Annotated in this window: 53 protein-coding genes, 1 tRNA gene and 1 pseudogene (1 of these 55 only partly in view); 6 read left to right on the forward strand and 49 right to left on the reverse strand. The window is 66.9% G+C overall.

Annotated elements, in window-relative coordinates; all coding sequences use genetic code 11:
- The first annotated feature begins 37 nt into the window (after positions 1-37).
- Entirely contained in the window at positions 38-658 is a 621-nt protein-coding gene (locus tag D7252_RS14540; protein WP_120776036.1) for a TetR/AcrR family transcriptional regulator, read from the forward strand.
- A gap of 56 nt (positions 659-714) precedes the next feature.
- Here D7252_RS14540 and D7252_RS14545 read toward each other — a convergent pair whose 3' ends face one another.
- The 6 genes from D7252_RS14545 to D7252_RS14570 all read right to left on the reverse strand — a co-directional run bounded on the left by D7252_RS14545 (position 715) and on the right by D7252_RS14570 (position 5,378).
- Positions 715-1,065, reverse strand: a complete 351-nt coding sequence (locus tag D7252_RS14545; RefSeq protein ID WP_215110956.1) for a DHCW motif cupin fold protein — start codon at positions 1,063-1,065, stop codon at positions 715-717.
- 97 nt (positions 1,066-1,162) lie between these two features.
- Positions 1,163-1,909, reverse strand: coding sequence for a phosphotransferase family protein (locus D7252_RS14550; RefSeq protein WP_120776037.1), 747 nt, complete (start codon positions 1,907-1,909; stop codon positions 1,163-1,165).
- A 112-nt stretch (positions 1,910-2,021) separates the two neighbouring features.
- Positions 2,022-2,717 (reverse strand): TrkA family potassium uptake protein, encoded by a 696-nt coding sequence (locus D7252_RS14555; protein WP_183055308.1) that lies wholly within the window; start codon positions 2,715-2,717, stop codon positions 2,022-2,024.
- A 36-nt stretch (positions 2,718-2,753) separates the two neighbouring features.
- The gene (locus D7252_RS14560; protein WP_259461109.1) at positions 2,754-4,118 is read right to left on the reverse strand and encodes a TrkH family potassium uptake protein; all 1,365 of its coding nucleotides are present in this window, start codon (positions 4,116-4,118) and stop codon (positions 2,754-2,756) included.
- 73 nt (positions 4,119-4,191) lie between these two features.
- Positions 4,192-4,560 carry a VOC family protein gene (locus D7252_RS14565; RefSeq protein ID WP_215110958.1) on the reverse strand — a complete coding sequence of 123 codons (369 nt, stop codon included), beginning with the start codon at positions 4,558-4,560 and terminating at the stop codon, positions 4,192-4,194.
- Positions 4,557-5,378 carry a hypothetical protein gene (locus D7252_RS14570; RefSeq protein ID WP_120776038.1) on the reverse strand — a complete coding sequence of 274 codons (822 nt, stop codon included), beginning with the start codon at positions 5,376-5,378 and terminating at the stop codon, positions 4,557-4,559. Before D7252_RS14570 ends, D7252_RS14565 begins: the two co-directional genes overlap by 4 nt.
- A gap of 79 nt (positions 5,379-5,457) precedes the next feature.
- On the opposite strand from D7252_RS14570, the gene D7252_RS14575 reads away from it, so the two are divergent.
- From D7252_RS14575 to D7252_RS14585, 3 genes are read left to right on the forward strand one after another with little or no spacing between them, the layout of a single operon-like run.
- Positions 5,458-6,783 (forward strand): nitrate/nitrite transporter, encoded by a 1,326-nt coding sequence (locus tag D7252_RS14575; RefSeq protein ID WP_120776039.1) that lies wholly within the window; start codon positions 5,458-5,460, stop codon positions 6,781-6,783.
- Between the two features lie 18 nt (positions 6,784-6,801).
- Positions 6,802-7,224 carry a GNAT family N-acetyltransferase gene (locus tag D7252_RS14580; RefSeq protein ID WP_120776040.1) on the forward strand — a complete coding sequence of 141 codons (423 nt, stop codon included), beginning with the start codon at positions 6,802-6,804 and terminating at the stop codon, positions 7,222-7,224.
- Positions 7,221-7,883, forward strand: coding sequence for an alpha/beta hydrolase (locus D7252_RS14585; protein WP_215110960.1), 663 nt, complete (start codon positions 7,221-7,223; stop codon positions 7,881-7,883). The genes D7252_RS14580 and D7252_RS14585 overlap by 4 nt, the downstream gene beginning before the upstream one ends.
- A gap of 24 nt (positions 7,884-7,907) precedes the next feature.
- Here the strand turns inward: D7252_RS14585 and D7252_RS14590 are convergent, their stop codons facing one another.
- The 9 genes and pseudogenes from D7252_RS14590 to polA all read right to left on the reverse strand — a co-directional run bounded on the left by D7252_RS14590 (position 7,908) and on the right by polA (position 18,430).
- A complete protein-coding gene (locus D7252_RS14590) occupies positions 7,908-8,654 on the reverse strand; it encodes an SUMF1/EgtB/PvdO family nonheme iron enzyme (RefSeq protein WP_120776041.1) in 747 nt (248 codons plus the stop codon).
- A gap of 2 nt (positions 8,655-8,656) precedes the next feature.
- Positions 8,657-9,322: a YitT family protein gene (locus tag D7252_RS14595; protein ID WP_183055309.1), complete on the reverse strand. Its 666-nt coding sequence runs from the start codon at positions 9,320-9,322 to the stop codon at positions 8,657-8,659.
- The gene (locus D7252_RS14600; RefSeq protein WP_120776997.1) at positions 9,319-10,065 is read right to left on the reverse strand and encodes an SGNH/GDSL hydrolase family protein; all 747 of its coding nucleotides are present in this window, start codon (positions 10,063-10,065) and stop codon (positions 9,319-9,321) included. The genes D7252_RS14595 and D7252_RS14600 overlap by 4 nt, the downstream gene beginning before the upstream one ends.
- A gap of 47 nt (positions 10,066-10,112) precedes the next feature.
- Positions 10,113-11,465, reverse strand: a complete 1,353-nt coding sequence (locus D7252_RS14605; protein WP_120776042.1) for an MFS transporter — start codon at positions 11,463-11,465, stop codon at positions 10,113-10,115.
- 48 nt (positions 11,466-11,513) lie between these two features.
- The gene (locus D7252_RS14610) at positions 11,514-12,548 is read right to left on the reverse strand and encodes an LLM class flavin-dependent oxidoreductase (protein WP_120776043.1); all 1,035 of its coding nucleotides are present in this window, start codon (positions 12,546-12,548) and stop codon (positions 11,514-11,516) included.
- A 54-nt stretch (positions 12,549-12,602) separates the two neighbouring features.
- Positions 12,603-12,758: pseudogene (locus D7252_RS14615) on the reverse strand (DUF885 family protein); the annotation flags it as partial.
- 101 nt (positions 12,759-12,859) lie between these two features.
- Positions 12,860-13,969: a hypothetical protein gene (locus D7252_RS14620; RefSeq protein ID WP_120776045.1), complete on the reverse strand. Its 1,110-nt coding sequence runs from the start codon at positions 13,967-13,969 to the stop codon at positions 12,860-12,862.
- A 109-nt stretch (positions 13,970-14,078) separates the two neighbouring features.
- Positions 14,079-15,755: a DUF885 domain-containing protein gene (locus D7252_RS14625; protein WP_120776046.1), complete on the reverse strand. Its 1,677-nt coding sequence runs from the start codon at positions 15,753-15,755 to the stop codon at positions 14,079-14,081.
- 41 nt (positions 15,756-15,796) lie between these two features.
- On the reverse strand, positions 15,797-18,430 hold the full coding sequence (polA, locus tag D7252_RS14630; RefSeq protein ID WP_183055310.1) for a DNA polymerase I: 2,634 nt from the start codon (positions 18,428-18,430) through the stop codon (positions 15,797-15,799).
- 44 nt (positions 18,431-18,474) lie between these two features.
- Here polA and D7252_RS14635 point away from each other — a divergent pair, with 44 nt between their 5' ends.
- Positions 18,475-18,903 (forward strand): hotdog fold thioesterase, encoded by a 429-nt coding sequence (locus tag D7252_RS14635; RefSeq protein ID WP_120776048.1) that lies wholly within the window; start codon positions 18,475-18,477, stop codon positions 18,901-18,903.
- 3 nt (positions 18,904-18,906) lie between these two features.
- On the opposite strand, the gene D7252_RS14640 is transcribed toward D7252_RS14635, so the two are convergent.
- Both D7252_RS14640 and D7252_RS14645 read right to left on the reverse strand, forming a co-directional pair.
- Entirely contained in the window at positions 18,907-19,299 is a 393-nt protein-coding gene (locus tag D7252_RS14640) for a hypothetical protein (protein WP_251050736.1), read from the reverse strand.
- Between the two features lie 16 nt (positions 19,300-19,315).
- A complete protein-coding gene (locus tag D7252_RS14645) occupies positions 19,316-19,918 on the reverse strand; it encodes an ANTAR domain-containing response regulator (RefSeq protein WP_141873184.1) in 603 nt (200 codons plus the stop codon).
- A 116-nt stretch (positions 19,919-20,034) separates the two neighbouring features.
- On the opposite strand from D7252_RS14645, the gene D7252_RS14650 reads away from it, so the two are divergent.
- A tRNA-Leu gene (locus tag D7252_RS14650) sits at positions 20,035-20,117 on the forward strand.
- Positions 20,118-20,138: 21 nt separating this feature from the next.
- Here the strand turns inward: D7252_RS14650 and D7252_RS14655 are convergent.
- The 32 genes from D7252_RS14655 to D7252_RS14810 all read right to left on the reverse strand — a co-directional run.
- Positions 20,139-20,411 (reverse strand): hypothetical protein, encoded by a 273-nt coding sequence (locus D7252_RS14655; protein WP_120776050.1) that lies wholly within the window; start codon positions 20,409-20,411, stop codon positions 20,139-20,141.
- Between the two features lie 235 nt (positions 20,412-20,646).
- Positions 20,647-21,327 (reverse strand): triacylglycerol lipase, encoded by a 681-nt coding sequence (locus D7252_RS14660; RefSeq protein WP_120776999.1) that lies wholly within the window; start codon positions 21,325-21,327, stop codon positions 20,647-20,649.
- A 17-nt stretch (positions 21,328-21,344) separates the two neighbouring features.
- Complete coding sequence (locus tag D7252_RS14665; protein ID WP_120776051.1) at positions 21,345-22,160, reverse strand: alpha/beta fold hydrolase; 816 nt, start codon at positions 22,158-22,160, stop codon at positions 21,345-21,347.
- A gap of 148 nt (positions 22,161-22,308) precedes the next feature.
- Positions 22,309-23,760: a pyruvate kinase gene (gene pyk, locus D7252_RS14670; RefSeq protein ID WP_120776052.1), complete on the reverse strand. Its 1,452-nt coding sequence runs from the start codon at positions 23,758-23,760 to the stop codon at positions 22,309-22,311.
- A gap of 61 nt (positions 23,761-23,821) precedes the next feature.
- Positions 23,822-25,288 (reverse strand): glutamate synthase subunit beta, encoded by a 1,467-nt coding sequence (locus D7252_RS14675; RefSeq protein ID WP_120776053.1) that lies wholly within the window; start codon positions 25,286-25,288, stop codon positions 23,822-23,824.
- Positions 25,281-29,861 carry a glutamate synthase large subunit gene (gene gltB / locus D7252_RS14680; protein ID WP_120776054.1) on the reverse strand — a complete coding sequence of 1,527 codons (4,581 nt, stop codon included), beginning with the start codon at positions 29,859-29,861 and terminating at the stop codon, positions 25,281-25,283. The genes D7252_RS14675 and gltB overlap by 8 nt, the downstream gene beginning before the upstream one ends.
- Before the next feature lie 82 nt (positions 29,862-29,943).
- The gene (lgt, locus tag D7252_RS14685; protein ID WP_120776055.1) at positions 29,944-30,969 is read right to left on the reverse strand and encodes a prolipoprotein diacylglyceryl transferase; all 1,026 of its coding nucleotides are present in this window, start codon (positions 30,967-30,969) and stop codon (positions 29,944-29,946) included.
- Between the two features lie 10 nt (positions 30,970-30,979).
- Positions 30,980-31,783, reverse strand: coding sequence for a tryptophan synthase subunit alpha (trpA, locus tag D7252_RS14690; RefSeq protein ID WP_120776056.1), 804 nt, complete (start codon positions 31,781-31,783; stop codon positions 30,980-30,982).
- Positions 31,780-33,048 (reverse strand): tryptophan synthase subunit beta, encoded by a 1,269-nt coding sequence (trpB, locus tag D7252_RS14695; protein WP_120776057.1) that lies wholly within the window; start codon positions 33,046-33,048, stop codon positions 31,780-31,782. The genes trpA and trpB overlap by 4 nt, the downstream gene beginning before the upstream one ends.
- Positions 33,045-33,821 carry an indole-3-glycerol phosphate synthase TrpC gene (gene trpC / locus D7252_RS14700; RefSeq protein ID WP_120776058.1) on the reverse strand — a complete coding sequence of 259 codons (777 nt, stop codon included), beginning with the start codon at positions 33,819-33,821 and terminating at the stop codon, positions 33,045-33,047. The genes trpB and trpC overlap by 4 nt, the downstream gene beginning before the upstream one ends.
- Positions 33,821-34,051: an HGxxPAAW family protein gene (locus D7252_RS14705; protein WP_120776059.1), complete on the reverse strand. Its 231-nt coding sequence runs from the start codon at positions 34,049-34,051 to the stop codon at positions 33,821-33,823. Before D7252_RS14705 ends, trpC begins: the two co-directional genes overlap by 1 nt.
- Positions 34,052-34,099: 48 nt before the next feature.
- Positions 34,100-34,690 carry a Trp biosynthesis-associated membrane protein gene (locus D7252_RS14710; protein ID WP_120776060.1) on the reverse strand — a complete coding sequence of 197 codons (591 nt, stop codon included), beginning with the start codon at positions 34,688-34,690 and terminating at the stop codon, positions 34,100-34,102.
- Positions 34,687-35,070, reverse strand: coding sequence for a phosphoribosyl-AMP cyclohydrolase (hisI, locus tag D7252_RS14715; protein WP_120776061.1), 384 nt, complete (start codon positions 35,068-35,070; stop codon positions 34,687-34,689). Before hisI ends, D7252_RS14710 begins: the two co-directional genes overlap by 4 nt.
- On the reverse strand, positions 35,067-35,828 hold the full coding sequence (gene hisF, locus D7252_RS14720) for an imidazole glycerol phosphate synthase subunit HisF (protein ID WP_120776062.1): 762 nt from the start codon (positions 35,826-35,828) through the stop codon (positions 35,067-35,069). The genes hisI and hisF overlap by 4 nt, the downstream gene beginning before the upstream one ends.
- Entirely contained in the window at positions 35,828-36,670 is an 843-nt protein-coding gene (hisG, locus tag D7252_RS14725) for an ATP phosphoribosyltransferase (protein WP_120776063.1), read from the reverse strand. The genes hisF and hisG overlap by 1 nt, the downstream gene beginning before the upstream one ends.
- A gap of 38 nt (positions 36,671-36,708) precedes the next feature.
- Positions 36,709-36,972 (reverse strand): phosphoribosyl-ATP diphosphatase, encoded by a 264-nt coding sequence (locus tag D7252_RS14730; protein WP_120776064.1) that lies wholly within the window; start codon positions 36,970-36,972, stop codon positions 36,709-36,711.
- Positions 36,969-37,643 carry a ribulose-phosphate 3-epimerase gene (gene rpe / locus D7252_RS14735; protein ID WP_120776065.1) on the reverse strand — a complete coding sequence of 225 codons (675 nt, stop codon included), beginning with the start codon at positions 37,641-37,643 and terminating at the stop codon, positions 36,969-36,971. The genes D7252_RS14730 and rpe overlap by 4 nt, the downstream gene beginning before the upstream one ends.
- Before the next feature lie 10 nt (positions 37,644-37,653).
- Positions 37,654-39,177, reverse strand: a complete 1,524-nt coding sequence (locus D7252_RS14740) for an RsmB/NOP family class I SAM-dependent RNA methyltransferase (protein ID WP_120776066.1) — start codon at positions 39,175-39,177, stop codon at positions 37,654-37,656.
- A complete protein-coding gene (gene fmt / locus D7252_RS14745; protein ID WP_120776067.1) occupies positions 39,174-40,109 on the reverse strand; it encodes a methionyl-tRNA formyltransferase in 936 nt (311 codons plus the stop codon). The genes D7252_RS14740 and fmt overlap by 4 nt, the downstream gene beginning before the upstream one ends.
- An 18-nt stretch (positions 40,110-40,127) precedes the next feature.
- Positions 40,128-42,086 (reverse strand): primosomal protein N', encoded by a 1,959-nt coding sequence (locus D7252_RS14750; protein ID WP_120776068.1) that lies wholly within the window; start codon positions 42,084-42,086, stop codon positions 40,128-40,130.
- Positions 42,087-42,102: 16 nt separating this feature from the next.
- Positions 42,103-43,296: a methionine adenosyltransferase gene (gene metK, locus D7252_RS14755; RefSeq protein ID WP_120776069.1), complete on the reverse strand. Its 1,194-nt coding sequence runs from the start codon at positions 43,294-43,296 to the stop codon at positions 42,103-42,105.
- A 91-nt stretch (positions 43,297-43,387) separates the two neighbouring features.
- Positions 43,388-43,645: a DNA-directed RNA polymerase subunit omega gene (gene rpoZ, locus D7252_RS14760; RefSeq protein WP_116634940.1), complete on the reverse strand. Its 258-nt coding sequence runs from the start codon at positions 43,643-43,645 to the stop codon at positions 43,388-43,390.
- Positions 43,646-43,709: 64 nt separating this feature from the next.
- The gene (gene gmk, locus D7252_RS14765) at positions 43,710-44,621 is read right to left on the reverse strand and encodes a guanylate kinase (protein ID WP_120776070.1); all 912 of its coding nucleotides are present in this window, start codon (positions 44,619-44,621) and stop codon (positions 43,710-43,712) included.
- Positions 44,614-45,459 carry an orotidine-5'-phosphate decarboxylase gene (gene pyrF / locus D7252_RS14770; RefSeq protein ID WP_120776071.1) on the reverse strand — a complete coding sequence of 282 codons (846 nt, stop codon included), beginning with the start codon at positions 45,457-45,459 and terminating at the stop codon, positions 44,614-44,616. The genes gmk and pyrF overlap by 8 nt, the downstream gene beginning before the upstream one ends.
- Positions 45,456-48,743, reverse strand: coding sequence for a carbamoyl-phosphate synthase large subunit (carB, locus tag D7252_RS14775; protein WP_120776072.1), 3,288 nt, complete (start codon positions 48,741-48,743; stop codon positions 45,456-45,458). The genes pyrF and carB overlap by 4 nt, the downstream gene beginning before the upstream one ends.
- Positions 48,743-49,885, reverse strand: coding sequence for a glutamine-hydrolyzing carbamoyl-phosphate synthase small subunit (gene carA, locus D7252_RS14780; protein ID WP_120776073.1), 1,143 nt, complete (start codon positions 49,883-49,885; stop codon positions 48,743-48,745). The genes carB and carA overlap by 1 nt, the downstream gene beginning before the upstream one ends.
- Positions 49,882-50,391 (reverse strand): hypothetical protein, encoded by a 510-nt coding sequence (locus D7252_RS14785; RefSeq protein WP_120776074.1) that lies wholly within the window; start codon positions 50,389-50,391, stop codon positions 49,882-49,884. Before D7252_RS14785 ends, carA begins: the two co-directional genes overlap by 4 nt.
- Positions 50,388-51,692, reverse strand: a complete 1,305-nt coding sequence (locus tag D7252_RS14790) for a dihydroorotase (RefSeq protein WP_120776075.1) — start codon at positions 51,690-51,692, stop codon at positions 50,388-50,390. The genes D7252_RS14785 and D7252_RS14790 overlap by 4 nt, the downstream gene beginning before the upstream one ends.
- Positions 51,689-52,654: an aspartate carbamoyltransferase catalytic subunit gene (locus D7252_RS14795; RefSeq protein ID WP_120776076.1), complete on the reverse strand. Its 966-nt coding sequence runs from the start codon at positions 52,652-52,654 to the stop codon at positions 51,689-51,691. Before D7252_RS14795 ends, D7252_RS14790 begins: the two co-directional genes overlap by 4 nt.
- On the reverse strand, positions 52,651-53,181 hold the full coding sequence (gene pyrR, locus D7252_RS14800; protein ID WP_120776077.1) for a bifunctional pyr operon transcriptional regulator/uracil phosphoribosyltransferase PyrR: 531 nt from the start codon (positions 53,179-53,181) through the stop codon (positions 52,651-52,653). Before pyrR ends, D7252_RS14795 begins: the two co-directional genes overlap by 4 nt.
- Before the next feature lie 95 nt (positions 53,182-53,276).
- Positions 53,277-54,854 carry a Rieske 2Fe-2S domain-containing protein gene (locus D7252_RS14805; RefSeq protein ID WP_120776078.1) on the reverse strand — a complete coding sequence of 526 codons (1,578 nt, stop codon included), beginning with the start codon at positions 54,852-54,854 and terminating at the stop codon, positions 53,277-53,279.
- Between the two features lie 81 nt (positions 54,855-54,935).
- A protein-coding gene (locus tag D7252_RS14810) for a DEAD/DEAH box helicase (RefSeq protein ID WP_120776079.1) crosses the window boundary here: on the reverse strand, positions 54,936-57,671 show its 3' portion. Its footprint extends 225 nt past the window's final position; only the last 2,736 of its 2,961 coding nucleotides appear in the window; its start codon lies beyond the right edge, outside the window; its stop codon occupies positions 54,936-54,938.

Below are 57,671 nucleotides of genomic sequence, written 5' to 3' on the forward strand. Positions count from 1 at the left end.
TGAGTCAAGTGACTCACCATTGAGGCATACTGGAGTCATGCCTCGCGAACTGTCTGAGTACCACCGCCGGATCGCGACCGATAACCGGGCCGCGATTCTCGACGCCGCCACCGCGCTCTTCCTCGAACTGGGATACGAACGGACATCCCTCGCCAAGGTCGCCGACAATGCCGGAGTGTCGAAGGCCACGTTGTTCAAGCAGTTCCCCACGAAGGCGGAGCTCTTCGAAGCGATGGTCCTCGGAGCCGGAGATACGACTGACCCCGAAGTGATGATTCCGTCATCGTCGGACTTCCATGCCGGCCTGGTGAGCCTCGGCATGGCGTACGCCGAGGTGCTGGGGCGTCCTCGGATGACAGATCTTATTCGTGCGGTGATCACCGAGTCGGCGCGGTTCCCGGAGTTGCGCGAACAGACTTTCAACTTCGGGACCCTCGCCGTGCTGCGCGCCCTCAGAGATTTCCTCGACGTGGCGAACTCCCGAGGCGACGCGAACGTGGAGGATCCGGACGTCGCGTCGGCACAGTTTCTCGGCATGATCGCGACGGTGGTCTTCTGGCCGCGTCTCGTTCACGTCGGGTGGTCCCTCACGGACGAACAGATCCGTCACACCGTCGACGAGGCTGCCAAGACCATCGCCGCGCGCTACGCGGGATAGCCGGGCCATGAAGCGGCGGCTCTGAACGGTGATGGGCCCGTCGAGAGGCCCCTCGCTCAGTCGACGATGAAAAGGGTTGCTCCGGTGGCGGTCGACGACCGATGGGCCTCCTGATTGTTGGCCACTTCGTAGCTCTCGCCAGCGTTCAGCGTGACGACGCGACCGTCATCCAACTCGGTGAGCAACTCGCCTTTCAGGACGAGGAGGACGTGCCCGCGGGAGCACCAATGGTCAGCCACGTATCCGGGCGTGTACTCCACCATCCGAAGCCGCAAGGCACCGATGGTCTTCGTTCGCCATAGCGCCTCTCCGGACTCTCCCCTGTGGACTGTCGGCGCCACTGCGCTCCAGTCGGTCGTGGAGAACGCGTGCCCCGCAGCCACGATGTCCATCTGCTCGTCCTTCACGCTCTCCCCTGTCGTGTGTGCGTCGCCGTCGTGATCCTATCCGGCACGTGAAGCGCCTGCGACCGCGGCTGGCCCGCACTGCGTGGAGAGACGTGGGTCAGGGCGTCCGCATCCGAGATCTGAGCACGTCGAATTCCGCTCCTGGAGTGTCCGGGTCGAAACCATGTTGGATCAGCCAGCGCGACGCAGTCAGGCTGCGCAGTGACCACCAGGCCCGGATCACGTCGCGATCAACGTCGCCCCCGTATCCGACGAGCAGGTCATCCAGACGGTCTTCGTGCCCGAGTGTCACTGTGGCCAGATCGAACATGGCGTCACCGGGTGCGGCCTCAGACCAATCGATGACGCCGGTGACCTTGTCGCCGTCGACGAACACGTGAGTGATCTGCAGGTCGCCATGTGTGAACACCGGCTCCCACCGACGAAGCGCACCCTCCGCGATCTCGCGGTTTCGGTGGATCACGTCAGCAGGCAAAGCCTCGTTCGCGATCAGCCATGCGCACTCGGCGTCGAGCTCAGCTGACAGGTCTTCGACCGTCCGACCCTGCCAGGGCGGCAGCGGTGCTTCGTGGAGCGTGCGGATCGCTGCTCCCGCCGCAGCCCACGCCGCGGGAGATGCGAGAGACGGCTGCCCCAGGGTGCCGAGTGCCCTCCCGGACACGGCGGCTATCGCCAGCACCGGCGGTTCGTGCCACAGGATCGCCGGAGTCGGTATCGGCGACAGGGCCATGGCCTGCACCTCGACTTCCGCATGCCCGAGGTCACCGTCCACCTTGAGGAAAACCTCGCCGACGCGCAGTGTCGCTCTCTGGGCGTGCGCGACGACGACTTCAACCGAGTCCATGATGTCCTTCGCCTTGTTGTGGCCTGACGAGTCCGTACACGAACATGTCGCGGCGCTTCCCCTGGTTCGTCGTCATCAGTTCAGTATCGCGGGAGCACGGCGTGTCCCGACGTCAGCGCAACTGCGCGAACTTCTCCACGCTGACTGTCGGGCCGACGACGAGCACGGTGTCGCCGTCGCCGAGGACCGTGTCTGCCTGTGCGTTTCGCCATTCCGCGCCTGCGGGTCGGTACGCCGCGATGGTCACCCCGTGCTTGGCTCGAACCGCTCCGTCGGTGAGGGTGATTCCGTGCAGGTGGTGCGGCGCGACGGTCTTCACGATCGCATAGCCGTTGTCGATCTCGAGGTAGTCTGCGGCCGCGCCCCGTACGAGATGCGCGACTCGACGGCCCATGTCTTTCTCCGGGTAGACGACTTTGTGCACGCCGAGCTGCTCGAGCACGGCGCCGTGCCGCTCGTCGACCGCCTTCGCCCAGATGACGGGGACTTTGAGCTTCAACAGAAGCGACGAAGTCAGGATCGATGCCGTGATGTCACCTCCGATAGACACCACCACGCGGTCGAATTCCCCCATCGCGAGCTGCTCGAGCACGTCCATTCGCGTGGAGTCGGCCCGGACGACCTGCGTGAGCTGCCCGTTCAGCGACTGAACGATGTCCTCGTCGGCGTCGATGCCGAGGACTTCCGTTCCGGACGCCATCAACTCCAGCGCGAGGGATGTTCCGAAACGGCCTAACCCGATCACCGCGACAGAGTCGGCCTCGGCGATGCGACGAGCATCCTGACCGAACGACAGAAACTTCGGCACGTGAATCCTTTCGATGAGTGGTGACCGCGATCAGCGTCAGCCGATGGCCGGCCGTTCTTTGGGAAGTTCGTACGCGATGCGTCTCTCCCTCAGCGCGAGAGCCGATCCGAGCGTGAGCGGACCCAGACGCCCCAAGAACATGAGCAGGACGAGGATGATCTGCGGGCCGTCACCGAGACTCGCCGTGATGCCCGTCGACATACCCACGGTGCCGAACGCCGAGACGACCTCGAAAAGCACCTGGTCGAGGTCCAGATCCGTCATGGCCAGGATTGCCACGACCGCCGCCATGATCGCCCCGAGTGCGACGATCACGACAGTGATCGCCTCTCGGTGCACTGCCCGCGACAGACGCTTGCCGAAGACATTCACCGCCGCGCCGCCGCGCAGTTCCGTCCACATGATGAAGAAGAGCACGGCGAAGGTGGTGACCTTGATACCGCCGGCGGTCCCGGCGGGCCCTCCTCCGATGAACATCAGTACATCGGTCCCCAACCATGTCTCGTCGTGCATCAGCGCGATGTCGACCGAGTTGAAGCCCGCCGTTCGCGCCTGAACGGCGTGGAAGAAGCCGGCCAGAACACGAGCGGTCGGGGGAAGCTCACCGAGGGTTCGCGGGTTGCTCCACTCGATGAGCAGGACGTACACCGTGCCGACCGCAAGGAGGACGCCGGTGACGATGAGGACGATGCGGGTGTTCATCGACCAGTGGAGAGGCCGTCGGAACTCGCGGCGCAGTTGCCGCAGCACGGGAAAACCCAGGCCGCCCAGGATGATGGCGGCACAGATCGGCAGGCAGATCCACGGATCGGCGACGAAGCCCATCAGGCTGTCCGTGTACAGGGCGAAGCCGGCGTTGTTGAAGGCGGAAACCGCGTGGAACAGTGCATGCCACCCCGCACGCAGGGGGTCGTACCCGTACCCGACCGAGAAGCGCGCAAAGAGCATGATCGCCACGATCGCTTCGATCACGAGGGTCGTGACGAGGATGCCGGATGCGACCCGCTTGATATCGCCCAAGCCGGAAGTCTTCGTCTCCGTGCTCGCGAACATCCGCGAGCGCACCGAGAACTTCCGCGCGAGCGCCAGGCCGACCAGCGCGGCGAACAGCATGATCCCGAGGCCACCCAGTTGGATGAGGAGGAGGATCACGATCTTTCCGAACGGGCTCCAGTGCACGGGTGTGTCGACCACCACGAGGCCGGTCACGCACACCGCAGACGTCGAGGTGAACAGGGCATCGACGAGACCCGTCCATCTGCCGGTCGCCGACGACAGCGGCAACATGAGCAGGACCGTGCCGACCGCGATCGCGGTGCCGAATCCGATCGCGATGGCGCGAGCGGGAGCCAGATGAAGGCCTTTCGCCAATCGGCTGCGGACGGAACTGTGTGAAGCCACGAAGAAGCACACTACTCCTGCAGGTGTCGCTCGGCGTGCATGTCCATCCGCGGCCCCACGCGGTCAACTCGGGCTATTGCGACGCCCACACCCCGAGTTCGTTCCCACTCGGATCGGCGAAATGCAGTCTGCGACCACCGGGGAACTCGTACGGCAGCTGCAGAATGGTGCCACCGGCAGCCACGATTCCCTCCATCGTCGCGTCGAGGTCTGCGGAATACACGAGGACCAGTGGTCCGCCGACGGGCCGCGGCTCGTCGGCCAGAGCGAGTCCGCCGACCTCGCTTCCGTCGCCCTGAGGCGACGCGATTCCTGCGTAGCCCGGGCCGTAGTCGACGAAGGACCATCCGAATGCCTCGGCGTAGAAGTTCTTCGCCGTGTCGAGGTCGGTGACGACGATTTCGACGTAGTCGAGCGTGTGGTGTTGCGGTGTGGTCATCATGCGCCGACAGTAGCGGCAGCATCCGACATGCCCAGCACTGCCACGACGACAGGAGCATGGCGAGGAACGTCGCCGTCGTGCCACAGACCGTCGAGGTGCAGGGTCGCCATGCGGAACACGAGAGCTCGCATCAGCAGCTGACGCCACTCGTCGACGCCGTGGTCATGGTGCAGCTGGGCAAGTGGAAGGGCGTGCCAGCACGCGGCATCTACGGCAGCGACTGCGGCGCCGAAGCCGGCAGGACGCCAATACGGTGCCCAATCGATGACAGCGGGCGGCCGCCCGGGTGCGAACAGGACGTTTCCCAGAAGATCGCCGTGGACCACTTGGCTCGGTGCCGAGACCATCTGATATTCATCGATCAACTTCGCAAGGAGCGGGTCGTCGGGGGCTGCCTCCTCCTGCCACGCCACTCGGTCGGCACGGCTCCAGGGATCGACAGACTCGTCGATGAACGAGGGCCTCTCCAGGTGTGCTGTGGCTCGGTGAAAGGCCGCGCCCGCGCGGATGATGTCGTCGAGACGCCGGGGATCCGCCGTGCCGGGGATCCATTCCATCGCCTGCCAGTGCTCGCACACCCAGTCGCCGTGAACGGATCGGATGGGGCGAGGGACGATGAACGCGGGGTCCTGGTCGAGCGTCGACAGAACCTGAGACTTCCACCGGGCCTCTTCGTCTCCGTCGACGGGGCGAAGCACCGTGTCGCCGAAACGCCAGGTGAGGCCCCGACCGCCGTCCAGCCTCTCCCCCGCACCTGTCGCCCTGAAGTCACGCAGCACCACCGCCGACGGAGTGCTGCTGTGTGCACCATCGCTCATCCGTTCACGCTATCGGTTCGGGAGCTCACGGCCCCGAGAGGTCGTCTTGATCCGCACCGCACAGGAGTAGCGTGGGAGCGTGCAGCAGGTCCCCCACTCCCCCGCGACGACTCCGGGGTGGTGGCCCTGGGTCATCTGGTCGGTCGGGGTCTCCGCCTACGTTCTCGCCATCACGAATCGCACGTCGCTCGGCGCCGTCGGGGTGGATGCCGCTGAACGTTTTCAGGCGGATGCATCGACGCTGGCGCTCTTCGCCGTCGTGCAGCTCGCCGTCTACGGCGGAATGCAGATCCCGATCGGTGTGCTCCTCGACCGATACGGCTCCCGACCGATCATGACGATCGGAATGCTGCTGATGGCCGCAGGACAACTGACGATGGCGCTCTCCCCCAGCATCGGCATCGCCGTCATCGCCCGGGTGCTTCTCGGCGCCGGCGATGCGGCGGTCTTCCCCGCCGTGCTTCGTCTCGTCGCGACCTGGTTCCCCGCTCAGCGTGGCCCCCTCATGGTCCAGTTCACCGGCATCGTCGGTCAGACCGGGCAGCTGATTGCCCTGGTTCCCCTGGCGGCGCTCCTCCATGCGACAAGCTGGACCATCACATTCGGCAGCATCGCGGGGCTCGGCGTCCTGTTCGCCATCCTCGTCTGGCTCATCATCCGCAACCATCCCCCGGAGCGCAACGCCGACGTCACCGTCAACACCGACACCGGCGTCATCCGAGTCGTGACCTCATCGATCGACACCGGCGTCGGGATCCGCGCCGCCTGGGCGCATCCCGGGACACGGCTCGCGTTCTGGTCGCACTTCACCGCTCCGTTCGCGGGAACGGCGTTCATCCTTCTCTGGGGCATGCCGTTCCTCACCGCTGCCCAGGGGCTCGACACCGCGCACGCGGCCGGCATCATCTCCGTCTACGTGATCGCGGGCATGGTCCTGGGCCCGTTCATCGGCGATCTGTCCCGCCGCCTGCCCAACCACCGATCCCTCGCCCTGGTCCTGCCTGCCGTCGGCGTGCAACTCATCGCATGGGTGGCTGTCATCGCGATCCCGGAGCCTGCGCCGCTCTGGCTGCTCTATCTTCTCGCGGTGGCCCTCGCGACCGGCGGCCCCGCATCGATGATCGCGTTCGACCATGCCCGCACCCACAATCCGTCGCACCGGCTCAGCACCGCCACCGGTGTGACGAACGCCGGCGGCTTCATCGCGGCACTCATCGCGATCTTCCTGATCGGACTCATGCTCGATCTGCAGGGTGCCGGCACCCCGGAGACCTACTCGCTCGACGCCTTCCGCGTGGCCTTCCTGATGCCGATCCCGCTGTGGCTTCTCGGGGTCGTGTTCATCCTGATCGAACGCAAGCGCACCCGAATCCGGATGGGCCTGGATCCCGATCGTCGTCGCTGAGCGATCGTAGGATGAAGCATGGCTTCCGGCTTCACCTTCTCGACCGACTCCGAGCGCATCGACCGAGCCCGGGTGCATCGCTGGTTGAGTGAGCAGACATACTGGGCCGCCGGCAGACCGCGCGAGCTCCAGGATGCCGCGATCGATGCTTCACGGAACTACAGCGTGTGGAACGCCGGTGGCGACCAGGTCGCATACGCACGTGTCGTCACCGACGGCGTGACCTTCGCATGGCTCTGTGACGTGTTCGTGGATCAGAGCGCGCGCGGAAATGGCATCGGCAAGATGCTCGTGGAAGGCGTCATCGCAGACCTGCAGCCGCTGACAGTGACCCGCATCCTGCTCGCGACCGCCGACGCGCACGGTCTCTACGCTCAATACGGGTTCGCTCCTGCTGAGGATCCGAACCGATACATGATCAAGCACTTGGTTCAGATGTGACGTCCGAACCACACATCGTGCTCGTGCATGGGCTCTGGCATCAGGGCGCGCACATGGAGCCGCTCGCGCAGGTCCTCCGAAGTCGCGGGGCCACCGTGCACACGCCGACGCTGCACAGGGGTTCACTCGCGTCTGACACCGGCGCGGTGCAAGCGATCGTCGATGCGTCTCCGGCGCCGCCCATCGTGCTGGGGCACAGTTACGGCGGAGCGGTGATCACCGGGCTCACCGGCATCCGTACGCTCGTGTATCTCGCCGCGTTCGTGCCCACGACTGGGGAGAGCTGCGCTTCTCTCGGTGGAGCCCTGGTCAACGACGTGATGCAGCGCCATCCGGCCGGCGGCACAGTCATCGATCCTGAACTCGCTGGCGCGGCGCTCTACGCAGACGCGCAACCGCAGACCGCCGCATGGGCGATCGGTCTCCTCCTCCCCCAGGCATCCGGGCATGGCCGCGGCATCCCGGAGAGAGAGGCGTGGCAGAGTACGCGCTCTCGGTACATCGTGTGCACGCAGGACCGCGCGGTCGACCCGGAAGTGCAACGGATGCTCGCACAGCGGTGCTCGACGATGGTCGAGCTGGACGCCGATCACTCGCCGTATATCTCGCAACCGGACGTCATAGCGGGGATCGTGCTGGCGGAGCTGTCTTTCAGCTGAGTCGCTGCTTCGCCGTCTCCGCAGTCACCGTCTGAGCGGCGTCCACCCGGACGGAAGAGGACCATCGAACGATGCGCGTTCTCTGTCGAGCTGCTCAGACCAGCCCTGCGCCTCGCCTGCATCATCGAAGCCGCCGCGCGCGAGCCGAAGACCGACATCGTCGTGGTGCATGCGAGGCGCTCCCCCGCGGCGCACAGACGCACGCACGCTCCAGGCATCGTCAGCGAAACCTCCGCCACGGAACACCCGATAGTCGCCGTAGCGCGCGGGGTCGAGCAGATCCCAGCACCATTCCCAGACGTTGCCGAGAGTGTCGAAGAGCCCGTTCAGGTTCGGAAGCCTGCCGCCCACGTTCTGCGGAGCGGCGAGCCCGTCAGCGCTCGTCCAGGCGGCATCGGCGAGTGGCGCATAGTGAGGGCCGCGCGAACCGGCGCGACATGCATACTCCCACTCCGCCTCGGTGGGCAGGCGGTAACCGTCGGCCGTGACATCCCAGCTCACGTCCTCGCCGTTGAAGAGATAGACCGGATCCAGGCCTTCCCACTCGGATGCCGCGTTGCAGAAATGCACGGCCCGGAGCCAGCTGACGTCGACCGCTGGACGAGACGGATTCGGCGCCGGTACTCCGAGGACGTCGGCCAACTGCTCCTCCGTGACGGGGTAGACGCCGATCTCGAACGGCTCGAGCGCGACGGTTCGCTGAAGCTTCCGACGCGCATCGTGCAGCGTCACGGAGCCTGCGGCAAGTCGGGCCATCTCGATGTCGGACATTCTCAGCCTGCGATCCGAATCTCGCCCGTGGGTGTGGAAGTGGTCGCGGCAGCCGGCGGCTGATCAGCAGGAATCCGCACCGCGAAGACACGCAGGAAGAACTGGCACAGCGGACCCACCAGCACCGCGAACGCCACGGTGCCGATGCCGACGGTGCCGCCGAGCGCCCAGCCGATCGCGACGACGGTGACTTCGAGTCCGGTGCGGACGATCCAGATGGGCCAGCCCGTGCGCCGGTGCAATCCGGTCATCAGTCCGTCTCGTGGTCCGGGACCGAACGCCGCACCGATGTACAGCCCGGTGCCAGCCGACATCATGAGCAGCCCGAGCACGAAGAAGGAGATCTGCACCCACAGCACGTCGACCTCAGGGACCAGCAGGAACCCGACATCCGCAGCCGGCCCCACCAGCAGCGCGTTCAGTACCGTCCCCATGCCCGGCTTCTGCCGCAGTGGGATCCAGAGAAGGAGCACCAGCATGCTGACGAGGACGGTGACGACACCGAACGACAGCGGGACGTGGTGCGAGATGCCCTGCGCGAGCACGTCCCATGGTGCGGCGCCGATCGCGCCGCGCACCATGAGCGAGATACCGATGCCGCAGAGGAAGAGCCCGATGAGCAACTGGGTGATGCGGCGCGGCATCCGCCGACCATGGAAACGACTCACGACGGAGTCATCTCGACCCAGGTCGGGAACTTCGCCGTGCGACCATCGCCCGAGGACGTCCGTGTCATACGACGCTTCACCCACGGTCCGACGAATTCGCGGTAGTAGGCGATCCCCGACGGGCCGACGCCTCCCCGCTCCGGCGGCGCCCACCACGATTGCGGTGGCACCAGACCGAGCGCATCGAGCACCCGCGCAGCGACACGGTGATGGCCTGCAGCATTCATGTGCAGCCGGTCCTCCGACCAGTAGGCGCTCTGCGCGAGTTCCCGGTCCGGCCAGTTGAGCGCACGGACCACGTCTGGACGATGCTCGATGCGGCGCAACACGGCGTCGGAGAGCATATCTCCGCGACGCTGCACGAGCGATCCCATCGGAAGCTGTCCACTCGGATTGGCACCGGAGAGCACGATGACGGTCACACCCTCTTCGTCGCAACGGCGGAGCACCCGGCTGAATGCATCGGCGATGTGCTCGATATCGGCCCGCGGCCGCAGCATGTCGTTGCCACCGCCGTTGAATGAGAGATGCGTGGGGCGAAGAGCCAGTGCCGGTTCGAGCTGCTGCTCCACGATCGGCCACGCGAGCTTCCCGCGGATCGCGAGGTTCGCGTACTGGATCGGACGACCCGCGGCATCTGCCCATCCTTGCGCCGCGATGTCGGCCCAGCCGCGGTCTCGACCGTCGGGAAGGAGATCACCCACACCCTCGGTGAAGGAGTCGCCGATGGATACGAAACGCACGTCTGCCACCGCACAAGCCTATTCCTGCCCACGGACAGGAATGTCCGTCACCTGTCGTCGAGCACCATTCCGCGGCGATCCACCAACCCCCAGGCCGCAGTCGCCGCGACGATGAAGCATGCGCCGAACACGGCGAAGAGCAGTGGCGTACCGCCGGCGACGAGCAGAAGGGGAACGCTCAGAGGTGCCACGATCGATGCGATGCGTCCGACTCCCGCCGCCCACCCCGCACCCGTGCCGCGCAGAGAAGTCGGGTAGATCTCCGGTGTCACGGCGTACAGCGCGCCCCAGGCGCCGAGGTTGAAGAACGACAACGCCATGCCGGACGCGATGATCGCTCCTTCGGTGCTTGCCGTCCCGAAGAAGACAGCCGACACGGCCGACCCGACGAGGAAGACCGACAGCGTCACGCGTCGACCCCATACCTCGATCAGCCACGCGGCGACGGCGTACCCTGGCAGCTGCGCCACCGTGATGATGAGTGTGAAGCCGAAGGACCGGACCAGGTCGAAGCCGGCGTCCAGCAGGATGCTGGGAATCCAGATGAACGCTCCGTAGTAAGCGAAGTTGACGCACAGCCAGACCACCCACAGGCAGGCGGTGCGCACCCGGAACTCCACGTTCCACAGGGACGTCAGTCGCGCCCGGGCGGTGACGGCGATGGCGCGGGACGGCGGCTCTTTGCGGATCGCGGGCGCTGAGGATGCCCCGGCATCCGCCTCGAACGCCGCCACGATGCGATCGGCCTCGGCGATGCGGCCTTGCGATGCGAGCCAGCGCGGCGACTCCGGCATCCCCCACCGGATCACGAGTGCGTAGACGGCAGGTATGGCCCCGAGTGCGAACGCCCATCGCCACCCGTCATCGGACGCCGGGATGATGAAGAATCCGATCAGGGCGGCGGCGGTCCATCCGATGGCCCAGAATGCTTCGAGGATCACGATGAGCCGGCCGCGGATCCGGGCCGGAGCGAACTCGCTCACGTACGTCGAGGCGACGGGGAGCTCTGCCCCCAGACCGAGGCCGACGAAGAATCGCAGAACCAGGAGCGCGGCGATTCCACCGGCGAGAGCGCTCGCGCCGGTGGCGATGCCGTACACCAGCAGCGTGAGCGCGAACACCTGCCGGCGCCCCAGGCGATCGGCGAGCAGCCCTCCGAGGGTGGCACCGATCGCCATCCCGACGAAACCCACGGATGCGATCCAGCCGGCATCCGTCTTGGTCAGATCCCACTGCAGCGTGAGGGCGGCGAGGATGAACGAGATGAGTCCGACGTCCATGGCATCCAGCGCCCAGCCGACCCCCGAACCCGTCAGCAGGCGGAGGTGTCGCCGGGTGAACGGGAGGTCGTCGAGGCGCTCGGCGAGGGAAGCTCGGCTCGGCAGGGCGGAGGTGGCCATCCCCTCATCGTAGAGGCGGGCACCCGTCGGACTACGCGCGATGACGCCTCAGTCGCGGTCGGCGAGCAACTTCCGCACTCGCGGGATGACTTCGGTGCCGTAGAGCTCGATGCTGCGCATCATCGTCTCGTGCGAGAGGGTGCCCGTCGCGTACTTCAGATCGAATCGGCCGAGGCCCAGTGTCGTCACGGTGTCGGCGATCTTCGCCGCAACCCGGTCGGGCGAGCCGGCGTAGATGGCGCCCTCGGGTCCGACATCGTTCTGGAACCGCGCGCGACTGTAGACAGGCCACCCGCGTTCGCGTCCGATCGTGTTGTTCATCGCTTCGAAACCGGAGTACGCGGCATCCCACGCCTCGGCATCCGTGTCGGCGATGTGTCCGGGTGAGTGCACGGCGACAGGATGGGAGGTCGTCCCGAACGACGCGACAGACCGGTGGTACAGGTCGACGAACGGCCGGAATCGACCGGCGGCGCCGCCGATGATCGCGAGCATCAGGCCGAGTCCGTGGCGCGCGACGCGCACGACGGACTCCGGGCTTCCGCCTACGCCCACCCACGTGCGCAGGCCGTTCTCGGTCTTCGGGAACACGTTGGCATTGTCCAAGGACGCACGCATGGTGCCGGACCAGCTGACCGGCTCCTCCTTGAGCAGTTCGGTGAAGAGCTCGAGCTTCTGCTCGAAGAGGGCGTCGTAGTCGCGCAGGTCATACCCGAACAGGGGGAACGATTCGATGAACGACCCCCGGCCCAACACCACTTCGGCGCGGCCGTTCGAGATCGCGTCCAGCGTGGAGAACCGCTCGAACACACGGACAGGGTCGTCGGACGACAACACCGTGACGGCGGTGCCCAGACGGATCTGCGAGGTGCGCGCGGCGATGGCCGCGAGCACCATCTCCGGGGCGGAGACGGCGAACTCGGCACGGTGATGCTCCCCCACACCGAAGAAGTCGACGCCCACCTTGTCGGCGAGCTCTGCCTGCGCCACGACATTGCGGATGGTCTGCGCTCCGGTGAGGAGTTCGCCATCCGAATCCCGGGTGATGTCGCCGAACGTGTCCAGTCCGAACTCGATGCTCATGTCATCCTCTTTCCATTCAGGTGCATGAACACGGAACACCGGCCGCGCATTCCCTCAGCTCGGAAGGAGAGCGCCGCGAAGAGTGTCGAGACCGACACCGCCCATGTCGAGCGCGCGCTTATGGAAAGCCTTGAACGAGAAGCTGTCGCCTTCCGCGGCGCGCACGGCGTCTCGAACCTGTTCCCAGATACGCTGGCCGACCTTGTGGGTGCGCATGGCCGATCTTGTAGCAGGTAACACAAGTGCCCGGCAGCCTTGCGTTGCGCGAGGTTTGCTCGTGCGAACCAGAGAGACTCCGGCACGCAGACCTTTCAGATGGCGGTCTTCCCGTCGCTTCCGCGCTCCAATTGCTCCATGAGTAGCACCGCGCCGAGAAACACTGTGAACAGGTAGTCGAGGAACTCATCGCCGTAGTCCATCTGTTGGTCGGCTCTCTTGTGGCGGATCCCAAACTTGTTGGCGATCCGAAAGAGGTCGTCCTCATCCTTCCCAAGAACCACTTTGACGCGCTCACGACGATGCTCCAGCTCACCTGCGAGCAGGGCCAACGCTGATCTCTTTTGCACAGCAGAAGCGCCGCGTTGACGGTAGGTGCGGATTGCCTGCGCAACCTCGTCCTTCGGGTTCTCGGCACCTCGGGACGCACGATCGTCTGCGCGCGTATCGAGATCTCCACCCAGTTTGGCAACCAGACGTCCTCGCTCGTCGCCTGCCTTTCCCATCCGCATGTTCACTGAGTACCGCTCAAGAAGCGCGTTCACCCGCCATCGGTAGACGGCGGTACCAGACTCAGCGTTGTGGTCTGCATAGTGCGGGCCGCATCCAGCGAAACTGTGAACGTGACCCTCGGACCGCGGTCGCTGGGCAGCATCGTGAAAGTACTCCATGAGCGAGTAGAGCGTAGGATCGTCCCAATCACGCGCCGCTTCTCGGGTTCCGTCCCACTCGAACGGCAAGTGGATAGCGTGCCGCACTTCTTCCGAGACCTGGCTCCAGGAAACGGGCTCGTCAACACACTCCCTCGGCAGCGCGACGGGAAAGTACCCGTGATCTTGCAAGTCGGACAGCAGAGTTGCAAACGCCATCGCGAGATGCTCACGGGGCTCGGAGTACGCTGCGATATGCCCGTTACGTTCGGCGAAATAGGTCGGCGCAACGTACGGCGACAGGCGATTTCGTTCCCGGACAAATTGCTCAACCCAGCGGCGTCCTTCGTCCAGCTTCGGAGACGGCGAGGCCCAAATATCAGTTGGTAGGTTGACCGCTGCGCGGAAGTCGGTGGCTGCCGTGCCATCAGCACAAACTTCCGATAGGAGATGCAGCATCGCCGTTGGGAAGTCAGAGTCGTCGAGCGAAAGCACCCGTCGAACCTCCCAAAGGGCCAGATCGACGGGCCAAAGCAACTGGTAGCGCGACTTCATTTCCTGCTGACTTCCTGAGCTGTGCGCCGACCCAAGAGAGCGAACATCGGCAGCGACGCCTTCCGGACCAGGGTCTGTGATGGTGATGGTGATGCGGGTCGGGGCTACGTTACGACCGCAACATGTAGGACTGAAGCGTATCGAGTCCGACACCGCCAAGGTCCAGCGCCTTCTTGTGGAACGCCTTCTCCGAGTATGCCGCGCCGTGCTTGGCCGCGTACTCCTCTTTTATGTTTTCCCAGATGCGCTGGCCCACCTTGTAGGAAGGCGCCTGGCCCGGCCAGCCGAGGTACCGGTTCACCTCGAACTGAACGAACTGGTCGGACATGTTGACGTTGGCGCGGAGGAACTCGAGAGCGTAGTCGGCGTCCCACACTCCGGTGCCATCCAGACGCGGCTTTCCGAGGTGCACCCCGATGTCGAGGACGACGCGGGCAGCGCGCATCCGCTGTCCGTCGAGCATGCCCAGACGGTCGGCGGGGTCGTCGAGGTAGCCGAGCTGCTCCATCAGGCGCTCGGCATACAGTGCCCAGCCCTCTGCGTGTCCGGACGTGCCCGCGAGGAGACGACGCCACGAGTTGAGCTCGGAGCGGTTGTAGACGGCCTGTGCGATCTGGAGATGGTGTCCCGGCACGCCTTCGTGGAACACGGTGGTGAGCTCGCGCCACGTGTCGAACTCGGTCACACCTTCCGGCACGGACCACCACATGCGACCCGGACGCGAGAAGTCGTCCGTCGGGCCGGTGTAGTAGATTCCGCCTTCCTGCGTGGGGGCGATCATGCACTCGAGGGTGCGGATCGCTTCGGGGATGTCGAAGTGCGAGGCTCCGAGCTCGGCGACGGCTCGGTCGCTCGTCTCCTGCATCCACTTCTGCAATGCGTCGGTGCCCACGAGCTTGCGCGACGGATCGGCCTCGAGGTGTGCCACGGCCTCTTCGACCGACGAGCCGGGAAGGATCTCGTTGGCGATGGCCGTCTGCTCTTCGACCATGCGGGCGAGTTCTTGGCGACCCCACTCGTAGGTTTCATCGAGGTCGATGGTGGCGCCCAGGAACCGACGGGAGTTGAGCGCATAGAGCTCGCGCCCGACAGCGTCGGACTCGCTCGCGACAGGGGCCAGCTCTTCGGCGAGGAAACGACGAAGCTCGTCATAGGCGACGCGCGCCGCGGCGGAATTGTCCGCCAGAGTGCGTGCGAGTGACGCCGGAAGCTGGCCTTCGCTCGGCGCGGCGTCGGCGATGAAGGCGCTGAAGAAGCCGTCGTCCGCGGTGTATCGGTCGATCTGCGTCGCGACCTCGGTGACCTGCCGACGCGCGGGTGTGACCCCCTCGGCCATTCCCTGGCGGAGCGTCTCGGTGTAGCCGCGCAGGGCGTCCGGTACGGCGGCGAGACGGGTCGCGACCACGCTCCAGTCGTCGATGGTCGCGGTGGGCATCAGGTCGAACGCCGAGCGCACGTCCTGCGCGGCGGACGCGATGACGTTGAGGTCGCGCAGATGCCACTTCTCGTCGTGGAGCTCGAGGTCGAGCCGGAGCTCGGCCCCCAGATCTGCTTTGGTGACCTCATCGATCGCGTCGACGGGCTCGAGCGCCGACAGCTTATCGAGGGTCGCCCTGGTGGCGGCGACTACTTCGTCGTGCCCGGCCGGGCTCAGGTCACCGAAACGACCGTTGACTTCATCCCGACCGATGTAGGTGCCGAGGGTCGGTGCCAGCTCGACGATGGTGTCGACCCATTCATCGGCGACGGCGTCGATGGCAGAGGGAGTGCGAGGAGCAGAATTCATGCGCTCCAGCCTAGCCCCCGGCAATATTTCGGCTGCGGAGATCAGTGCGCCGCTTCGTTCCAGTCGCGACCGCGACCCACCTGCACGTCGAGCGGCACCGTCAGGTCGGCCGCGTCGCCCATGCGAGCGCGGACGATCCGCTCTGCGGCATCCCACTCGCCCGGGGCCACCTCGACCACGAGTTCGTCGTGGATCTGCAGGAGAACGCGCGAACCGAGTTTCTCCGAACGGAGGTCGTCGTGGATGTTCAGGATCGCGATCTTCATGATGTCGGCCGCGCTGCCCTGAATGGGCGCGTTCAGCGCGGCACGCTCGGCGTTCTCACGCAGCACCCGGTTGGGGCTCGCGAGATCCGGGAACGGCCGGCGGCGTCCGAAGATGGTCTCGGTGTACCCGACCTCCTTGGCGCGCATCACAGAGGCCCGGAGATAGTCGCGGACGGCGCCGAAGCGGGCGAAGTACTCGACCATCAGCTGCTTCGCCTCGGACTGCTCGATGCGCAGCTGCTTGGAGAGACCGAACGCCGAGAGACCGTACACGAGGCCGTACGACATGGCTTTCACCTTGGTGCGCATGGCGGAGGTGACTTCGCTCGGCTCGACGCCGAACACCCGCGCGCCGACGAAACGGTGCAGGTCTTCGCCACTGTTGAACGCCTCGATGAGTCCTTCGTCGCCCGAGAGATGCGCCATGATGCGCATCTCGATCTGCGAGTAGTCGGCCGTCAGAAGCGCCTCGTATCCGTCGCCGACCTGGAAGGCGCTGCGGATGCGGCGGGACTCCTCCGTGCGCACGGGGATGTTCTGCAGGTTCGGGTCGGTGCTGGAGAGACGCCCGGTCTGGCTTCCGGTCTGCACGTAGGTGGTGTGCACTCGGTGGTCTTCGCCGATGGCGGTGTCGAGCGATTCGATGATCTGGCGGAGCTTCGTCGCCTCCCGGTGCTGCAGAAGAAGGCGCAGGAACGGGTGAGGATGGGTGTCCTGCAGGTCGGCCAGCACGGCGGCATCCGTCGAGTACCCGGTCTTCGTCTTGCGCGTCTTCGGCAGCTGGAGATCCTCGAAGAGCACTTCCTGCAGTTGCTTCGGTGAGCCCAGATTGAACTCGCGGCCGACGACGGTGAAGGCTTCCTGTGCCAGCCCGTCGGCGCGAATGGCGAGCTCACCGGAGAAGGTGGAGAGCACCTCGTGAGAGACGGCCACGCCGGCGAACTCCATGTCGGCGAGCGTCGTGAGCGTCGGCAGCTCGATGTCGACGAGAACCTTCGCGACCGACTCGGGGATGTCTTCACGCAGCGCCTCCGCCACGCGCAGCGCGAACCAGGCTTCCTGCGACGGCGTCGCGCCTTCGGTCTCGGGAACGAGCTGGGTCGGATCGGCCTCAGGGAGCTTCTCGCCGAGGTAGCGCTCGACGAGGTCTGCGAGCGTCTTGTCGGGGAAGCTCGGACGGAGCATCCACCCGGCGAGGCTCGTGTCGTACGCGAGCCCGCCGAGGCGCACGCCCTGGCGCAGGAGCGCCTTGAGCTGAGGCTTCGCGTCGTGGAAGACCTTGGGACTGCCCGACTCGAGCCAGCCACTCAGTTCCTCGGCCGCTTCATCGGTCCAACCGGTCTCTCGCAGCTGATCGGTGGTCGAGGCGCCGATCCGGACCGGTTTTCCGCCCTGAAGCGCGATGCGGACGGCGACGTCGCTCTCTTGTGCGGAGGCCCAGGCGGCGAACTCGGTGGGCGTCACCTCGGATGGCACAGGCAGAACAACCACGGAGGCGGGGTCGTCGGCGACTTCGCCTGCACCGACGGCCTCGAACACGCGGGGAAGCAGCGTGCGGAACTCGAGACGGGCGAAGATGTCGCGCACCGCCTGCGGATCGATCGGCGCCACGGCGAGGTCGCCCGGTGTGACAGGCAGCTCGACATCGCGCAGCAGGCGGTTGAGCTTGCGATTGCGGCGGACGTCTTCGATGTGGTCGCGAAGATTGCCGCCGACCACGCCCTTGATCTCGCCGGCCCGGTCGAGCAGCTCGTCAAGGGTGCCGAACTGCGTGAGCCACTTGACCGCGGTCTTCTCCCCCACCTTCGGCACCCCGGGAAGGTTGTCACTGGTCTCGCCCACCAGAGCCGCGATGTCGGGATACTGCTCGGGGCGCACCCCGTAGCGCTCCTGCACGGTGGCGGGGTCGTAGCGTTTCAGCTGGGAGACGCCCTGCACCGAGGGGTACAGAAGCGTGACGTCGTCGTCGACGAGCTGGATGCTGTCGCGGTCTCCCGACACGACCAGCACGTCATAGCCCTGCTCTGCACCTTGCGTCGAAAGCGTCGCGAGGATGTCGTCGGCCTCGATGCCCTCCTTGGTGAGCACCGGGATCGACATCGCCGCAAGGCAGTCCTGGAGGAGCGGGATCTGGCCGCGGAACTCCTGCGGGGTCTCGGACCTGGTGGCCTTGTACTCGGGGTACTCGTCGGTACGGAAGGAGTGTCGCGAGGTGTCGAACGCGATCGCCATGTGCGTCGGGCGCTCGGCCTTGATCAGGTTCACCAACATCGACAGGAAGCCATAAATGGCGTTCGTGTGCTGGTTGTCCTTCGTCGTGAAATTCTCGACCGGAAGGGCGAAGAAGGCACGATAGGCGAGCGAATGGCCGTCGACGACCATGAGGGTAGGCTTTGCGGAGTCCGTCACCCTGTCAGCCTAACGAGGACGACAGACACCCGCTGAGGAGGATCATGACCGACGTCGCCACGACCGAAGGACTCGAGTGGGCGACAGCCCGCGGAATGGGCGCCCTCGCCGAGAAGATGGGCATGAAGTTCGTCGAGTTCAGCATCGATCGCTGCGTCGCGACCATGCCCGTCGAGGGGAACACGCAACCGGTCGGACTCATGCATGGTGGGGCCTACGTCGTGCTCGGCGAGTCGCTGGGGTCGATGGCTGCCAACCTGCACGCGGGCGCCGGACGCCTTGCCGTCGGGGTCGACATCAACGCCACGCACACGCGCTCCGCCACGTCCGGTGTCGTCACCGGCGTCTGCACGCCCGTTCATCTCGGGCGGAGCATCACGGTGCACGAGATCGTCGTGTCCGATGATCAGGGTCGCCGGTGCTCCACCATCCGCATCACCAACATGATCAAGCCCGCTCCGGCGCAGAGCTGAGCGTCATTCCAGCAGGCGCTGGAAGAGCAGGTGGTCCTGCCACTCCCCCGCGACGCGGAGGTATCTCGGCGCATGGCCGATCCGCTCGAACCCGTTGGCGGTGAGCACCGCCTGAGAGCCGGTGTTGTGGATCAGCGTCGCCGCCTGCAGACGATGCAGTTTCAGCTGTCCGGGCGTACTGGTGCTGCGCCCTGCGACGGCATCCGCAACGCACTGCTGCGCGTTCTGCTCCTGCCATTCGTCGGCGAAGAACGTCTCGTCACGTGAGGGTTCCCACGGCGCGAGATGCTCACGGTTCGCACGATACGCACGCGCCAGCGCCGCGCCGTCGCCGACCCGAACCGCGCGCAGAGTGTGTTCGGCGTCGAGCCGAACGTGAGATTTCGACGAGCTCAATCTGAGCCCTCCGGGCTCACTTCTTGGGTGCGAGCTGCTCGATGATGGCCTTGGCGACGTCCTGCATCGTCAGGCGGCGGTCCATCGAAGCCTTCTGGATCCAGCGGAAAGCCTCGGGCTCGCTCAGGCCCATCTTCTCGTTGAGCAAGCCCTTGGCGCGATCGACGAGCTTCCGGGTCTCGAAGCGCTCGACCATGTCGGCGACCTCGGCCTCCAGGGTGATGATCTGCTCGTGACGGGCGAGAGCGATCTCGATCGCCGGAAGGAGGTCGTTCGGCGTGAACGGCTTGACGACGTACGCCAGCGCGCCGGCTTCGCTCGCCCGCTCGACGAGCTCTTTCTGGCTGAACGCCGTGAGGAGGACGACCGGCGCGATGTTGCCCTTGTGCAGCTTCTCGGCGGCGCTGATGCCGTCGAGCTGGGGCATCTTGACGTCCATGATCACCAGGTCCGGGCGCAGCTCGGTGGCAAGCGCGACCGCGGTCTCACCGTCACCGGCCTCACCGACGACATCGAAGCCGTTGTCGCGAAGGATCTCGACGATGTCGAGACGGATCAGCGATTCGTCTTCGGCGACGACGACGCGTCGGGGTGCGGATGCCGTGGGCTGCTCAGCCAGTTCTTCCTCTGTCACACGACCATCCTACTCGGAAGCCCCCGCCTCCCGACCGTAGGCGCACGCCCCGGCGCTTCGAGCGGCTCGTCCTGCGCTAAAGTCGAAGGCGCAACACACGAGCCGGCGTGGCGGAATGGCAGACGCGGAGCACTCAAAATGCTTTGTCCGAAAGGGCGTGTGGGTTCGAGTCCCACCGCCGGCACCGAACGAGATGTATGACGTCTCAGTAGTCGAAGGCGAGCCAGGGGCCGTCCAACGGCGGCGGCTCCAGCTCGTGGCGTTCGAGCTCCTCGGCGGAACGCTCGATCACCTCGAACCGCACGGGTACGCCCGGGGCGACCAGCAGGGAGATGGTGCCATGGCCCACCGTGCGGAACTCGACGAAGTCGGACCCCTCGCGCATCGCCGCGACGATCGCCGCCTTGGTCTTGTCGACGTCCTGCTCCGCGTCGAGCAGGAAGGTCTGCCCGTCGAACCTGACCTTGTTGACCTTCATCGTCGCTCCCCTACGCCGCGTGCCCCGAACAGGATCGCCGTTTCCGCCTAGGCGACCCAGAGCTCGGGATATGCTCCGACGCTACATGCGCCTGGATTGAAAAGCGCTGTTTCGTGAGATTCACAGGGCTCCCATATCGTTCGACGACGGGGCCCGCATCGCCTCGGAGGCCCGCGAGCACAGGGCCGGGGCCGAAGGAAAGGACAGAAGCGGGCGCCGAGGGCGGCCAGTCTTCCTAGTCCGGTGCGGATGCCGGGGCGTGTTCTCCCCCGGCACCGGCTCCGTGCTCCGCGAGCACGGCGAGTTCCGCGAGCACCCGCGGGTGGGCGAGGATCCGGAAGTGCCCGCCGGTCTCCAGTCGAACGTTCTTCGCCCCCGCCAATTCGCTGCCCTCCGGGATGTGCGGGTCGAAGCTCGCATAGATCGACACGATGCGCTCATTCACGGACAGCTGACGCGCAAGGCTCACGATCGACGGGTGTTCCGGTGAGAAGGCCCGAAGAGTACCCACGGGGATCATCCGCGCGTAGCGTGATCCGCCGAACGGGGTCGCCACCGCGAGCATCGAACGCACTCGCGCTGCGGCATGCCCCGTCATGGCGAGCTTGCCGGCGAGACCGCCTTTGCTGTGGGCGACCAAGATCACGTCCGTCAGATCGTTCGCTTCCAGGTACTCCGCGACCCGCTCGGCCATCTCGGCGACGGGCCGGCGATTGCGGCGGAGGGTGTCGACGACGTGCACGGGGTGGCCCCGGTCGTGCAGCGCCGTGATGAGCGGCTGCATGAATTTCCAGGTCTCATACACGCCGGGGAGAACGACGATGTGCGCCGCTTCGCCACCCCCGAACGAGCGCGAGTCCGTGCGATCGAACGTGGCGCGCACTTGCCAGTACCCGGCATAGATGTAGTCCGCCATCCACCACGCCGCGGTCTTCAGAGGATTGATGACGCGCTCCTCGACTCCGCGCCGGCCGCGCGCACTGCCGCGGCATCCGGCCACGCCGCCTGCGTGTGGAAGAGAATGGCCGAAGCGACGGCACGGGGCGCCGACTGCTGCGCCACGTGATGCTGCCCCGGAATCTCCACCAGACGTGAGACCGGAGCCGCGTCCCGCAGTCGGCGGCACCATGCACGCCCGGCGACCGGGTCGTCTTCCCCGCGCATGACGAGCAGGGGCATCGTCAGCTCGCGCACTCGATGCTCCGTCGGATAAGCGATCATGTGGCGCACCTGACGCAAGTACCAGGGGATGCCGCAGCGCAGGTAGTCGGTGAAGACGATCAGATTGATCTGAGGCGTCTCGCCGAGAGTGTCGACAGCGAGGGCGCGCGCCTGCGCCCATACGGTCCGGTGCCGCTCGTCGACGACCGGACCGATCGCCACGACCGCCGCGACGAGTTCTGGCCGATGAGCTGCCGCCTCCACCACCCACTGCGCGCCCATCGAATGCCCGACCAGGACGATGCGATCTTCGCCGAGTGTCGCGATGACATCCGCAAGCGCCCGTCCCATCCGCGGCACGTCGACATCGCTCTGCGGCTTGGGCAGGCCGGCGAAGCCGGGAAGATCGATGGAGATGACCCGGGTGGATGCCGCAAGCACGTCACGCAGGCGCGACAGATACCGGTGCGACATCCCGATGCCGTGGACCAGCACCACCGTGGGGCCTACTGAACGGGGCGGCCGCGCACTGTCGATCACGCGGAACGCCAGGTCTGCGACGTCGACGCGGCGCTGCTGTGATGCCATGAGCCGAAACTACCCGACGACTTCCGACACCAGCAGCGGGTTGACGCGGCGCGTCGGGGCGTGCACTTTCCTGACGGAGGGGCGCACAGGCACCGGTCACGAAGAAGGGCGAGGCCTGAGCCCCGCCCTCCTTTCGTCGACCTTCAGGTCAGACAGTCGCTTCCTTGTAGATGGGAGCTGCGCCGTTGACGGCATCCCCGACCTTGTGGACGCGGATGTCGTTCGTGGAACCCACGATTCCGGGAGGGGAGCCGGAGATCACCACGACCTTGTCGCCTTCGACGGCGAGTCCGTTGCTCAGCAGATAGTCATCGACCTGCAGATACATGAGGTCGGTGTGCTGCACCATGTCGACCAGGGTCGAGCGGATGCCCCACGTCAGCGCCATGCGACGGCGGATGTCCGGCTCCGGGGTGAATGCGAGCATCGGGATGCGCGAACGCAACCGGGAGAGGCGGCGTGCGGAGTCACCCGACTGGGTGAAGACGCAGAGGAATTTGGCCTCGACGAACTCGGCGACCTCGAGCGCCGCGAGCGTGATGGCACCACCCTGGGTGCGCGGCTTGGTGGTCAGCGGCGCGATGCGCTCCAGGCCGTGCTCCTCAGTGGACTCGATGATGCGGGCCATCGTCTCGACCACACCGACCGGGTAGTCGCCCACGCTGGTCTCGCCGGAGAGCATGACCGCGTCGGCGCCGTCGAGGACGGCGTTGGCGACGTCGGAGGTCTCGGCGCGCGTCGGCACCGGGCTGTTGATCATCGACTCGAGCATCTGCGTGGCGACGATCACCGGCTTGGCGTTGCGACGAGCGATCTCGACCGCGCGCTTCTGCACGATCGGGACGGCCTCGAGCGGAAGCTCCACACCCAGGTCACCGCGGGCGACCATGATGGCGTCGAACGCATCGACGATCTCCTCGAGAGCGTCGACAGCCTGAGGCTTCTCGACCTTGGCGATGACGGGGACGCGGACGCCCTCCTCCGCCATGATCTCGTGCACGCGCGTCACATCGGACGCGTTGCGTACGAAGGACAGCGCGATCAGGTCGGCGCCGATGCGCAGACCCCAGCGGAGGTCGTCTTCGTCCTTCTCGCTCAGAGCGGGAACGTTGACCGCCACGCCCGGGAGGTTGATGCCCTTGTTGTTGGAGACGGCTCCGGCGACGATGACGCGCGTCGTGACGGTGACGCCGTCGGTCTCGACGACCTGCACGCGCACCTTGCCGTCGTCGATGAGGAGGAAGTCACCGGCCTTGACGTCGTTCGGCAGCCCCTTGAAGGTCGTGCCGCAGATGTCCTTGTTGCCGATGATGTCCTCGGTGGTGATCTTGAAGATGTCGCCGACCGCGAGCTCGTAGGGCCCGGCTTCGAACTTGCCGAGACGGATCTTCGGTCCCTGCAGGTCGACCAGGATGGCGACGGCGCGACCCGCGTCGTCAGCCGCACGCCGGACGTTGGCGTAGTTGTTCTCGTGCACGGAGTAGTCGCCGTGGCTGAGGTTCAGTCGAGCGACATCCACTCCCGCGTCGATCAGTGCGCGCACCGTCTCATAGGTGGAAGTGGCGGGGCCCAGGGTGGCGACGATTTTCGCGCGTCTCAACAGATTCTCCAGGGTAGAAAGTTGGGGGAAGATAAATCAGGCGACGGTGCCGCCGCTCAGCCTACGCGGGCTGAAGGCCGATCGCGACATCGTGCGGGCGCACCGGCTCGGGCAGCACGGTGGTACCCATCAGGAATCGATCGACGTTCGCAGCCGCGGCGCGTCCTTCGGCGATCGCCCACACGATGAGCGACTGCCCACGACCGGCGTCACCGGCGACGAACACGCCGGGGACGGTCGACTCGTAGGAGGAATCGCGCTGGAAGGCTCCGCGGTCGGTGACCTGCGGGAGGGTGTCCTCGGTGTAGCCGTCCTGCTCGGGGCCGGTGAAGCCCATCGCGATGAGCACGAGGTCTGCGGGGATCTCTCGCTCGGTGCCGCTCTTGGGGACGCGGCGACCGTCGATGTACTCGGTCTCGGCGACGCGCAGGGCGCGCACCTCGCCCACATCGTTCGACAGGAACTCCACGGTGGAGGCGAGGAACATCCGCTCGCCGCCTTCCTCGTGTGCGGAAGCGATCTCGAACAGGGTGGGCATCATCGGCCAGGGCTGGTGCTCGGGCCGCTCGGCGGCCGGCTGCTTGCCGATGGCGAGGTTGGTGACGCTCAGCGCGCCCTGACGGTGGGCGGTGCCGATGCAGTCCGCTCCGGTGTCGCCACCGCCGATGACGATGACGTGCTTGCCTTCGGCGGTGATCTGATCGGTCACCTTGTCGCCGGCGACCGCGTGGTTCGACTCGACGAGGTATTCCATCGCGAAGTGCACGCCGTCGAGGTCGCGACCCGGGATCGGAAGGTCGCGCGGCACGGTGGACCCCGTGGCGACGACGACCGCGTCGTAACGCGCTCGCAGGTCGGCCCACGAGATGTCCTTGCCGATCTCGACACCCGCGCGGAAGCGCGTGCCCTCTTCCTGCATCTGGCGAAGGCGCGCCTCGAGCTTGCTCTTCTCCATCTTGAAGTCCGGGATGCCGTACCGCAGCAGCCCGCCGATCCGGTCATCGCGCTCGAACACGGCCACGGTGTGGCCGGCTCGTGTCAGTTGCTGAGCCGCCGCCAGTCCGGCAGGACCGGAGCCGACGACGGCGACCGTCTTGCCGGTCAGGCGCTCCGGCGGTTCCGGCTCGACCCAGCCGTTGGCGAACGCCTCGTCGATGATCGAGACCTCGACCTGCTTGATCGTGACCGCCGGCTGGTTGATGCCGAGCACGCAGGAGCTCTCGCACGGCGCAGGGCACAGCCGTCCGGTGAACTCCGGGAAGTTGTTCGTGGCGTGGAGCCGCTCGATCGCTGCGCGGCCCTCGCCGCGCCAGGTCAGGTCGTTCCATTCCGGGATGAGGTTGCCCAGCGGGCAGCCGGAATGGCAGAACGGAACGCCGCAGTCCATGCAGCGACCGGCCTGACGGCGCAGGACCGCCTTGTCGCCGGGCTCATAGACCTCTTTCCAGTCCATGATGCGCACGGGTACCGGGCGACGAGCGGGAAGCTCCCGCTCGGTCACTTTCAAGAAGCCTTTGGGATCAGCCACCGGTCACCTCCAGGATGCGGTTCCAGACGATGTCGCCGTCGGGGTCGATCCCCTCGGCCAGTGCCTCCTCGCGCATCGTCCGCACGGCGGCGAAATCACGAGGCAGTACCTTCACGAACTCGGTCGCGGTCTCTTCGAAGCGCTCGAGAAGCGCGGATGCGCGTGGGGACGCCGTGCGCTCCACGTGTTCCAGGAGCAGATCGCGCAGCAGCTCGAGGTCGGCCCGATCGAGCGGAGAGAGCAACAGCTCCCCGCTGCCGAGAGACTGCGCGTTCACCTTGCCGGTGTCGAGTGCGTGCACGTAAGCCACGCCGCCTGACATACCCGCACCGAAGTTGCGTCCGGTGGATCCGAGGATCACGGCGAGGCCGCCCGTCATGTACTCGAGCGCGTGGTCGCCCACGCCTTCCACGATGGCGGTGGCGCCGGAGTTCCGGACGAGGAATCGCTCCCCCACCACACCCGAGATGAACATGGTGCCCGACGTCGCACCGTATCCGATGACGTTGCCCGCGATGACGTTCTCGTGGGGCGCGATGGTCGAGCTGCGCGGAGGACGGATCGTGATGTCTCCACCGGACAGTCCCTTGCCCACGTAGTCGTTCGCGTCACCCTCCAGGCGGAGGACGATCCCCGACGGCAGGAAGGCGCCGAGGGATTGCCCCGCGGTGCCGTGCAGGGTCACGTCGATGGTGCCCTTCGGGAGTCCCGCAGCGCCGTATCGAGAAGTGACCTGGTGACCGAGCATCGTGCCCACCGCACGCTCGGTGTTCGCGATGGGCAACTCGGCCACGACAGGCTCACCGTTCAGCAGCGCGTCCTTGGCGATGTCGATCAGCTGCACATCGAAGTGCTTCTCGAGTTCGTGGTCCTGCGAGCGGGCGTTTCGGCGCGGTTCGCCCGCGGGGAAGGCCGGTCCCTCCAGCACCGGGCTCAGGTCGAGCCCATCCGCCTTCCAGTGCTGAATCGCGGCATTCGCCTCGATGAGGTCCGCGCGCCCGACGATCTCGTCGATAGACCGGTAGCCGAGTTCCGACAGGATCTCCCGCACCTCTTCGGCGATGAACTCCATGAAGTTCACGACGAACTCCGGCTTGCCCGTGAAGCGTTCACGGAGCGCAGGGTTCTGGGTCGCGACGCCCACCGGGCACGTGTCCAGGTGGCAGACGCGCATCATGATGCATCCGCTGACCACGAGCGGAGCCGTCGCGAAGCCGAACTCCTCTGCACCGAGCAGCGCACCGATCACGACGTCGCGGCCGGTCTTCAATTGTCCGTCGACCTGCACCACGACGCGGTCCCGCATGCCGTTGAGCATGAGGGTCTGCTGGGTCTCGGCGAGACCGAGTTCCCACGGCGTGCCCGCATGCTTGAGCGAGTTCATCGGGCTCGCGCCGGTCCCGCCATCATGGCCGGAGACCAGGATGACATCGCTGAGCGCCTTGGCGACTCCGGCGGACACGGCGCCGATACCGGACTGGCTCACCAGCTTGGTGTGGATGCGCGCCTCGGGGTTGGCCCTCTTCAGGTCGAAGATGAGCTGCTTGAGGTCTTCGATCGAATAGATGTCGTGGTGCGGCGGCGGCGAGATCAGCCCGACGCCTGCCGTGGCGTGACGCGTGCGTGCGACCCACGGGTAGACCTTCGTCGGCGGGAGCTGCCCGCCTTCGCCGGGCTTCGCTCCTTGCGCGAGCTTGATCTGGATGTCGTCGGCCTCGGTGAGGTAGAGGCTGGTGACACCGAATCGACCGGAGGCGACCTGCTTGATCGCACTGCGCCTCTCGGGGTCGACGAGACGATCGGGATCTTCGCCGCCCTCGCCGGTGTTCGACTTCGCACCGATGCGGTTCATCGCGATCGCGAGCGTCTCGTGCGCCTCGCGGGAGATCGATCCGTAACTCATCGCTCCGGTGGAGAAACGCTTCACGATGGACGAGACCGGTTCGACTTCGTCGAGAGGAACCGGCCTGCGCGTGCCGGTGCGCAACGTGAAGAGCCCACGAAGAGTCTTCAGCTCGGCCGCCTGGTCGTCGACCATCTTCGTGTACTCGCGGAAGATGTCGTAACGCCGCGTCCGGGTGGCGTGCTGCAGCTTGAAGACCGTCTCCGGATTGAACAGGTGCGGCGAACCGTCGCGACGCCACTGGTACTCGCCACCGGTCCAGAGACGCTCATGCGCCCGCGCAGCGGCATCCTCCGGGTAGGCGTAGTCGTGACGCGCCTGGTTCTCCGCGAAGACCTCGGTGATCCCGATCCCGCCGAGCTTGGACTCGGTGCGCGTGAAGTAGGCGTCGATGAACTCCTGGCTGAGCCCGACGGCCTCGAACACCTGGGCTCCGGCGTACGACGACACCGTGGAGATGCCCATCTTCGACATGATCTTGAGCACGCCCTTGCCGAGCGCGTAGATGAGGTTGCGCACTGCCTTCTCGGGCGTGATGCCGGTGATGTATCCCGTGCGCACCAGGTGCTCGACGGTTTCCATCGCCAGGTACGGGTTGATCGCCGAAGCGCCGTAACCGATCAGCGTGGCGACGTGATGCACCTCGCGGACGTCGCCCGCCTCGACGATGAGACCGACTTTCATCCGGTTCTCACGGCGGATGAGGTGGTGATGGATCGCGGACACCATGAGAAGCGAAGGGATCGGTGTCAGGTCCTTGTTGGAATCCCGATCCGACAGGATGATGAACTCGGCGCCGTTCGCGATCGCCTCATCGACCTCGGCGCACATCTCGGTGAGCCGGTCCTGCAGCGAGTCAGGACCGGAATCGAAGTGATAGAGGCCGCGGACGGTGACGCTCGACCGGTCCGGCAGTGCCTTGTCGATGTGCCGGATCTTCGCGAGCTCGTCGTTGTCGATGACGGGGAAGTCCAGAGAGACCGTCCGCGTGTGCTCGGGTCCCCAGGACAGCAGGTTGCTCTCGGGGCCGAGTCCGAGCTTGAGACTCGTCACGACCTCTTCGCGAATCGAGTCGAGCGGCGGGTTCGTCACCTGCGCGAACTGCTGCGTGAAGTAATCGAAAAGCAGGCGCGGTCGCTTGCTGAGCACGGCGATGGGCGTGTCCGAGCCCATGGCGCCGAGAGGTTCGACTCCCGTCTGGCCCATGGGGGTCAACAGGATGCGCACCTCTTCTTCGGTGTAACCGAACGTGCGCTGGCGGCGAGTGATCGACGCCGGCGGGTGCACGATGTGCTCACGCTCGGGAAGGTCGGCGAGTCGAACGGCACCGGCATCCAGCCACTCCTGCCACGGGTGCATGGTGGCGAGGTCGTGCTTGATCTCGTGATCTTCCACGATGCGGCGCTGCGCGGTGTCGACGAGGAACATCTTGCCTGGCTGGAGCCGTCCGCGACGCTTGATGCGCTCGGGCTCGAACTGGAGCACGCCGGTCTCGGATCCGATGACGACGAGCCCGTCGGTGGTCTCGGTCCAGCGCCCGGGGCGGAGCCCGTTGCGGTCGAGCGTGGCGCCGACGAGCGTGCCGTCGGTGAAGATGAGAGCGGCGGGTCCGTCCCACGGCTCCATCTGGTTGGAGTGGTACTCGTAGAACGAACGCAGTTCCGGCGTGATGTCGGCCTGCTTCTCGTACGCTTCGGGAACCATCATCATGATGGCGTGCGGGAGGCTGCGGCCGGTGAGGGTCAGCAGCTCCAGCACCTCGTCGAACGATGCCGAGTCGCTCGCGCCGTCGGTGCAGATGGGAAGAAGAGGCTTGACGTCCCCCAACAGCTCGGACTCGAGCTGCGACTGCCTCGCCCGCATCCAGTTGCGGTTGCCGCCGACCGTGTTGATCTCGCCGTTGTGGGCCAGCATGCGCAGAGGCTGCGCGAGCGGCCAGGACGGGAAGGTGTTCGTGGAGTAGCGCGAGTGCACCACGGCCAGCTCGGAAGCGAACCGCTCGTCCTGCAGGTCGGGGTAGAACGGCTCCAGCTGCAGTGTCGTCACCATGCCCTTGTAGCCGAGGGTGCGGCTGGAGAGCGTGACGAAGTAGGCGCCGAGCTCGTGCCCCGCGCGCTTGCGGAGCCGGTACGCGACTCGATCGAGGGCGATACCCGTCAGGGGAGCATCCGCGAAGGATGTGCCCCCGGCGCTCACGAAAAGCTGTTCGAAGGCCGGCCGCGCCTCATCGGCGAGCTTTCCGAGGTTGTCGTTGGCCGTGGGCACCTCGCGCCAGCCGAGGACGCGCAGACCCTCATCGCGTGCGATCTTCTCGATCCCCGCCTTCTGCTGGCGACGCTGACTCGAGTCGCGCGGCAGGAAGGCCAGGCCGGCGGCGTACTCTCCCACCGGTGGCAGTTCGAAGCCCACAACCGCGCGCAGGAACGCGTCCGGCATCTGCGTGAGAATGCCCGCGCCGTCACCCGTACCCGCGTCGGAGCCGATCGCCCCGCGGTGTTCGAGGTTGCGCAGCGCCTGAAGTGCGAGCGCGATGATGTCGTGCCCTGCCTCGCCGCGAAGCGTCGCCACCATGGCGAGCCCGCACGCGTCCTTCTCGAACGCCGGGTTGTACATGCCCTGCTTGGCCGGGAAGTTGTTCCCGACGTGTGCGCGGAGGTCGCTTGATGCCATGCGGTACCGTCCTCAGATCTTCATATGACCCGGGGACGCCATTGGCCGGGCGGATGCGTTGGGTTCCTCGCGGAGACGGACGCTATCGAGAGCTGTCCGTGTCCGTGGGAGCGATGCTTGTGGCGCTGGCTCCTGCGGTGACTTCTTCGGCGGGAGGCTCACTCACGTCCACGAAATCGGAGGGATTGTTCTGCGATTCTACATCAGCGTTCTCGTCGCTTCGTCCGCGGCCCGGCTGGTACGGCGAGGGCTCGAGTCCGGGGTGGCGGCGCGTCTGCACGATGAGGATGGCGATGCCGACGACGATGCCGATGATCGAGGCCCAGACGTTGCTGCGCAGGCCGAGGATGATCTCGCTGGGGTCGATGCGGATCGATTCCCAGACGACGCGGCCGGCGCTGTACCAGATCAGGTAGATGGCGAAGAGACGGCCCCACTGGAAGAAGAGCTTCCGACTCAGCCAGAGAAGCACGATGACGCCGAGAGCGTTCCAGATGACTTCGTACAGGAAAGTCGGGTGGAACAGCGTCCCCTCGGGAAGCCCCGGAGGGAAGGCCGAGTTCGTCGATTCGATCTCCAGCCCCCACGGGAGATCTGTGGGGAGGCCGAACAGTTCGTGGTTGAACCAGTTGCCGAAGCGACCCATCGCCTGCGCGAGCAGCAGACCGGGGGCGAGGGCGTCCGCGAAGGTCCAGAAGCGGATGCCGGTCCAGCGGCATCCGAGGTAGGCGCCGATCGCTCCTCCGATGAGCGCACCGAAGATGGCGATGCCGCCTTCCCAGATCGCCCAGACCGAACCCGGCTCGAAGGGGTTCCAGGTGTTCTTGCCCTCGCCGAAGTAGAAGTTCGGGTGGGTGAGCACGTGGAAGATGCGCGCGCCGATGATGGCGAGCGGGACGGCCAGGATCGAGATGTCGATCACGACCCACGGCTCCGCACCGCGCTTGGTCAACCGGTGGTTGGTCAGCAGCGCGGCGGCGATGATGCCGGCGATGATGCAGAGCGCGTAGAAGTGGATCCGGATCGGGCCCAGATCGATGAAGGACACCGGAGGGCTCGGGATGCTGGCGAGCACGCCGTTGAAGGTGCTGTGGAGCGCGAGGGACATGAGTGCGATTCTAGTTCTCGTGATCGGGGCGCACCGACGACGTGCCGGCTGCCAGGGTTCGGGTGACGTCGGCGAGAGCGGGAATGCCGCCATCGCGGAGAGCACGGACCAGCGCGGTGCCGACGATGGCGCCGTCGGCGTACTCGGAGACACCGGCGACCTGTTCGGCCGTGGATATCCCGATGCCGACGCACGCGCGCGTCGCGCCGTGCTCGCGCAGGCGGGCCACGAGCGTGCGTGCTGCACGGTCGAGCTCTGCGCGCTCCCCCGTTATGCCCATGGTCGAAACCGTGTACACGAACCCGGTGGAGGCCTTGACGACGAGGTCGAGGCGTTCGTCCGTCGACGTGGGGGCTGCGAGGAACACCCGGTCGAGACCGGTGCGATCGCTGGCGGCGATCCACTCCCCTGCGACATCGGGGGTGATGTCCGGGGTGATGAGTCCTGCTCCACCCGCGGCGAGCAAGTCGTCGGCGTAGCGGTCGACTCCGTACTGCAGCACCGGGTTCCAGTAGGTCATGACCAGGACCGGCACGTCGGTGGCAGCCGTGATCGCCCGCACCGCAGTGAACAGGTCGGCCATGCGGAAGCCTGCCGCGAGGGCTTTCGTCGTGGCCTCCTGGATGATCGCGCCGTCCATCACCGGGTCGCTGTAGGGCGGGCCGAGCTCGATGATGTCGGCGCCGTTCTCAGCCAGGGCGATTGCCGCCTGAATGCTGGTGTCGAGGTCAGGGAAGCCGACCGGCAGGTATCCGATGAAGGCGCTGCGGCCGGCATCGTGGGCGAGGGCGATGGCTTCTTCGATGCGGCTCACAGCTGCGGCTCCCCGGTCGAGATCAGGTCCTCGACTTCGCTCTCCTCGGTCACATCATGCGCGAGGGCGGCAGCGTCGTACAGCTCGAAGTAGCGTGCCGCCGTGTCCATGTCCTTGTCGCCGCGACCCGACAGGCAGACGGCCACGATCGCGTCCGGTCCGAGCTCGCGACCCAGACGCAGCGCACCCGCGAGGGCGTGCGCCGATTCGATCGCCGGGATGATGCCCTCCGTGCGGCTCAGCAGACGCAGGGCCTGCATCGCCTCGTCGTCGGTCGCGGGAATGTACTCGGCGCGACCGATGTCGGCCAGCCACGAGTGCTCCGGGCCCACCCCGGGGTAGTCGAGGCCCGCAGAGATCGAATGCGACTCGGTCGTCTGACCGTCTTCGTCCTGAAGAACGTAGGTGCGTGCGCCGTGCAGGACGCCTGGACGGCCGCGTTCGATCGATGCGGCATGCCGCGCGGTATCGACACCGTCGCCGGCGGCTTCCACGCCGTAGAGACGAACCTGCTCGTCATCGAGGAACGCGTCGAACATGCCGATCGCGTTCGACCCGCCCCCGACGCAGGCGAAAACCGCATCGGGAAGCCTGCCGACCTCGTCGAGGAGCTGTGCTCGCGCCTCTTCGCCGATGATCTTCTGGAAATCACGGACCATCGCGGGGAAAGGGTGAGGCCCTGCCGCGGTGCCGAAGATGTAGTTGGTCGTCTCGACCGACGCGACCCAGTCGCGGTAGGCGTCGTTGATCGCGTCCTTGAGAGTGCGCGAACCGGAGGTGACCGCGACGACCTCGGCGCCCAGCAGCCGCATCCGGGCGACGTTGAGCGCCTGCCGTTCCGTGTCGACCTCGCCCATGTAGATGGTGCAGTCGAGGCCGAAGAGCGCAGCGGCAGTCGCTGTGGCGACGCCGTGCTGACCGGCACCCGTCTCGGCGATGACGCGCGTCTTGCCGAGGCGCTTCGTGAGCAGGGCCTGGCCCAGCACGTTGTTGATCTTGTGGGAGCCGGTGTGGTTGAGGTCTTCACGCTTCAGGAAGATCCGCGGGCCACCGGCGTGCTCGGCGAATCGGGGCACCTCGGTGATCGCCGACGGCCGCCCCGCGTATGAGCTGAGCAGCCGAGCGAGTTCGGCACGGAACTCCGGGTCCGCGACGGCGGACTCATACGCCGCCGTCAGCTCGTCGATCGCCGCGATGAGGGACTCGGGCATGTAACGCCCGCCGAAGTCGCCGAAATAGGGTCCGTGCTGTTCGCGCAGACTCATGATGCCTCCAGGAAGCTCTTCAGGGTGGCGACGGGGTCGCCGGTGACGAGCGCCTCGCCGATCAGCACGACATCGGCTCCCGCGGCTCGGTAGTGGACCACGTCGGCGGGAGTGAGGACGGCGGACTCCGCGATCTTCACCGCGGTGGCGGGAATCCGATCGACCAGCCGACCGAAGAGGTCGCGGTCGAGCTCGAGGGTGGTGAGATCACGGGCATTGACACCGATCAGAGGCGCTCCGAGGTCGATCGCGACCTCGAGCTCGTCTGCGGAGTGCGTCTCGACGAGCGGCGTCATACCCAACTCGGAGATGAATCCGAACAGGTCGAGGAGCACGTCCTGTTCGAGGCCGGCGACGATCAGCAGCACCAGATCGGCGCCCGCCGCGCGCGCCTCGAGGACTTGATATCGGGTCGCGATGAAGTCCTTGCGAAGCACCGGCAGCGAGACCCGGGCCGTGACGGCTTCGAGATCGGCGAGGCTGCCGCCGAAGCGACGTTCCTCGGTGAGAACGCTGATCGCAGACGCTCCGCCGGTCTCGTAGAGCGACGCCTGATGGGCGGGGTCGGGAATCTCGGCCAGGGTGCCGCGGGAGGGACTGGCGCGCTTCACCTCGGCGATGATCTTGACCCGGTCGGCGGGAGCGAGGAACGACAGGGCGTTCTTGGCTGCCGGACGATCCAGGGCTTCCCGCTCCACGACCGCGAGCGGGCGTGACTGTGAACGACGCTCGGCGTCTGCGACTGCGCCGGCCGTCAGGTCGGCGAGGACCACTAGTGGGCCTTCGGCGAGTACTTGGGGCCCTTCACGCCGTAACCGGCCTTCGACATCGCCCAGCCCACAAGCGCTCCGATCGGGATGAGGACGGCCGAGATCGCGACGAGCACGGGCATCTCGAAGCAGTAGAACACCGTGCCGGCGGCGAAGCCGACGAGCATGATCACGACGGCGGTCCAGGCCGCAGGCGAGTGTCCGTGGCCGGGGTCAGCGATCGAGTTGGTCATGTTCTCCTCCGGGGGACGACGTGCGGGGCGGGATCAAGTCTATCGGGGTCACCGTGTCGGATCGGTTCCGCGGGACAGGTCGTCCCACGAATCCACGGCATCCACAGGCCCGTCCTGCGCCGGGGCCGCGGTGTTCTCGGTGCGGTAGCGGCGTCCACCCGACTTCCAACGCCGCCACGTGAGCAGGACGAGCACGGATGCTGCGAGCAGAATCACCCACCCGACGAGGGCGATCACGGGCCACGGGGAGGGCGCGATCGACAGGACGACGTCTCCGAGAGCTCCGCCGCCCGCAAGCCCCGTCGCCTCGGTGACGGCTGGTGCGACTGCCTCGAGGGGCGAGGTCGTCAGAAGCTGGAGCGTCGACCAGCCGAGGAACACCGAGGTGGCTCCTGCGAGCACGGCGAAGATCACGCGAAACGCACGCCCGGCGATCGACAGCGCGGCCCCGAGGGCGAGCACCGCGAGGCTGAGCGGCGCCAGGAGGACGAGAGCAGAAGCCCCCGGCACCAGGATCGCCTCGCCGGCATCCGCTCGCTCGACCGTCAGCCAGGTCTGCGTCGACGAGATGATTCCGATCGCGCCGGCGAGGAGGAAACCCGAGACCGAAAGGGAGCGGCCCCGCTGGGCGAGACTCACGGTTGCCCCACGCCGTCGACGGCGTGAAGATCGTGGGAGTCGAAGCAGGTGCGGGTTCCGGTGTGACACGCCGGCCCGGTCTGCTCCACCAGGAGGAGGATGGCATCACCGTCGCAGTCGAGACGCACTTCGCGGACCACCTGGATGTTGCCGGACGTGTCGCCCTTGCGCCAGTACTCCTGACGCGACCGCGACCAGTACGTCGCACGCCCGGAGGTGAGGGTGCGTCGGAGCGCCTCCGCGTCGACCCAGGCGAGCATGAGCAATTCGTGGGTGTCCCACTGCTGCACGATCACGGGCGCCAGCCCGTCCGCATTGAAGACGACCTGCGCGACGCGATCGTCCACGGAGAGTTCGTCGTCTCGCTCCGGACCGGTCATCGGACGAGCACTCCTTCCGCGCGAAGCGCATCCTTGACATCGCCGACGGTCAGCGCGCCGGTGTGGAAGACGCTCGCGGCGAGCACGGCATCCGCTCCGGCCTTGATCGCGGGAGCGAAGTGCGAGACATCGCCGGCACCGCCCGAGGCGATGACCGGGACCGACGCCACTTCCCGCATCAAACCCACCAGTTCGAGGTCGAACCCGTCGCGTGTGCCATCGGCGTCGATCGAGTTGACCAGCAGTTCACCCGCTCCGCGTTCTGCGGCCTCGCGCGCCCAGTCGAGCGCGTCGAGGGTCGTCTGCGTCCGTCCGCCATGGGTGGTGACGACGAAGCCCGACGCGGTGGTCTCTGCCCGCTTCACGTCGAGCGAGAGGACGAGCACCTGCGCGCCGAAGCGGTCAGCGATCTCACCGACGAGGTCGGGACGGGCGATCGCGGCAGAGTTGACGCCGACCTTGTCGGCGCCGACCGCGAGCAGCCGAGCGACATCGTCGACGCTGCGCACTCCTCCGCCGACGGTGAGCGGCACGAAGACCTGCTCGGCGGTGCGCTGCACGACGTCGTAGGTCGTCGCACGGGCATCCACCGTCGCCGTCACATCGAGGAACGTGATCTCGTCTGCGCCCTGTGCCGCATAGTGTCTGGCGAGTTCGACGGGATCACCCATGTCACGGAGGTTCTCGAAGTTGACACCCTTCACGACGCGACCGTTCGCGACGTCCAGGCAGGGGATGACGCGGCTGGCGAGAGTCATCAGAGTCTCGCGTTGTGGATGGCGGTGACGAGGATGGCACGCGCGCCGAGGGCATACAGCTCGTCCATCACCGGGTTCACGCGGCTGCGCGCCACCATGACGCGCACGGCCACCCACTCGGGGTCACGCAGCGGGGACACGGTCGGCGACTCGACACCGCCCGCGATCTTCACCGCGTCGTCGAGAAGCGCGACGGGCAGGTCGTAGTCGATCATCACGAACCGTCGGGCCACCATCACCCCGCGGAGCCGACGCAGCAGGGTCTCTGACCCTTCAGCGTCCGCCGGACCTGCGATCAGAACAGCCTCGGACTCAAGGATCACCGGACCGAACACATCGAGTCCTGCCTGACGCAGCGTGGTACCGGTCTCGACGACGTCGGCGACCGCGTCGGCGACGCCCAACCGAACGGCGGATTCGACGGCACCGTCCAACGGCACCAGGTCCACCGCGATGCCGCGCTCGTCGAGAAACGCGTCGACCAATCCGGGATAGGAGGTGGCGATGCGAAGTCCGTCGAGCTCGGAGACGTCGGTGTAGCGACCGGACGGCGCGGCGAACCGGAAAGTCGAGCCGGCGAAGCCGAGCGCCTCGATCTCGCGGGCGCCGGGCATCCGTGCGTCGAGGAGGAGGTCGCGACCGGTGATGCCGACGTCGATGGCGCCGGAGCCGACGTAGGTCGCGATGTCCTTCGGGCGAAGGAAGAAGAACTCGACGTCGTTGTCGGCGTCGACGATGTGAAGCGTCTTCGGGTCACGGCGACCGGCGTAGCCGGCCTCCGCGAGCATGTCGGCAGCGGTCTCGGAGAGCGAGCCCTTGTTGGGAACAGCAATGCGCAGCATGGATGGCTTTCAGTTCGATGGGGACGGAACGGAGCGCATCACAGATGTCGGTAGACGTCCTGCAGGCTGAGGCCCTTCGCGAGCATCATCACCTGCAGGTGGTACAGCAACTGCGAGATCTCTTCCGCCGCAGCGGCATCCGACTCGTACTCGGATGCCATCCAGACCTCGGCGGCCTCCTCGACGATCTTCTTGCCGATCGTATGCACGCCACCGTCGAGCTCCGCGATCGTCCGCGAGCCCTCGGGTCGGGTCTCCGCTTTTTCACTGAGCTCGGCGAACAGCTCGTCGAAAGTCTTCACCCTTCCAGGCTAGCGGCTCGCGCACGGTCCCTGAGCCGGGTGACGGCGGCCTCGATGTCATCGGCGCCGTACACGGCGGATCCTGCGACGAACGTGTCGGCTCCGGCTGCCGCAGCCTGCTCGATGGTGCTGTCGGAGATGCCTCCGTCGACCTGGAGCCAGACCTGCGACCCGCGACGGCGCACCTCGTCGGCGAGTGCGCGCAGCTTCGGCATCGTCTCGGGCATGAAGCCCTGTCCGCCGAAACCTGGTTCAACGGTCATCACGAGGATCTGATCGAACTCCTCCAGCACTTGATAGAGACCGTCGACGGGTGTGTCCGGCTTGACGGCCACACCCGCTCGCGCACCGATGTCGCGGATCCGCCGGGCGAGTGCGATCGGATCGGCGGCGGCCTCGAGATGGAACGTGACGCTGGCGGCTCCCAGCTCGGCATACCCGGGCGCCCACTGATCAGGGTCGGTGATCATGAGATGAACGTCGAGCGGAATCGGGCTGGTGGCCTGGATCCGCTCGACCATCTGCGGTCCGAACGTCAGGTTCGGGACGAAGTGATTGTCCATCACGTCGACGTGTGCGAAATCGGCTGAGGCGATCCGGGCGAGATCGGCCTGCATGTTCACGAAGTCGGCGGCGAGGATGCTGGGGTTGATGCGCGGGGCGCGAGGCATTTCCACGGTCTCAGTCTTCCCGCTCCGCGGTGCTCGCGATAGCCGTGCGTCGGAGCAGGGTGAGGAACATCGCATCCGTGCCGTGTCGATGGGGCCAGAGCTGAACACTTCCGCCGTCCGCACGGCCCTCGTCGGCCAGGTCGATGGGTGACTGTGCGAGATTCCTGACCACAGCGCGCGCGTCGAGCTCTTCGATGTCGGAGCGGGACCGCAGCACTTCCTGGACCACGCCGACTGTTTCGGCGAGGTGCGGGGAGCACGTCGCATACGCCACGATGCCCCCGGGCGCGAGAGCGTCCAACGCGGCGCTGAGCAGACCTTCCTGCAGCGGCACGAGCTCTGCGACGTCGGCCGGCGACTTGCGCCACCGTGCCTCCGGGCGGCGGCGGAGTGCGCCGAGGCCCGTACATGGTGCATCGACGAGGATGCGATCGAACTGCCCGGCATGGGTGCCGCCGAAATCCCGTCCGTCCTGTTCGTGCACAGGGACGTCGCCAGGAACGGCGCGCAGAGCGTTGCGCACGAGGCGGGCTCGCGTGGGCACGATCTCATTGGCCTCGAGCAGTGCACCGCGCTGGAGGGCGACCGCTGCCAGCAGCGCTGTCTTGCCACCGGGGCCGGCGCAGAGGTCGAGCCACCTCTCCCCCGCACGGACCGGGGCGGCGTCTGCCAATGCCAGCGCCACGAGCTGGGAGCCTTCGTCCTGCACACGCACCGCACCTCCGGAGGCCGCCACGGAGCGCCGCGGGTCTCCACCCGGTGAGGCGAACGCGGTCGCCGCGAAAGGACGCCGCGGGTCGGCCGGCTCGGCGAGGCCCGGCAGGGCGACGAGCGTGACCTCCGGAGAAGCGTTGTCGGCTTCGAGGAGCTCTTCGAGCTCGTCGACACGGCCTTCGGCGGCGAGAGCGCGCCGCAGAGCCCGGATCACCCAGACCGGATGCGCCGACCGCAGCGCGAGCCGCTCGTCGTCGGATCGTGCAGTCTGCTCGATCTTCTCCTGCCACTGCTCGGGAGTGTCCCGGGCGACTCGACGAAGCACCGCGTTGGTGAAACTGGCCGCGCCCCGGCCGGCGACGGTCGCGACGAGATTCACGGATTCATTCACCGCCGCATGCGGTGCGACCCGGGTCGCCAGCAGCTGATGGACAGCCAGCCTGAGGGCGTCGAGGACGGCAGGATCGATGCCGTCGATCCCCCGCTCGGCTGCAGAGACGATGATCGCGTCGTACATCCCTCGTCGGCGCAGGGTGCCGTACGTGAGCTCGGTGGCCAGCGCGGCATCCTGCGGCGTGAGACCCGCATCGGCGATCGCCGTCGGCAGGAGAAGGTTCGCGTAGGCGTCGGAATCCGACACCGCGCGGAGCACGTCGTAGGCGACCCGCCGTGCCGGCTGCACGATCCGCGTCTGGCCGCCGCTGCCCGAACCTCTTTGCCGGCCGCTACCGCCCTGGTGACCCGCGCGTCGCGCGTCGGGTGCGCCGTCGCGCGGCTCTCGCCGCTGTCGCGACGGTCGTCGCTGTCCGGAATCGCTCATGATCCTGCCCTCAGCCCTTCTGTGTCGCGCTGTCCGCGCCACCAGTCGACCGCGCTCATCGCACCTTTGCCGGCCGGCTGGACGCGGGTCACCGACAGCGGCGCTGAGGCCGTGCCGATCAGGAGTGCGGATCTCGTGCTCTCCATCTCACCGGGCTCCAAGACGACATCGGTCGTCCCGCCAGAGGCAGGTGAGGGTGACGCTTCGAGGATCTTCACTCGTTGACCCGCGACCGTGGTGTGCGCGCCAGGCTCAGGAGTGACTCCGCGGAAGCGCGCGAAGACGGCATCGAGGGGCAGGGACCAGTCGAGCAGCCCGTCGGCGAGCGAGAGCTTGGGAGCGAAGGTCGCCTGCCCCTGCTGCGGCACGGCCCGGGCTGACCCGTCGGCGATCGCCGCGACCACGTCTGCGGTCAGCTCCGCACCGTCCAGAGCGAGCGCGTCGAGGGCCTCTGCCGCTGTCGCGTCGGCCCGGACATCGATGGTCCGCGCAGCGAACACGTCGCCCGCGTCGAGCTCGGCGACGAGCTGGAACACACTGGCGCCCAACTCTCGGTCTCCCGCGATCAGCGCACGCTGGACAGGCGCTGCGCCACGCCAAGCCGGCAGCAGCGAGAAGTGCAGATTGATCCAGCCGGCATCCGGTGCGGACAGCAGAGGCTCGCGCACAAGACCGCCGTACGCGACGATGACCCCCAGTTGCGGGTGCAACGCCGTGATCTGCGCTGTCGTCTCGTCATCCAGCCGCGCCGCCTTGATCACGGGGAGCCCGAGTTCGTCGGCGGCCTGAGCGACAGCAGACGGTGTCAGCACCCGTTTGCGTCCGAGCGGTGCGTCCGGGCGCGTGACGACGGCGGCGATGTCGTGCAGCGTCGCGAGACGTCGCAGGGTGGGCACAGCGGCAGCGGGTGTGCCGGCGAAGACGAGGCGCATGAAGGTTCTCCGGAAGGGTCAGAGCTCTGGATCGAGGATATCGAGGCGCACGGACAGCGTGTTCTTGGTCGTGCGACCGCGAACACGTCGCCCGTTCACCGCTTCGGCCACCACGGCGGCACGCAGAGTGGTGGCGACACGGCCTCCTGCGCTGTAGTCGAAGCGGACGAGCGCGCGCACCCGCGGGGGGACATCGTCGGACTCGATGGGCACCGGGCCGAGGACGGCATCCGCCGGCAGCGCCAGCTCACCGAGTGCGGCCAGAGCACGGCCGACGGCGGCCGCCGATCCCTCGACGAGTGCCACGCGGGCGATCGGTGGCATATGCAGCGGTGCGCGGCTCTCCAATTCGGAACGGGCGTAACCCGCATGATTCCAGGTCGCGAGAGCCTTGGCCACGGCGCCGTCCACCCCGACGAGATGAATGGGGGCTGCCGGCGCAGCGAGGGCAGCCGCGTTCGACCACCACCGCAGGCACGCCTCCCCGATGCGCAGGTCGGGCGCCTGCAGCATGCGCGGTCCGTCCAGCAGGACGACCGCACGATAGCCCCCCTCGGCGAGCGGTTCCGCGCCGCGGGTCGCCACCACGAGGCTCGGCTTCGCGTCGACGCGCTCCACAGGATGAGCGCTGTCAGCCACGATGACGCGGATGCCGGGGAACGCCCGACCGAGTTCGTCCGCCGTCCGTTCGCTTCCGGAAGACGCCAACCGCAGCTTCGTCGAGGAGCACGCAGGACACACCCACGCACGATCGCCGCGGCCACACCAGCCGCAGACGGGCACGGCCCCGCGGTGGCGTGCACCGAGGGGTCCGCCGCAGTGGGGACAGCGGGCGGGGGCGCGGCACTCCGCGCAGACGAGCGACGGCGAGAAGCCCGGTCGCGACACCTGCACCAGAACGGGTCCCTCCGCCGCCGCGGTACGCGCAGACAGGAAGGCCGACGACGGCATGCGCTGTGCCGTCGGCTGTTCCATCTCCTGCGGCGTGCTCAGCACAACGCGGGGCAGCACACGCCGTGCCGCTCGCACCTCTTCCAGCCATCCGTGTGCCACCAGCCGCTCAACGTCGGTCGTGCGGGTGTGACCGACGAACAGCAGCGCCGACTGCTCGAGCTCCTGGCGGAGCAGCGCCGCGTCGCGGGCGTTCACGTAGGGTGCGAGCGGCTCTCCGAGGAGAGGATCGCCGTCGTCCCAGATCGCGACGAGACCGGCCTCGACCGGAGAGTAGACCGCGGAACGATTCCCCACCACGATGCACGGAGCATCCTCGAGCGTGCGGAGGAAGCCCCGATATCGATCCGGGTTGCTCTGACGGGAATCGTGTCGCACGACGGACTCGGCGGGTACGACCAGTTCGAGTGCTGCATGCAGCTGGTCGAGGTCGCGGTGGTCGGGCACCACGAGAATCGCCGAACGCCCGGACGACAGCATCCGAGCCGCCGCGGCGGCCATGAGCTGAGCCCAGGCCGGCATCCCGTGCAGCAGCTGGGGAATCGCCTCGACGGCGGCCCGTCCGCCGTCGCTGAGAACGGCGTCGAGTCCGGCGTAGACGTCGAGAACCTCCTGTGCTCTCGCGAGTCCCGCCTCGTCCGGTGCGGCTGCGGCAGCATCCCGGGTCCAGGCCTTCTCGACGCGCACCTGGCGCTTCGGGATCACGAGGCGGAGGATGTCGGATGCCGACCCCGCGGCGCGATCTGCCACCCGGCGGGCAAGGCGGTGCAGGCGCTCCGGCAGGACCGGCACCGATGAGACGACGCTGTCGACCTCCGACAGCGGTCGGTCGGCATCGTCTTCCGTGTCGATCTCGACGACGTATCCGTCGACCACTCTTCCTGCGGTGCGCAGCGGTACACGCACCCGGACGCCGAGTGGCACCTCGCCCAACTCCGCGGGCAACGCGTAGTCGAAGAGGCGGTCGAGCTGCGGCAGCGGAGAATCGAGGAGCACGCGCGCGATGCGTCTGTTCTCGGACGTCATCAGGACCGAGGTCCTGTCAGAGCCCGGCGGCGCGGCGCAGCTCTTCGACGCGGTCCGTCCGTTCCCAGGTGAAGTCCGGCAGTTCTCGGCCGAAGTGCCCGTAGGTCGCGGTCTTCGCGTAGATCGGCCGCAGCAGGTCGAGCTCTTCGATGATCGCCTGCGGGCGGAGGTCGAAGACCTTCTCGATCGCAGAAATGATCACGTCGTCCGACACGGCACCGGTGCCGAATGTCTCGACGTACAGGCCGACGGGTCGGGCGACGCCGATCGCGTACGCGACCTGCACCTCGAGACGGTCGGCGAGCCCCGCTGCGACCGCGTTCTTCGCCACCCAGCGCGTGGCGTAGGCCCCGGAACGGTCGACCTTGGACGGGTCCTTGCCGCTGAAGGCCCCACCACCGTGTCGAGCCGCACCGCCGTAGGTGTCGATGATGATCTTGCGACCCGTGAGACCGGCATCACCCTTCGGTCCGCCGATGACGAAGGGGCCGGCAGGGTTGATGTAATGGGTGACGTTGTCGAGGTCGAGGCCCGTGCTGGCCAGGACCGGGTCGATCACGTGCTCGCGTACCTGCGCCTTGAGCTCGTCCTGCGAGATGCCCGGGTGATGCTGCGTCGACAGCACCACGGCATCGACGGTCTTCGGCGTGAAGCCGTCGTACCCCAGCGTCACCTGCGTCTTGCCGTCGGGCCGGAGGAAGGGCAGCAATCCGTCTCGGCGGACCTCGGCCAGACGCTCGGCGATGCGGTGCGCCGTCCACGCCGCCATCGGCATCAACTGGGGGGTCTCGTTGGTCGCGAAACCGAACATGATCCCCTGGTCACCCGCGCCCAGCGAGTCGAGCGGGTCGACAGACGACCCGTCACGGTGCTCCTGTGCATTGTCGACACCGTGCGCGATGTCGAGGGACTGCTCCCCCACCGACACGCTGACGCCGCAGGAGTCGCCGTCGAAACCGGTGTCGCTGGAGCGGTAACCGATGCCGTTCACCACCTGACGCACGATCGTCGGGATGTCGACGTAGGCCTCGGTGCGGATCTCGCCGGCGACATGCACGAGCCCGGTGGTCACCAGGGTCTCGACGGCGACGCGCGACCCGCGGTCTTTGGCGAGCAGGCCGTCGAGGATGCTGTCCGAGATCTGGTCGCAGATCTTGTCCGGGTGCCCTTCGGTGACGGACTCGGACGTGAAAAGACGCAGCGCGCTCATCGATGCTCCAGAACGGGGACGGATTGCGGGAGGGGTGTCTCACCCACTCTGGACCGCGCCTCCGACATAGCGAGAGGCGCGGCCGAGGTCATCACTCGGCGTGACGGAGACGGAGCTTGTCCTCGTTGATCTCGTGGAGTGCGATGGTCAGCGGCTTGTCTTCGACGGAGGAGTCGACGAGCGGGCCGACGTTGTCGAAGAGGTTGCCCTCGTGAAGGTCGGAGTAGTAGTCGTTGATCTGGCGCGCGCGCTTCGCCGCGTAGATGACGAGTTCGTACTTCGAGTCGACACGGTCGAGCAGGTTGTCGATGGGGGGATCGATGATGCCCTTGGTGTGGTGTCCGGCCATGGTGAGACCTCCAGATCAGGCGACGGGATCGTCGCGAAGACGGTGCAATAGGCGCGGGAGACGTTCAGCGCGCAGAGCTTGAAGACAATTCTACGACCTCGGCAGCCGCGGCGGCGACGTCCTCGTTCACGATGAGGTGGTCGAACTCGTTCTGAGCCGCCAGTTCGACCTTCGCCGTGCGCAGGCGCCTGGCCCGCTCCTCCGCCTCCTCAGTGCCTCGTCCGACCAGGCGATGCACCAGCTCATCCCAGCTCGGCGGGAGCAGGAAGATGAGCGTCGCCGCGGGTTCGGCCTTGCGAACCTGGCGTGCGCCCTGCAGGTCGATCTCGAGCAGCACCGTCTTGCCTTCGGCGAGGGCCGCATCGATCGGCGCCCGTGGGGTGCCGTATCGGGAGCGGTTGTGCACCACTGCATACTCGAGCAGTGCGTCCTCGGCGATGAGCCGATCGAACTCGGCATCGTCCACGAAGAAGTAGTGCACGCCATCGATCTCACCGGGGCGCGGCGGCCGCGTCGTCGCCGAGACCGACAGGTGGATCTCCGGGTTGTGCTCGCGGATGTGCGCGGCCACGGTGCCCTTGCCCACGGCCGTCGGCCCCGCGAGCACCAGCAATCGGCTTCGCGCGCCCCTCGGCTCCAGCACGGGAAAACGTCCGTCCAGCCACGTTTCGAGGACACGGCGCTGCCGGGCGCCGAGGCCCCCGAGACGCTTGACGGGTGAGATGTGCAGTTCCTCCAGCACGCGGTCGCGCTTGCCCGCGCCGATGGCGGGAAGAGCCAGCAGGAAGTCCGTGATCCGCATCGAGCCCTCGACGGATTCGGCGTCCGCCGTCGCTCGATGCAGGACGGTCTGCGGGGTGACGACGCGCATGGTGAGATCACGCTTCAGTGACGCTCTGGCTCGTCTCCGTTCCACGGCTCGGCGTGCCGCTGCCGCGCGGTCGACCTCAGGAACCGTCCGACGCTGCTCAGACATTGACGACCTTCCGATATTCGGCGGCGCGGGATGTGATCGCCTCAGCGATCCCGTCCGGTCCGGTCGACAGGATGCTGCGGCTCTCGCTCGCTATCACCGCTTCCGCCATGATCCCGAAACGGTCGCGCAGTCGGGCCGGAGTGGCTCCCTGCGCGCCGAAGCCCGGGGCGAGGATCGGAGCGATGGGTCGGAACGGCTCGATCCCGGCGGATGCCCAGTCGACGGTCGCGCCGATCACGAACCCGAAATCACCCCAGTGCCCCGCGGCCCCGGCGTCCGCATTGTGCGCGGAGACATCCGCGATGACCTCGGCCGAGACGGTGGCTCCGCTCATCCCCCTCGCTTGCTGCAGCCGGGCGGCCTCGGGGTTGCTCGTCGCAGCGAGGACGAACAGCCCCTTCCCGTGACGGGTGGCGAGCTCGAAAGCTCCGTCCAGAGCGCCGACTCCCAGGAACGGACTCACCGTGAGGGCGTCCGCCTCCAGCGCAGAACCGGGCGTCAACCAGGCGGCCGCGTAATCGTTCATGGTGGAACCGATATCGCCGCGCTTGGCATCGGCGATGACGATCAACTCCGCCGAACGCGCTGCCGACAGCACATCCTCGAGTGCAGCGATGCCCCTCGAACCGAACCGTTCGAAGAACGACACCTGCGGTTTCACGACGGCCACGCGGTCTGCTGCCGCTTCCACGGTTCGCAGACCGAACTCGCGGACACCGGTCGCATCGTCCGGCAGTCCCCACTCGGCCAGGAGTTTCGCGTGCGGGTCGATGCCCACGCACAGGGGGCCTCGAGCATGGAGTGCCTGGCGGATGCGTTCGCCGAAGCCTGGGCTCACAGCGCCGCCTTCCGGTCCAGCGCGTACTCCTGAAGACTCTTCACCTCGAAGCCTTCGTCGGCGGCATCCATTCCGCTCACGGCTGCCCCCAGGACTGCCATCGTGGTGAAGAGAGCCTTGTCGGCGGCCACCGCCGCCGCCCGGATCTCGTAGCCGTCGGCGCGTGCCGCACCGCCGGAAGGCGTGTTCACGACGATGTCGATGTAGCCCTCGTTGATGAGGTCCACGATGTTCTTCGCGCCCGATTCCTGCGTCTCGCTGTACTTCTGGACGACGGCCACGGCGATCCCGTTCCGCGACAGGATCTCAGCGGTGCCCTCCGTCGCGACGATCGTGAACCCGAGCTGCTGCAGGCGGTGGGCCGGCAGGATGACCGCCCGCTTGTCGGAGTCGGCGACCGAGATGAACACGGTTCCCGACGTGGGCAGGCCCCCGTATGCCGCGGCCTGGCTCTTCGCGAACGCGGTCGGGAAGTCGCGGTCGATGCCCATGACCTCGCCGGTGGAGCGCATCTCAGGGCCGAGCACGGAGTCGACGGTCTTGCCGTCTGCGGTGCGGAACCGCTTGAACGGCAGCACCGCTTCCTTCACCGACACCGGCGCGTCCAGCGGAACGCGTGAGCCGTCCTGCTCCGGCAGCATTCCTTCGGCACGGAGCTCCGCGATGGTGGATCCCGTCATCACCCGGCTCGCGGCCTTCGCCATCGGGATGCCGAGGGCCTTGGACACGAACGGCACCGTGCGGCTGGCACGCGGGTTCGCCTCGATCACATAGAGCACGCCCGCGCTGATGGCGAACTGCACGTTGAGCAGGCCGCGCACGCCCACGCCCTTCGCGATGGCCAGAGTCGCCTCGCGCACCCTGTCGACGTCGGTGCGACCGAGCGATACCGGGGGAAGCGTGCAGCTGGAGTCGCCGGAGTGGATGCCCGCCTCTTCCAGGTGCTCCATCACGCCACCGATGTACAGGTCGGTGCCGTCGTAGAGGGCGTCGACATCGAGCTCGATCGCGTCGTCGAGGAAGCGGTCGACGAGAAGGGGTTTGCCCTCCTCGATGATGACCTCGCCGGCGGTGCGGACGAAGTAGTCGCGCAGCGACGCGGTGTCGTAGACGATCTCCATGCCGCGGCCGCCGAGGACGAAGCTCGGCCGCACCAGCACGGGGTAGCCGATCTCCTCCGCGATGCGCACGGCGCCATCCGCGTCGATCGCCGTTCCATTGCGGGGAGCGACGAGGCCGGCATCGTCGAGCAGCCGTGAGAAGAGCTCACGCTCCTCGGCCAGGTCGATCGCGGCGGGGCTGGTGCCGAGGATGGTGTATCCCGCGGCTTCGATGCCCTTCGCGAGTCCGAGCGGAGTCTGGCCGCCGAGCTGGCAGACGACCCCGAGGATGGTGCCGCTGGCCGCTTCGGCATCGAGAACCTCGAGGACGTCTTCGAGCGTCAGGGGCTCGAAGTAGAGGCGGTCGGACGTGTCGTAGTCGGTGGAGACCGTTTCCGGGTTGCAGTTGACCATCACCGTTTCGAAACCGGCATCCGACAGAGCGAAAGACGCGTGCACGCACGAGTAGTCGAACTCGACACCCTGGCCGATGCGGTTCGGGCCCGAGCCGATGATGACGACTTTGGTCCGCTCGGACGGTGCGACCTCGGTTTCGAAGTCGTAGCTCGAGTAGTGGTACGGGGTCAGCGCGGGGAACTCGCCCGCGCAGGTGTCGACCGTCTTGAAGACCGGGCGGATGCCGAGACCGTGACGTGCCTCGCGCACCTCTTCCTCAGCCGTGCCGCGGAGCTCGGCGAGCTGCGCGTCGGAGAATCCGTGCTCCTTCGCGTAGCGGAGAGTGGCGGCATCCAGTTCCGGGGCCGACCGCACGATCTCGGCGACCTCGTTGATGAGCACGATCTGGTCGAGGAACCACGGGTCGATCGCCGTTGCCTCGAACGCCTGCTCGACGGTGGCACCCTTGCGGAGCGCCTGCTGCAGGGTGACGATCCGACCGTCGGTGGGCACCTTCGCGATTTCCAGCAGTTCTTCCATCGACCGCGGTTCTGCGGCCCAGTGGAAGCTTGAGCCGCGCTTCTCCAGCGATCGCAGGGCTTTCTGGAGAGCCGTCGCGTAGTTGCGGCCGATCGCCATCGCCTCGCCCACCGACTTCATGGTCGTGGTGAGCGTCGCATCGGCGGCCGGGAACTTCTCGAAAGCGAACCGCGGCACCTTGACCACGACGTAGTCGAGCGTCGGCTCGAAGCTGGCCGGTGTGACACCGGTGATGTCGTTCGGGATCTCGTCGAGGCGGTAACCGAGGGCGAGCTTCGCGGCGAGCTTCGCGATCGGGAATCCGGTCGCCTTCGAAGCGAGGGCGCTCGATCGGGAGACACGCGGGTTCATCTCGATGACGATGATGCGTCCGGTGTCGGGGTTCACTGCGAACTGGATGTTGCAGCCTCCGGTGTCGACACCCACGGCACGGATGATGTCGATGCCGATGTCGCGGAGCTTCTGGTATTCGCGGTCGGTGAGAGTCAGCGCGGGTGCGACGGTGATCGAGTCCCCCGTGTGGACGCCGACGGGATCCACGTTCTCGATGGAGCAGACCACGACCGTGTTGTCGGCGGTGTCCCGCATGAGCTCGAGCTCGTACTCCTTCCATCCGAGGATCGACTCCTCCAGGAGCACCTCGTTGGTCGGCGAGTCGTGCAGGCCCGCGCCGGCGATGCGGCGGAGATCCTGCTCGTTGTACGCGAACCCCGAACCGAGACCGCCCATCGTGAAGCTGGGACGGACCACCATCGGGTAGCCGAGCTCGTCGGCCGCAGCCAGCACCTCGTCCATCGTGTGCGCGATACGTGAATCGGCCACATCCGCACCCGCGTCGAGCACGAGCTGCTTGAAGATCTGTCGATCTTCGCCCTTGTTGATCGCTTCGAAGCTGGCGCCGATCAGTTCGACGTCGTACTTCTCCAGGATCCCGTGGTTGTGCAGCTCGATCGCGGCGTTCAGAGCGGTCTGCCCGCCGAGGGTCGGCAGGATCGCATCCGGCCGCTCCTTCGCGATGATGGTCTCGATGACCTGCCACGTGATCGGCTCGATGTAGGTCGCATCGGCGAAGTCGGGATCGGTCATGATGGTCGCCGGGTTGGAGTTGACCAGGATGACCCGCACGCCCTCTTCACGCAGCACACGGCACGCCTGGGTACCGGAATAGTCGAACTCGCAGGCCTGGCCGATGACGATCGGGCCGGAGCCGATGACGAGGACGGAGTTGATGTCGTCGCGCTTGGGCATTACTTGGCGTCCTTGTTCTCGCGGACCATCGCCGCGAATCGGTCGAAGAGATAGTTGGCGTCGTGCGGGCCGGCGGCTGCCTCCGGGTGGTACTGCACCGAGAAGGCCGGGATGTCGAGGGCTCGCAGACCCTCGACCACGTTGTCGTTCAGCCCGACGTGGCTGACCTCGACCTTGCCGTAGCCGTGCGGGCTGTCGAAGGAGCCTTCCAGCGGCGCCTCGACCGCGAAGCCGTGGTTGTGCGCGGTGATCTCCACCCGCCCTGTGGACTTGTCGAGCACCGGCTGGTTGATGCCGCGATGACCGAACGGAAGCTTGTAGGTGCCGAGGCCGAGGGCCCGCCCGAGGAGCTGATTGCCGAAGCAGATGCCGAAGAACGGCAGGCCGTCGTCCAGCACCGCGCGCAGCAGTTCGACATGATCGCCGGATGCTGCCGGGTCACCGGGGCCGTTCGAGTAGAAGACCGCCACCGGGTCGACGGCGCGGATCTCATCGATCGTCACGTGCTGCGGGAGGACGTGCACTTCGAATCCCCGCGCGGCGAGGTTGTCGATCGTGGCCTGCTTCACGCCCAGGTCGAGGACAGCCAGGTTGCCGATGCGCTCCCCCGTCGCCGGCGTGACGGTGGCGCTTTCCACCGAGACCTCGGCGGAGAGGTTGCGACCGGCCATCTCGGGCGCGGCACGCACGATCCGCACCTGCTCCTCCGGGTCGAGAGCGGCGTCGGCACCGGAGAAGATGCCGCCGCGCATCGAGCCCGCCGACCGGATGTGGCGGGTGATCGACCGCGTGTCGATGCCGCTGATCCCGACGATCCCGTCGTGCACGAGGACGTCGTCGAGCGAGGCGTTCGCGCGCCAGTTCGAGACGACGCGAGAGGGGTCGCGGACGATGTAGCCCGCCACCCAGATACGACGCGACTCGGTGTCTTCGTCGTTCATGCCGGTATTGCCGATGTGCGGCGCCGTCTGCAAGACGATCTGACCTGCGTACGACGGGTCGGTGAGAGTCTCCTGATAGCCGGACATGCCGGTGGCGAAGACCACTTCGCCGAGCGTACGGCCGCGTGCGCCATAGGCGCGTCCGGTGTGACGGGTGCCGTCTTCGAGGACGAGGACAGCGGTTTCAGGCAGGGAGGTCATCGCGTGGCTCCTGTGTCGGGGGCAACGGGTACGAGCCGTTGCAGGTCTGAGATGAGATTCGTCGGATCGCCGGTCGCGAGACGCACATACGAGTCGACGATGGTGTCGTCGTCCGCGTTCCACGCGATGCGCACCAGTCCGCCGGGCTCGACGACGCGGTCGATCGTCACCGTCGCCCTGTCCACCTGCACGAGGCGATCAGATGCGAGGAAGACGGTCGGGACGCCGTCGAGGCAGAGCGCGACGCCGCGGTCGGTCACGGCGAGTTCGCCGCGGGCACGATATGCCAGCGGTGAGACGGCGAGACGCTCCAGCGGCTGGTCGTGCCGGGTGGTGGAAACGTAGAGCACCTCGTCGCGTCGCACGACCTCTGCGTGCTCCGGAACCCCGAGCGGCGCCGTCAGGCCGGAGTCCCGCCGCACTCGTCGGCGCCAGGCGAAGAGCATCGCGGCCAGCACGAGCAGCGCCAGGGCGATCATGATGCCGATGGCGAGTTCGCGGGTCATGCGTTCAACTCCGTGACCACGACTGCGCCGTCGACCGTGAGCGTTCCGCCGTGCACGGTGTACTCCACCCGGCCCGGAAGCTCGCGCCCCAGGTACGGCGAATTCACACTCCGGCCGTGAAGATCGGCTTCGGTGAACACGCCTTCGGCAGAGGCGTCGTAGAGCGCGAGGTGCCCGGGGTGACCCACCTCGAGCGGTGTGCCGTGACCGGCGAGCTGCCCGATGCGGGCGGGCGTCGCGCTCATGACTCTGGCCACATCCGACCAATCGAGGAGACCGGTCTGCACCATCGACTGGTGCACGACCCGCAGAGCGCTCTCCAGGCCCACCATGCCGTTGGCGGCCGCCTGCCATTCGCACGCCTTGTGTTCACTGGGGTGCGGAGCATGGTCGGTCGCCACGATGTCGATCGTGCCGTCGGCGAGGCCTTCTCGCACCGCGAGGACGTCTTCTTCTCGGCGCAACGGCGGATTGACCTTGTACCGGGCGTCGTATCCGCGCACCAGTTCGTCGGTGAGCAGCAGGTGGTGAGGGGTGACCTCGGCGGTGACGGCGATGCCGCGTTTCTTGGCCCACCGGATGATGTCGACCGACCCCGCGGTGGAGAGGTGGCAGACATGCAGACGCGAACCGACGTGCTCGGCCAGCAGCACGTCGCGGGCGATGATCGACTCTTCGGCGACGGCGGGCCAACCGGCGAGACCCAGGTCGGCGGACACGATGCCCTCGTTCATCTGAGCACCCTCGGTGAGACGCGGATCCTGCGCATGCTGCGCGATCACACCGTCGAACGACTTCACATACTCGAGCGCACGGCGCATGATGAGCGGATCGAACACGCAGAAGCCGTCGTCGCTGAAGACGCGGACCTGCGCCCGAGACGTGGCCATCGCTCCGAGCTCGGCGAGACGCTCGCCCTTCTGCCCGACGGTCACCGCGCCGATGGGCTGCACCGTGGCGTAACCGGCGGCCTCACCGAGCGCGAGCTCCTGCTCGACCACCCCGGCGGTGTCGGCCACCGGTGAGGTGTTCGGCATCGCGAAGACGGCCGTGAATCCTCCCGCTGCTGCGGCCTTGGTGCCGGTCAGGATCGTCTCGGATGCCTCATACCCTGGTTCGCGGAGATGGGTGTGCAGATCGACGAGGCCGGGAAGTGCCACCAGTCCGTCGGCGTCGATGACGCGCGCACCCGCACGACTCAGTCCTGAACCGATCTCGGTGATGACACCGTCTTCGATGATGATGTCGGCGCTCTTCGCGCCGACCAGCTGTGCCCCGGTGATGACGAGGGTCTCGCTCACAGGTCTCCCCCTCGTTCGTCGTCTCGTTCTCCTGCCAGCAGCAGGTACAGCACCGCCATACGCACGGAGACCCCGTTCGTCACCTGCTCCAGCACCGTGGAGCGGGCGGAATCGGCGGCCTCCGAGGAGATCTCCAGTCCCCGGTTCATGGGTCCGGGGTGCATCACAATGCTACCGTCCGGCAGGCCGGCCACACGCAGCGCGTCCAACCCCCAGCGCCGCGAATACTCCCGCTCAGTCGGGAAATACGCGGCATTCATGCGCTCGAGCTGGATGCGCAGCATCATGACGGCATCGGGCCCCTCCGCCAAGGCCTCGTCGAGGTCGAAGACGACGCGGACGGGCCACAGGGAAACGTTCTGCGGCACCAGCGTAGGAGGAGCGACGAGGGTGACCTCGGCTCCCAAGGTGGTCAGCAACCAGAGATTCGATCGCGCCACCCGCGAGTGCAGGACATCCCCGACGATCACGATGCGGAGTCCAGTGAGATCCCGACCGCGACTGTCTCGACCGAAGCGGCGCTTGCGAATCGTGAAAGCGTCCAGCAGTGCCTGTGTCGGGTGCTCGTGGGTGCCGTCGCCGGCGTTCACGACGCCGGCCGAGATCCAGCCGCTCGTCGCCAGCGTCTGCGGTGCGCCAGAACCAGGATGCCGCACCACCACGGCATCCGCGCCGATGGCCTCGAGCGTCTGCGCGGTGTCTTTCAGGCTCTCGCCTTTGGAGACGCTGGAGCCCTTGGCAGCGAAGTTGATGACGTCGGCGGACAGCCGTTTGGCGGCCGCCTCGAACGAGATGCGCGTCCGGGTCGAATCCTCGAAGAAGAGGTTGACGACGGTCTTGCCGCGCAGTGTCGGAAGTTTCTTGACCTCGCGGGACTGCGTGTCGGCCATGTCCTCCGCGATGTCGAGGATCCGCAGAGCGGTGCCACGGTCGAGGGTTCGGGTGTCGAGGAGGTGTCTCATTCGCCGATCGTCACCTCCTCGGCGCCGTCGGTCTCCTGCAGGCGCACGTTGACCCGCTCGGTGCGAGCGGAAGGGATGTTCTTCCCGATGAAGTCGGGCCGGATCGGAAGTTCGCGGTGACCGCGGTCGACGAGGATGGCCAGGCGCACGACGGCCGGGCGACCGATCGACTGGATGGCATCGAGCGCCGCGCGGATGCTGCGCCCCGAGAACAGCACGTCATCGACGAGCACGACCGTCTTGCCGTCGACGCCGCCGGCGGGGATCTCCGTCGGCCGAGGAGATCGCGTCGGGTGCTTGGAGAGGTCGTCGCGGAACAGAGTGACATCCAATGCTCCGACGGCGACCGATGTCTGCGCGATGTCGCCGACGAGCTGCGCGAGCCGGTGTGCCAGCGTGACTCCGCGGGTCGGGATGCCCAGCAGGACGAGGTCATCGGCACCGCGGTTCGATTCGAGGATCTCGTGCGCGATGCGGGTCAACGCCCGCGATATGTCGGCCTGGTGCAGCACAGTGCGTGCGCTCATCAGCCGCTCCCTTCTCCGCCTCACAGGACGGTGTTAAAGGTTGCTTGTCGAGCCAGTCTATCGGAGCACTCGGGCAGCGGGCACTCCGTGCGATGTCAGACCGCTGGGCGGAGCGCTTCTTCGGTGACGTCGTCGACCTTGGAGGATCGGATCGGGTGACCGCTCGTCGACAGGCAGCGACCCGTCTTCAGGTCCCACTTCCAATCGTGCATGCTGCAGGTGAGCACGCCGTCTTCGTCGACCTTCCCGGTCTTCGTGAGGTCGGCTCGCAGGTGCGGGCAGCGGCGCTGGACGACCCAGTCGCCGATCTCGGCATCTTCTGTCTGGTCGGTCTGCTCCTGGTACCAGTTCTCGACGTACTCGATGCGGTCGACGGAGAGGCACTTGAGGAACGTCGTGAGGAACTCGTTGAACTTCCCGCTGCGCCCCACCTGGAACTGCATCGACAAGAAGATCGAGTTCGACCAGTCGATCTCATGGTCGCGAATGTTCGTCGAGACGAGATCTGCGGGGATCGTGTACCAGTAGATGCACTCCTCGCCGGCATACTCCCGGACCTTCGCCCTCGGGAAGTCGACCACCATGTCGAGCTCTCCGATGCGGAACCGCACGCAGCCGCCGACACCCAACCGGATCGTCCGCGACTTCTTCAGCAGCGGCTCCCACCACTCCTTGAGAGCGGCGAGCATCTCGGCAGGCGCCATGATGGGTGCCCGCGAGGCTTCCTCATCACGGATCTCCTGCTGGCGCGTCGCCCGCTGGGACTCGAGGTAGTCCCACTTCTCGTCGAAGATGTGCGCGATCTCGGCATCCGTGTAAAGCGTCTGCTCGGTGCGGACGGAGCCGCCCTCGACGGTGACCACGGTGCCGGGCACGAAGAGGTGACCGTCGTACTGAGGCGCGAGTTCCTTCATGTGTGCAAGGAACTGCTTCTGGTCGGTGAAGATCGACTCGCCGTCCTTGCCCATGCCGTTGTACCGGAACAGCTCGTCGCGCAGGAACATGGGTGGACCAGCCATCGGGAACACGTGCGCAGCGTCGACCTTCTCGATGTAATACATCGCGCGCTTGTTCTGTGCCTCACGCTTCAGCCGGGCGAAGTTCTGCTTGGCGTCGAGCGGGAGGTCGTAGACCATGGGCCACCAGATCGCACCGGACACCTGGGTGAAGTACGCATCCGGCTTACCGAAGTGAAGCAGCTTCTCGAGGTCGAGCGGGTGCGAGTCGTTCTGGTTGAGAACCGAACCCGTGCCGTCGTCGACACTCAGCGACGAGTCTCCGATCGGTCCGTCGCTCGGCGCACGCAGGGGCGTGATCATCATCTTGAGGTCGCCGCGCTGAATGATCTCGCCGGCGGGCGCGTAGGTGATGTTGGTGTAGCCGAGCGCGCGGATGTCCTTCTCGAGATCATCGATGGGGTACTCCGGAAGCAGCACCTCGATGTCCTTGCGGATGTACCGCTGGAGCAGCTGCGGATCGAAATGATCCCGATGGCGATGCGAGATGTACAGGAAGTCGGCTTCGCGGCCGAAGCGTTCCCAATCCAGCGCGCGGTTGTCAGGGAACGGGAACCACGAGCCGAAGAAGGAGGGGCCGAGGACCGGGTCGCAGATGATGTTTCCGCCGCTGGTCTCGATGAACATCCCGGCATGGCCGAGTCCCGTGATCCGCATGACATCCCTCCTGAGGTGAACCGTTCGATTCTACCGGCGGCTGCCTGTGCACCCGATCCGACTCCGCCGGAGATCAGCAGTTCAGTCGTCGAACAGCCCGCGGATGTCATCGGCCGTGAGCGACTGGGCGAACAGCGCTTCGTCGTCCATGACGGCGGTGAACAGGCGCGCTTTACGGCGCTGCAGCTCGAGCACCTTCTCCTCGATCGTGCCGCTGGAGATCATCCGATAGACGAACACCTGGCTGGTCTGGCCGATCCGGTGCGTCCGGTCGACGGCCTGCGCCTCCGCGGCGGGATTCCACCACGGGTCGAGCAGGAACACGTAGTCGGCCTCCGTGAGGGTCAGACCGAATCCACCTGCCTTCAGGCTGATCAGGAAGACCGGCTGCTCCCCCCTCTGAAACCCTTCGACGACGGTCTGACGGTGTCGGGTGGAACCGTCGAGATGGGCGTACGGGACGCCCGCTGCGTCGAGCCGCGCGGCAGCCATGTCGAGAAAAGACGTGAACTGGCTGAACACGAGCGCCCGGTGCCCCTCGGCCTGCAACTCCGCGACGCGGTCCAGGAGCACGTCCAGCTTGCGGGAGCCGATCTTCGCGTCGGCCGGATCGATCAGACCCGGAGCAAGACTGAGCATGCGCAGCAGGGTGAGCGAGCGGAACACGATGAAGCGATTGCGGTCGAGATCTTCGAGCAAGCCGAGCACTTTCTGGCGTTCACGCTGCAGCACCGTCTCATAGAGCGCTCGATGCGAGCCGCTCAACTCGACCTCCAGCAGCTGCTCCTGCTTGGAGGGGAGTTCCGGAGCGACGAGTTCTTTCGTTCGGCGCAGGAGGAGCGGGCGGATGCGACGGCGCAGCTGCTGGAGCCGACGCTGGCGATAGGGGCCGCCCTCCGCATTCTCCGGGACCTTTCCCTGCTCGATCGGCTGGATGTAGTGCTCGCGGAACTTCCGCGCCGACGGGAAGAGCCCGGGAGCTGCGAGCTTGAGGAGCGCCCACAGTTCGCTGAGGCTGTTCTCCATCGGTGTTCCGGTGACCGCGTAGGTCACGTCCGCGCGGAAACCGGCGACAGCCCGGTGGAGTTTGGTGGCGGGATTCTTCACGAACTGGGCCTCATCGAGGATCAGCCCTGCCCACTCGACGGCGGCGAATTCGGTCTCGTCGAGTCGCGCGATCGCATACGTCGTGACCACCAGGTCAGCGCTTCGCAGCGCCCGCTCCAGCGATTGCCCCCGAGTGGATTCCCGAACCGCGACCTTCAGCGTCGGCGCGAACCGCGCAGCCTCCGCTCGCCATGTCGCCAGCACCGACGTGGGCACGACGACCAGGAACGGCCGTTGCTCGCCGGCATCCCGGGCGTGCATGATCAGCGCAAGGAGTTGCAGCGTCTTCCCGAGTCCCATGTCGTCGGCGAGTATCCCGCCGAGACGATGGCGCCACAGGAAGGCGAGCCAGTCCAGACCGGCCTTCTGATAGGGGCGGAGCTCGGCGGTCAGGCCTCGGGGAACCTCGACGGCGGGGACACCCGAGGCCGTGCGCAGGCCGTCGGCGACGGCGCGCCAGCTCACGGCAGGCTGCGCCTCGTCGGCCAGGTCTTCGAACTCCTCCCAGAGGTCGGTCTGATAGCGGCTGATCCGCGGCCCGGTTTCCCACTCATCGAGTTCGCCGGCTTCGTCGATGAGCTCGCGGAGCCGATCCAGCGCGGGATGGTTGAGCGAGAAATACCCGCCGTCAGCGAGCAGCAGCTTCTTGCGGCCGCGGCTCAGCGCGGTGAACAACGGCTCGAAGGGGATGCTGCGACCGTCGATCCGCACGAGAACCCCGAGGTCGAACCAGTCGGGGTCACTGCTCTCGACGGTGGAGACGGTGACCTCGGGTTCTCCGGTGAGTTCGCGGTAGGCCTTGCGTCTCCCCGACACCGCGACGGCGACGCCTTCCGCCTCGAGCATCGGGATGGCGCGACTGACGAACTCGGCCGCCTCCACGTCGTGAAATGCTCCCTCCGGAGCGAACCCGATGCCGAGCCGCTGCTCCCAGACGGCGTGAAGAGCGTTGCGACGGGTGTTCTCCGCGGCGGGATCGCGGATCGCATCCGAGGTGTGCGCGAACGGTACGCGCCCGAATCCGGGATACTCCCACTCGAAGGCGTACTTCACCGTGTCGCCGCGGAGGAACGACAGGAGGAGGACGGGCTGAGGCGCCGGCAGCACGGGAAGCTGCAGGTCTCCGACCGCGTGCACGGCGGCGCGGCGGGCGAGCACCGGGTAACCCTCGCGAAGGAACGCGGCCTCCTCCGCGGACGGCACGATGACAGGCCCCGACGCGTCCAGCAGTGCACGCACGGAATCACTGAGCGGGACCTCGGCGAGCGTCACCTGCAGATTGGAGCCGCGTTGCGCGACCTCGTACACACCGCTGCGGCCGATTGCACGGATGTCCGCGGCGTCGACCGGCCGACCGTCGATGGTCACAGCGGGGCGCACGACGAGGCCTCCGTCGACGCGTCGCTCGATCGCGGCGACGATTTCTCCGCCGTTCGCGAGCGACACGCTCGTGCTCTTCTGAGTGGCGACGAGGGGGATCCCGACTTCGGCCCCCGTTCTGAGGTGACGCCAGAACAGTCCCGACTCGATGAATTCGGCGATCAGCCACTCTCCGGCGGTGCCGGAGAGGAGCGTGTCGCGCGCGATGCTCAACAGGTCGGCGAACCAGCGGGAGCCCGCACGGCCGTATTGCGTGGGCGAGCGGCGCACAGCATCCCAGGAGGCGCTGCCCTGAACCCACGATCCGGTGGCATCGCTTCGCTCGAGCGG

The organism is Microbacterium sp. CGR2 (assembly GCF_003626735.1).
Classification (GTDB): Bacteria; Actinomycetota; Actinomycetes; order Actinomycetales; family Microbacteriaceae; genus Microbacterium.

Excerpts from the sequence above, each read along its gene's own strand:
- hisG (WP_120776063.1), bottom strand. The coding sequence starts at position 36,670 with ATGCTGCGCATTGCTGTTCCCAACAAGGGCTCGCTCTCCGAGACCGCT.
- gmk (WP_120776070.1), bottom strand. The coding sequence starts at position 44,621 with ATGTCTGAGCAGCGTCGGACGGTTCCTGAGGTCGACCGCGCGGCAGCG.
- D7252_RS14625 (WP_120776046.1), bottom strand. The coding sequence starts at position 15,755 with ATGAATTCTGCTCCTCGCACTCCCTCTGCCATCGACGCCGTCGCCGAT.
- carA (WP_120776073.1), bottom strand. The coding sequence starts at position 49,885 with ATGACCTCCCTGCCTGAAACCGCTGTCCTCGTCCTCGAAGACGGCACC.
- D7252_RS14665 (WP_120776051.1), bottom strand. The coding sequence starts at position 22,160 with ATGGCATCACAGCAGCGCCGCGTCGACGTCGCAGACCTGGCGTTCCGC.
- D7252_RS14605 (WP_120776042.1), bottom strand. The coding sequence starts at position 11,465 with ATGGCCACCTCCGCCCTGCCGAGCCGAGCTTCCCTCGCCGAGCGCCTC.
- fmt (WP_120776067.1), bottom strand. The coding sequence starts at position 40,109 with ATGCGCCTCGTCTTCGCCGGCACACCCGCTGCCGCTGTGCCCACCCTG.
- pyrR (WP_120776077.1), bottom strand. The coding sequence starts at position 53,181 with ATGAGCGCACGCACTGTGCTGCACCAGGCCGACATATCGCGGGCGTTG.
- D7252_RS14795 (WP_120776076.1), bottom strand. The coding sequence starts at position 52,654 with ATGAGACACCTCCTCGACACCCGAACCCTCGACCGTGGCACCGCTCTG.
- trpB (WP_120776057.1), bottom strand. The coding sequence starts at position 33,048 with ATGAGTCTGCGCGAACAGCACGGACCCTATTTCGGCGACTTCGGCGGG.
- lgt (WP_120776055.1), bottom strand. The coding sequence starts at position 30,969 with ATGTCCCTCGCGCTCCACAGCACCTTCAACGGCGTGCTCGCCAGCATC.
- rpe (WP_120776065.1), bottom strand. The coding sequence starts at position 37,643 with ATGCCTCGCGCCCCGCGCATCAACCCCAGCATCCTCGCCGCCGACTTC.
- D7252_RS14580 (WP_120776040.1), top strand. The coding sequence starts at position 6,802 with ATGGCTTCCGGCTTCACCTTCTCGACCGACTCCGAGCGCATCGACCGA.
- D7252_RS14655 (WP_120776050.1), bottom strand. The coding sequence starts at position 20,411 with ATGAAGGTCAACAAGGTCAGGTTCGACGGGCAGACCTTCCTGCTCGAC.
- gltB (WP_120776054.1), bottom strand. The coding sequence starts at position 29,861 with ATGGCATCAAGCGACCTCCGCGCACACGTCGGGAACAACTTCCCGGCC.
- D7252_RS14565 (WP_215110958.1), bottom strand. The coding sequence starts at position 4,560 with ATGATGACCACACCGCAACACCACACGCTCGACTACGTCGAAATCGTC.
- D7252_RS14590 (WP_120776041.1), bottom strand. The coding sequence starts at position 8,654 with ATGTCCGACATCGAGATGGCCCGACTTGCCGCAGGCTCCGTGACGCTG.
- D7252_RS14570 (WP_120776038.1), bottom strand. The coding sequence starts at position 5,378 with ATGAGCGATGGTGCACACAGCAGCACTCCGTCGGCGGTGGTGCTGCGT.
- carB (WP_120776072.1), bottom strand. The coding sequence starts at position 48,743 with ATGCCCAAGCGCGACGACATCAACTCCGTCCTCGTCATCGGCTCCGGC.
- rpoZ (WP_116634940.1), bottom strand. The coding sequence starts at position 43,645 with ATGGCCGGACACCACACCAAGGGCATCATCGATCCCCCCATCGACAAC.
- D7252_RS14705 (WP_120776059.1), bottom strand. The coding sequence starts at position 34,051 with ATGACCAACTCGATCGCTGACCCCGGCCACGGACACTCGCCTGCGGCC.
- D7252_RS14750 (WP_120776068.1), bottom strand. The coding sequence starts at position 42,086 with ATGACGTCCGAGAACAGACGCATCGCGCGCGTGCTCCTCGATTCTCCG.
- D7252_RS14540 (WP_120776036.1), top strand. The coding sequence starts at position 38 with ATGCCTCGCGAACTGTCTGAGTACCACCGCCGGATCGCGACCGATAAC.
- D7252_RS14785 (WP_120776074.1), bottom strand. The coding sequence starts at position 50,391 with ATGACCCGCGAACTCGCCATCGGCATCATGATCGCCCTGGCGCTGCTC.
- hisI (WP_120776061.1), bottom strand. The coding sequence starts at position 35,070 with ATGACCGGTCCGGAGCGAGACGACGAACTCTCCGTGGACGATCGCGTC.
- D7252_RS14620 (WP_120776045.1), bottom strand. The coding sequence starts at position 13,969 with ATGAAGTCGCGCTACCAGTTGCTTTGGCCCGTCGATCTGGCCCTTTGG.
- D7252_RS14805 (WP_120776078.1), bottom strand. The coding sequence starts at position 54,854 with ATGCGGATCACGGGACTCGGCCATGCCGGGATGTTCATCGAGACCAGC.
- D7252_RS14740 (WP_120776066.1), bottom strand. The coding sequence starts at position 39,177 with ATGAGCGATTCCGGACAGCGACGACCGTCGCGACAGCGGCGAGAGCCG.
- D7252_RS14610 (WP_120776043.1), bottom strand. The coding sequence starts at position 12,548 with ATGAGCATCGAGTTCGGACTGGACACGTTCGGCGACATCACCCGGGAT.
- D7252_RS14660 (WP_120776999.1), bottom strand. The coding sequence starts at position 21,327 with ATGGCGGACTACATCTATGCCGGGTACTGGCAAGTGCGCGCCACGTTC.
- D7252_RS14635 (WP_120776048.1), top strand. The coding sequence starts at position 18,475 with ATGACCGACGTCGCCACGACCGAAGGACTCGAGTGGGCGACAGCCCGC.
- hisF (WP_120776062.1), bottom strand. The coding sequence starts at position 35,828 with ATGACTCTCGCCAGCCGCGTCATCCCCTGCCTGGACGTCGCGAACGGT.
- D7252_RS14550 (WP_120776037.1), bottom strand. The coding sequence starts at position 1,909 with ATGGACTCGGTTGAAGTCGTCGTCGCGCACGCCCAGAGAGCGACACTG.
- metK (WP_120776069.1), bottom strand. The coding sequence starts at position 43,296 with ATGAGCGCGCTGCGTCTTTTCACGTCCGAGTCCGTCACCGAAGGGCAC.